We start from the raw sequence: 57,411 nt of genomic DNA, 5'->3' as shown, positions 1-57,411 counted from the left end.
CCGGGATGGCTGGATCCGCCTGCACACCAACGCACCGCATCACCGCGCAGCCGCCGAAAGCGTGCTCGGCAGCGTTGCCGATCGATCGGCAATGGCTAACAAAGTCGCGCAATGGGCTGCAGCTGATCTTGAACAGGCCGTGGTCGAAGCCGCCGGTTGTGCCGCGCAAATGCGCAGCTGGGCGCAATGGCAAGCGCATCCCCAAGGGCAGGCCGTGAACGCTGAGCCACTGGTGCATTTTGCCGCAGGCAACAGTGCGCGGGCGAAACCCTGGCAAGGTTCCGTGGCCCGCCCCCTGGCCGGAATCAAGGTGCTGGACCTGACCCGCGTACTCGCCGGGCCAGTCGCCAGCCGCTTTCTCGCCGGGCTGGGCGCCGACGTCCTGCGCATCGATCCTCCCTCCTGGAACGAGCCTGGCGTGGTACCGGAAGTCACCCTGGGCAAGCGTTGCGCGCGTCTGGACTTGCACGACCCAACGGATCGCGCGATCTTCGACAACCTGCTCAAGGACGCCGACATCCTCCTGCATGGTTACCGCGCCGATGCACTGGAACGCCTCGGTTATGGCACCGCCGAGCGCCGGCATCTGGCCCCCGAGCTGATCGACGTCTGCCTGAATGCCTATGGTTGGAGCGGTCCTTGGCAGAATCGCCGGGGCTTCGACAGCCTGGTGCAGATGAGCTGCGGAATTGCCGAGGCTGGCATGCATTGGAAGCAGTCAGACCAGCCGACGCCATTGCCCCTGCAAGCGCTCGATCACGCCACCGGGTACCTGATGGCGGCCAGCGCGATTCGCCTGCTGGACACGGGCGGATCGGCACGGTTATCGCTGGCGCGCACGGCGAAGTTGTTGATTGAAAATGGCGTCGGGCCGGCGGCACCCTTGCGGGTTGAAGATGACAACGACAAGGGGCTGTTGGTCGAGCAAACAGCCTGGGGGGCGGCGCATCGACTGCAGGTGCCGCTGAAGATCACCGGCACGCCATTGCAGTGGACGATTCCGGCGGCTGAATTGGGCTCCCATCGGGCGCAGTGGTGGTGATGCGCATATCTTCGCGAGTAGGCTCGCTCCCACATTGGAAATGCGATTCCCGCAGTGCAACCCTGTGGTCACAACGGCAACGCGCCCCCCTATGGGAGCGAGCCTGCTCTCGATAGCGCCAGCAGCCATCGAAGTTCAGCTCGAGGCTGAAAATACTCCGGTGACTTCGCTTTACTGGAAATATCGCGATGTTCGGTCCACTCTCGGACGGCGAATTGATCGTCCAGGACCCTGCCTGCGCTCCCCTCTGCACGGCGACACCTGGCATTACCAACTGATACGGAGAGATGCCAATGGCTACGTTCGAGCCCGGTCACCTGCACATCGAGCGCACCGCGCTGCATAAGGATGACTACAGCTACTCGCTGAGCATCGACTATGAAGTGACCCAGGACCCAAAGGAAGGCGTAGGCATGCTGTTCAAAATGCATGGGTTAGTGCAGAACGAAAAATGGCAGGAGGAGTTTTTCCTGCCCAAGGACCAGGCGTTCGATTTCGCCCGCCATGCCACTCGCCTCGCGCAAAAACATGGTCTACCCAAGGAAGTCGGGATCGGCACGGTCCACAAGGCGTACGACCTGATGTTCGAAGACGTCCGGGCGCAGCTCGACGTCAAGTCCGGCGACCCGGTCAAACCCGAACACCTCGAGTAGCCGTTTGTGCAGGAGCAAGGCTGCCTCGCCAACTGTGGAAGCAAAGCTTTGCTCCTAAGGTCTTCGCAAATCAGTGCAGGATTTCACCTGCGGCGCTCCCCAAGGCATACTTGCCACCCTCCGCACGCCAGAACTACACCGCCCCCATGCGTATCCACGTCAGTTTCATCGACCGAGTCGGCATCACCCAGGAAGTCCTGGCGTTGCTCGGTGGGCGCAATCTCAACCTGGATGCGGTGGAAATGGTGCCGCCCAACGTCTACATAGACGCGCCGACCTTGAGCCCGGAAGTACTCGAAGAGCTGCGCGATGCGCTGTTCAGCGTCCGCGGCGTGCAGGCGGTGACGGTGGTGGACATTCTGCCTGGCCAGCGCCGGCACCTGCAGCTCGATGCCTTGCTGGCGGCCATGACCGACCCGGTGCTGGCGCTCGACAGTGCGGGCAACGTATTACTGGCCAATCCGGCACTGATTGCCCTGTACGGTCGCGAACCGGCGGGGGAAAGCGTGGCGGAACTGTTTGCCGACCCGGCGCTGCTCGACGCGTTGCTGGAGCACGGCTTTCGCCTGCCGCTGCGCGAGATCACGCTCAACGGCCAGGCCTTACTACTCGACGCCACGCCCATCACCGATGCCGGTGCGTTGCTGACCCTGTATCAACCCAACCGCATCGGCGAGCGTCTGTCGGCGCTGCACCATGATCATGCCGAAGGCTTTGATGCGCTGCTGGGCGAATCTCCGGCGATCCGCACCCTCAAGGCCCGCGCCCAGCGCGTGGCGGCCCTGGATGCGCCTTTGCTGATCCAGGGCGAAACCGGCACTGGCAAGGAACTGGTTGCGCGCGCCTGCCACGCCATCAGCGCCCGGCACAGCTCGCCTTTCCTCGCGCTGAACTGCGCGGCATTGCCGGAGAACCTCGCCGAAAGCGAGCTGTTCGGTTATGCCCCGGGGGCTTTCACCGGAGCGCAACGAGGCGGTAAACCGGGCCTGATGGAACTGGCCAACCAAGGCACGGTGTTTCTCGATGAGATCGGCGAGATGTCGCCCTACCTGCAGGCAAAACTGTTGCGCTTTCTTAATGACGGCAGCTTTCGGCGAGTGGGCGGTGATCGCGAAGTGAAGGTCAACGTGCGAATCCTCAGCGCGACCCACCGTGACCTGGAAAAAATGGTCAGTGAAGGCTCGTTCCGCGAAGACCTGTTTTATCGCCTCAACGTCTTGAATGTCGAAGTCCCGCCGCTACGTGAGCGGGGCCAGGACATTCTGCTGCTGGCCCGTCACTTCATGCAGCAGGCCTGTGCGCAGATCCAGCGACCGGTGTGCCGACTGGCGCCCGGGACTTACCCGGCACTTCTGGGTAACCGCTGGCCTGGTAACGTGCGGCAGTTGCAGAACGTGATATTCCGCGCGGCGGCCATTTGCGAAAGCAGTCTGGTGGACATTGGTGACCTCGACATCGCCGGCACCTCGGTGGCACGCCAGAGCGACTCCGAAGTCGACAGCCTGGAGCAGGCCGTGGACGAGTTCGAGAAAACCCTGCTGGAAAAACTCTACGTCAGCTACCCGTCTACCCGGCAGCTCGCAAGCCGCTTGCAGACCTCCCACACGGCGATCGCGCATCGGCTGCGCAAGTATGGGATTCCTACCAAGCAGTAGCCGTCGCTGAATTCTCACGCCTGGCCTCCATCCTCAGCTGCCGAAGGCTGCGATCTTTTTGACTTCGATATTGTGTTGCCTGCGACAAGATCGCAGCCTTCGGCAGCTCCTACGGGACGAATTCAAATCGAAGGCCTTCTAACCTGTTTAGAAACGACCTCCAGCCGTACTGAAAGCGCTACAGCGGAACGATATCGCTACACACCTCCCCAGGCACCAGTGCGCAAGGCTTTGATACAGATAGGCTTTTTTCCAAGCCCCAAGCTGTAGCGATTTCGCTACACAGTAAACATTTTCTCCCGCCTCAAAAACTCGCAACTCACTGTTTTATAACGCTTTTAAAACATTGGCCGCGATTTTGCTTATTACCCCTGCATAAATCAGGGCTAAAACCCCCGTGCATTCAATCGCGTCTACCAGACGAGTCTGGCCCCCTTAGGAGTTTCCATGAGCGAGTTGCGTTTTACTGAAGATCACGAATGGCTGCGCACCGAAGCTGACGGCAGCGTCACAGTCGGCATCACCGCCTTCGCGCAGAACGCTCTGGGCGACGTGGTTTTCGTACAACTGCCAGAGCTGCAGTCCTACGAGAAGGGCGCAGAAGCGGCCACCGTGGAATCGGTAAAAGCTGCCAGCGGCGTGTACATGCCTCTGGACGGTGAAGTACTGGAAGTGAACCCGGCGCTCGACAGCAGCCCGGAACTGGTCAACGAAGATCCCCTGGGTGAAGGCTGGTTCTTCCGTTTTCAGCCTACCGACGCCTCGGCCGTCGCCAAACTGCTGGATCAGGATGCTTACGACCGTCTGATCAAAGCCAACGCCGAAGCCTGAGGAGCACCGAAATGACTCAAGTACTGCCTGTTTCTGTAAATATGACGACCGCCAACGAATTCATCGCGCGCCACATTGGCCCGCGCGCAGGCGATGAGCAAGCCATGCTCAACAGCCTCGGCTTCGCCTCCCTGGAAGCCTTGAGCGCCAGCGTTATTCCGGAAAGCATCAAGGGCACCAGCGTGCTCGGCATGGACGACGGCCTGAGTGAAGCCGACGCCCTGGCCATGATCAAAGGCATCGCCGGCAAGAACCAGCTGTTCAAGACCTTCATCGGCCAGGGTTACTACGGCACCCACACGCCGTCGCCGATCCTGCGCAACCTGCTAGAAAACCCGGCTTGGTACACCGCCTACACCCCGTATCAACCAGAGATTTCCCAGGGCCGTCTCGAAGCACTGCTGAATTTCCAGACGCTGATCAGCGACTTGACCGGCCTGCCGATCGCCAACGCCTCGCTCCTCGACGAAGCCACCGCCGCAGCCGAAGCAATGACGTTCTGCAAGCGCCTGAGCAAGAACAAAGGCAGCCACGCTTTCTTCGCCTCCGCCCATTGCCACCCGCAAACCCTCGACGTGCTGCGCACCCGTGCCGAGCCTTTGGGCATCCACGTGGTGGTCGGCGACGAGCGCGAACTGACTGACGTGACGCCGTACTTCGGTGCCTTGCTGCAATACCCGGCGAGCAACGGCGACCTGTTCGACTACCGCGAACTGACCGAACGCTTCCACGCGGCCAATGCACTGGTTGCCGTGGCCGCTGACCTGCTGGCCCTGACCGTGTTGACCCCGCCGGGCGAGTTTGGCGCCGACGTAGCCATCGGCAGCGCACAACGCTTCGGTGTGCCGCTGGGTTTCGGTGGCCCGCACGCCGCGTATTTCTCCACCAAGGACGCGTTCAAGCGCGACATGCCGGGTCGTCTGGTCGGCGTCTCGGTGGACCGTTTCGGCAAGCCGGCCCTGCGCCTGGCCATGCAGACCCGCGAGCAACACATCCGTCGCGAGAAAGCGACCAGCAACATCTGCACCGCCCAGGTGCTGCTGGCCAACATCGCCAGCATGTACGCGGTGTACCACGGCCCCAAAGGCCTGGCGCAGATTGCCAAACGCATTCATCACCTGACCGCCATCCTGGCCAAAGGCTTGAGCGCACTGGGCCTGAGCGTCGAGCAAGAGCATTTCTTCGACACCCTGACTGTCAACACCGGCGCCAACACCGCCGCGTTTCACGACAAGGCACACGCCCGGCACATCAACCTGCGGGTCGTCGACGCCGAGCGCCTGGGCCTTTCCCTGGACGAAACCACTGCACAAGCAGATGTGGAAACCCTGTGGGCCCTATTCGCCGACGGCCAGGTGCTACCGGATTTCGCCGCCCTCGCCGCCACAATCCAGATCGCCATCCCGGCTGAACTGGTGCGCCAGTCGCCGATCCTCAGCCACCCGGTGTTCAATCGATATCACTCGGAAACCGAGCTGATGCGCTACCTGCGCAAGCTCGCCGACAAGGACCTGGCCCTGGATCGCACCATGATCCCACTGGGTTCGTGCACCATGAAACTCAACGCCGCCAGCGAAATGATCCCGGTGACCTGGGCCGAATTCGGCGCCCTGCACCCGTTTGCCCCGGCCGAGCAAAGTGCTGGCTACCAGCAACTGACCGACGAGTTGGAAGCGATGCTGTGCGCGGCTACCGGCTACGACTCGATCTCCCTGCAACCGAACGCCGGTTCGCAAGGTGAATACGCCGGTCTGCTGGCCATCCGCGCCTACCACCAGAGCCGTGGCGAAGACCGTCGCGACATCTGCCTGATCCCGTCGTCTGCCCACGGCACCAACCCGGCCACCGCCAACATGGCCGGCATGCGCGTGGTCGTGACCGCCTGCGATGCCCGCGGCAACGTGGACATCGAAGACCTGCGCGCCAAGGCCATCGAGCACCGCGAACACCTCGCGGCGCTGATGATCACCTACCCGTCGACACACGGTGTGTTCGAAGAAGGCATCCGCGAAATCTGCGGGATCATTCATGATCACGGCGGCCAGGTGTACATCGACGGTGCCAACATGAACGCGATGGTCGGCCTCTGTGCTCCAGGCAAGTTCGGCGGCGATGTCTCGCACCTGAACCTGCACAAGACATTCTGCATCCCCCACGGTGGTGGCGGCCCGGGCGTTGGCCCGATCGGCGTCAAATCGCACCTGACTCCTTTCCTGCCAGGCCACGCCCAGATGGCGCGCAAGGAAGGCGCAGTCTGCGCGGCGCCGTTCGGCAGCGCGAGCATTTTGCCGATCACCTGGATGTACATCCGGATGATGGGCGGCGCCGGCCTCAAGCGTGCTTCACAGTTGGCGATCCTGAATGCCAACTACATTTCCCGTCGCCTCGAAGAGCACTACCCAGTGCTCTACACCGGCAGTAATGGCCTGGTGGCACACGAGTGCATTCTCGACCTGCGTCCACTCAAGGACAGCAGCGGCATCAGCGTCGATGACGTCGCCAAGCGCCTGATCGACTTCGGTTTCCATGCGCCGACCATGTCGTTCCCGGTGGCTGGCACGCTAATGATCGAGCCGACCGAAAGCGAATCCAAGGAAGAGCTGGACCGCTTCTGCGACGCCATGATCCGCATCCGCGAAGAAATCCGCGCAGTGGAAAACGGCACCCTGGACAAGGACGACAACCCGCTGAAAAACGCGCCGCACACTGCAGCGGAACTGGTAGGCGAGTGGATTCACCCGTACAGCCGTGAGCAGGCGGTCTACCCTGTAGCATCACTGATCGAAGGCAAGTACTGGCCACCGGTCGGTCGCGTCGACAACGTGTTCGGTGATCGCAACCTGGTGTGCGCCTGCCCGTCGATCGAAAGCTACGCTTAAACCAAAGAGGGGCGGGTGCGCCTGCCCCTCTTTCTCAAGAACACCACAAAACCTGTGGAAGCTGGCTTGCCTGCGATAGCGGCCTGTCAGGCAGCATCGATGGCGACTGAACCACCGCCATCGCAGGCAAGCCAGCTCCCACAGGACCGTGTCCAGTCAAAAGATTCCGCCAATTCCCATAACAAGAAACCGGAGAACAACCATGGCTTTAAGCGTGTTCGACCTGTTCAAGATTGGCATCGGCCCCTCCAGTTCCCACACCGTCGGCCCGATGCGGGCTGCCGCTCGTTTCGTCGAAGGGTTGCGCCGTGAAGGGCTGCTGGCTGCAACCACCCGCGTCAAGGTCGAGCTCTACGGCTCACTCGGCGCCACCGGCAAAGGCCACGGCAGCGACAAGGCCGTGCTGCTTGGCCTGGAAGGCGAACACCCGGACACCGTGAACACCGAAACCGTCGCCGCCCGCCTGCAAGGCATTCGCAGCAGTGGCCGCTTGAACCTGCAGGGCGAACACAGCATCGCGTTCAACGAAAAAGAACACCTGGCGATGATTCGCAAACCGCTGCCTTATCACCCCAACGGTATGATTTTCCGCGCATTCGATGCTGCCGGATTGCAGATCCGCAGTCGCGAGTACTACTCGGTCGGTGGCGGCTTTGTGGTCGACGAGGACGCCGCCGGCGCTGATCGCATCGTCGAAGATGCGACCAAACTGACCTTTCCGTTCAAGAGCGCCAAGGACCTGCTGGGGCACTGCGCGACCTACGGCCTGTCGATCAGCCAGGTCATGCTGACCAATGAAAGTGCGTGGCGACCGGAAGCCGAAACCCGCGCTGGCCTGCTGAACATCTGGCAAGTGATGCAGGATTGCGTGGCCGCCGGTTGTCACAACGAGGGCATCCTGCCCGGCGGCTTGAAGGTCAAGCGCCGAGCGGCGGCGCTGCATCGGCAGTTGTGCAAAAACCCCGAATCGTCCTTGCGCGACCCGCTCTCGGTACTGGACTGGGTCAATCTGTACGCCTTGGCGGTCAACGAAGAAAACGCCAATGGCGGACGAGTCGTGACAGCACCCACCAACGGCGCAGCGGGAATCATTCCGGCCGTGTTGCATTACTACATACGCTTCATTCCCGGGGCGAACGATGATGGCGTGGTGCGTTTTCTGCTCACCGCTGCCGCCATCGGCATCCTGTACAAGGAAAACGCTTCGATCTCCGGTGCCGAAGTCGGCTGCCAGGGTGAAGTCGGGGTGGCCTGCTCCATGGCGGCCGGCGCGCTGTGCGAAGTGCTTGGCGGCAGCGTGCAGCAAGTGGAGAACGCTGCGGAAATCGGCATGGAACACAACCTCGGCCTGACCTGTGACCCCATCGGCGGCCTGGTGCAAGTGCCTTGCATCGAGCGCAACGCCATGGGCTCGGTCAAGGCGATCAATGCGGTCCGCATGGCCCTGCGCGGGGACGGTCAGCACTTCGTCTCCCTCGACAAGGTCATCCGCACCATGCGCCAGACCGGCGCCGACATGAAGAGCAAATACAAGGAAACCGCCCGCGGCGGTCTGGCGGTCAATATTATCGAGTGCTGATGCGCGCGCATTGGCCTCTGCACATTTTTTCAGGAGCAGAACATGTCCACCGAACAATTGCTGACTACCCCGCTGCACGCCCTGCACATAGAACTCGGCGCGCGCATGGTGCCGTTCGCCGGCTATGACATGCCGGTGCAATACCCGCTGGGCGTGATGAAAGAACACCAGCACACCCGCGACCACGCCGGACTGTTCGATGTCTCGCACATGGGCCAGATCCGCGTGACCGGCGCCAACGCTGCCAAGGCCCTGGAAACCCTGGTACCGGTAGACATCATCGACCTGCCGGTGGGGATGCAACGCTATGCGATGTTCACCAACGAGGCCGGTGGCATTCTCGACGACCTGATGGTCGCCAACCTGGGTAACGACGAACTGTTCCTGGTGGTCAACGCCGCCTGCAAGGACCAGGACCTGGCGCACCTGCGCAAGCATATTGGCGAGCAGTGCTCCATCGAGCCGCTGTTCGAAGAGCGCGCGCTGCTGGCCTTGCAAGGTCCCGCCGCCGTCACCGTACTGGCGCGCCTGGCGCCTGAAGTGGCGAAGATGACCTTCATGCAGTTCACTCGCGTCCAGCTGTTGGGGGTCGAATGTTTCGTCAGCCGCTCGGGCTACACTGGCGAAGACGGTTTCGAAATCTCCGTACCGGCCGGGCATGCCGAAGCCTTGGCCCGGGCACTGCTGGCCGAGCCTGAAGTGGCTGCGATCGGCCTGGGCGCTCGTGACTCCCTGCGCCTGGAAGCCGGCCTGTGCCTCTATGGCCATGACATGAACACTGAGACCACCCCGATCGAGGCCAGCCTGTTGTGGGCCATCTCCAAGCCGCGTCGTGCCGATGGCGCGCGGGCCGGCGGCTTTCCGGGTGCAGAAAGCATATTTGCGCAACAACAGGGCGGAGTCAGCCGCAAGCGCGTAGGCCTGTTGCCGCAAGAGCGAACGCCTGTGCGCGAAGGCGCAGAAATCGTCAACGAAGCTGGCGAGATCATCGGCAGCGTCTGCAGCGGTGGCTTTGGCCCAACGCTGGGCGGTCCTTTGGCCATGGGTTACCTCGACACGGCTTACGTAACACTCGACACACCCGTATGGGCGATTGTCCGTGGGAAAAAGGTGCCTATGCTTGTAAGCAAAATGCCATTTGTTCCACAACGCTACTATCGCGGTTGATTGACTGTTCCTATAAGTAACGCGGTTGCGTTAACACTGCACTAATCTGTAACGCAACCGCCATAAAATAGTGCAACAGTGCGATAATGAACTGCGGTTATAACGATCGAAAACAATTGAAAACCGCTATCAAACAAGCTGCACTAGTGGACCGGCCAATAGCCTCCAAGCCGAGCAAAACCGGGCCTCTCACAGGGGCTTGTTTTTTATTGGCTAGTTGGCGTAGAGTTTGTTCACTGTGTTTGCATGGGTCGCTTGGCATCGTGACCTGGGCAGTAGCCTACAAGTTAGCTACATCCCGCTCGACGTCTTCTTACTCTCCTGCAACCAGTCCCAGTACTCTTTCACGAGAAAGAGGCTGCCACTAATTTTTTGCGTCAAAGGAAATAAGAAATGTCCCAACGTCAGAGCGGTACCGTCAAGTGGTTTAACGACGAGAAAGGTTTTGGTTTTATCACTCCAGAAAGCGGTCCGGATCTGTTCGTGCATTTCCGCGCCATTCAGGGCAACGGCTTCAAGAGCCTGAAAGAAGGCCAGAAAGTGACTTTCGTTGCTGTGCAGGGCCAGAAAGGCATGCAGGCTGACGAAGTACAGGCAGAAGCTTAATCTTCTGTAACGAAAAAGCCCCTGATGCTGACATCAGGGGCTTTTTTGTGCGCGCAAATCCGTAAAATGAGTTCTTTTTCCGCCGAGACCCCTGCCATGTCGAAACACCTGCTGAAGCCCCAGGGCGAATTCCCCGCCGCTGGCCTGGGTCGTCGCTTGGCAGCGATGTTCTATGACTTCCTGCTATGCACCGCTTTGCTGATTGTTACCAGTGGCATCTACAAGATGATCCAGATGGCGATCATCGGCGAGGACCGTATGCGCACCCTGACCGAAGCAGGCGCACTGGACGGTGATCCATTGCTCTCAACCTTGCTGCTGTTCGTGCTGTTCGGTTTTTTTGCCAAGTTCTGGACCTGGTCGGGTCAGACCCTGGGCATGCAGGTGTGGGGCATTCGGGTGCAGAACGCCGACGGCTCATCCATCAGCCTGTGGCAGGCACTGCTGCGCTTTGTGGTATCCATCGCCTCACTGCTGTGTGTGGGCCTGGGTTTCATCTGGTCGCTGTTCGACAAGCAGAAACGCAGCTGGCATGACATGTATTCCGAGACGCAGTTGGTGCGGATTCCTAAGAAGGCCAAGTGATCCCGAACACCGTAAACACAAGCGGGCTTGCCCGCGAAGAGGGCTTATCAGTCGACTTTGATGTTGTCTGCCAAACCGCTTTCGCGAGCAAGCCCGCTCCCACATTTTTTTCAAGTACTCAGGCGTTGCCAGCCAGCTTCATCCGCGCCGCCTGGGTAAAGTCGAGCATCCGCTTCAACGGCCGAATCGCCTGCGGAATCAACGCCGGATCGACAAAGATCTCGTTCGTCCCCTCCTTCAAGCTCTTCAGCACGCGCTCAAGCGTATTCATCGCCATCCACGGGCAATGCGCGCAACTGCGGCACGCCGCGCCGTTACCCGCCGTAGGGGCTTCGATAAACACCTTATCCGGGCACAACTGCTGCATCTTGTAAAAAATGCCGCGATCAGTAGCCACAATAAGCGTCTTGTTCGGCAGGCTCTGTGCCGCCGCAATCAGCTGACTGGTCGAGCCCACCGCGTCCGCCAGTTCGATGACCGAAGTCGGCGACTCCGGATGCACCAGAATGGCCGCATCCGGGTATAGCGCCTTCATGTCTTCAAGCTGCTTGGATTTGAATTCTTCGTGAACGATGCAGGCACCGTCCCACAGCAGCATGTCAGCACCGGTTTTGCGTTGAATGTAGGTGCCCAAGTGCTTGTCCGGCCCCCAGATAATCGTTTCGCCGTTATCCATCAGGCTTTCAACGATTTCCAGCGCGCAGCTGGAAGTTACCACCCAGTCGGCCCGGGCTTTGACGGCCGCCGAGGTATTGGCATACACCACCACCGTGCGTTCCGGGTGCTGGTCGCAGAACGCCGAGAACTCATCCACCGGGCAACCCAGGTCCAGCGAGCAGGTCGCCTCCAGGGTCGGCATCAGCACGCGTTTCTCGGGGTTGAGGATCTTGGCGGTCTCGCCCATGAACTTGACGCCGGCGACCACCACGGTCTTGGCCGGATGGGCATTGCCGAAGCGGGCCATCTCCAGGGAGTCGGAGACGCAGCCTCCGGTCTCTTCGGCGAGCGCCTGGATGACCGGATCACAATAGAAGTGAGCAACCAGCACTGCGTCCTGAGCCTTGAGCTCGGCAGCGATGGCGGCGCGATAATAGGCCTCTTCCTCGGCGGTCAGCGGCTTGGGCTGCTTGGCGTCGAGATGGGCTTGAACCAGAAGGCGTTCGGAAATCTGCGTCATGTTCGCAAGACCTGCAAGCGCTTGCGCGCGAAAGTCGAGTATACACCCGGCTCCAGCCCCCTTAGAGGGTACCGCCGGGAAAGTGAGTATTCATCAGGTACGGACAACGTTGGAGCTGCGCAAGGCTACAGAATATCCAGTGGATGCAAAAGATCATTCTGACCTGCGCCGCTGCAGACTCAAATCAAGCAACGCTCAAATCGCGGGCAAAAAAAAATCCGGAAATCCTCACTTGCGTGGGCCTTCCAGACTTTTAAAACTGCTATAAAAATGGTGGGTCGTGTGGGATTCGAACCTACGACCAATTGGTTAAAAGCCAACTGCTCTACCAACTGAGCTAACGACCCGCTGTGTGGTGGCGCGTATAATACTGATTTTTAAGGACTATTCAACACTTAATTTGAAATAAATCAAAAATAAGGTGTTGGGTCGCTGATTCCGGCCGCCGCGAAGCCTTCTGCACGCAGTCGGCAGCTGTCGCACTTGCCGCACGCCCGGCCGTTATCATCGGCCTGGTAGCAGGAAACCGTCAGGCCGTAATCGACACCCAGCTTTACGCCGGCCTGGACGATCTGCGCCTTGCTCAGGTTCTGCAGGGGCGCCTGGATACGGAAGCCGTTGCCTTCCACACCGGCCTTGGTCGCCAGATTGGCCGTGCGCTCGAAGGATTCGATGAACTCGGGGCGGCAATCCGGATAACCGGAGTAGTCGACGGCATTGACGCCAATAAAGATGTCACGCGCTCCGAGCACTTCAGCCCAACCCAGCGCGAGGGACAGGAACACCGTATTGCGCGCAGGAACGTACGTGACCGGAATGCCTTCGCCAGCCTCCTCCGGAATATCGATACTGCTGTCGGTCAATGCCGAACCACCCATGCCATTCAGGTTCAACCCGATCACCTTGTGCTCGACCACGCCAAGATCCCGCGCAACGCGTGCGGCAGCGTGCAGCTCGGCATGGGAGCGCTGGCCGTAGTCGAAGCTCATGGTGTAGCAGCTGTAGCCATCAGCTCGCGCCATGGCCACGACAGTGGCCGAGTCCAGGCCACCGGACAGGAGGATAACCGCACGTTTTTCTGCAGCGTTCAGTTGTTCAGTCATTTCAGCGCCCCGGTTCGTCATTCCATAGATATTTATGCAGCTGCAGTTGCAGGCGCACAGGCAAGTTGTCCGCGACCACCCAGTCAGCCAGGTCCCGAGCATTCAGGTCATGGTGACTGGGGGAAAACAGGACCTCACCGGCTCGCCGATCCAGACCATACTGAATCAGCTTGGACACGGACCAGTCATAGTCTTCACGAGAACAGATGACAAACTTCACCTGATCGTTGGACGTCAGCAGCTCGATGTTTTCGTAGCGATTGCGGTGCGCTTCCTTCGAACCTGGGGTTTTCAGGTCGACCACGCGACTTACCCGCGAATCTACCGCCGAGATGTCGAGAGCTCCACTGGTTTCCAGTGACACTTCGTAACCGGCATCACACAAGCGCTTGAGCAGAGGGATGGCGTTGGGCTGCGCGAGGGGCTCGCCGCCGGTAACACACACGTAACGCGGACGAAAGCCGGCCACTTGCTCAATGATGTCATCGAGCGGACGAACCGTGCCGCCCGTGAAGGCGTAGGCGCTGTCACAGTATTGGCAACGCAATGGACAACCGGTCAGACGCACAAAAACAGTGGGCAGCCCGGCCGTCCGCGTTTCACCCTGCAACGAGTAAAATACTTCGGTGATTCTCAATGTGTCTTGCATAGTCGCCACGGGCGTAACAGCTAAACAGGCTGTCCGCCTCCGTCAGGCACTTGATGGAACCCCGCCAACGCGCGAATCCCAAAAAGCGGTGTTTCAGAAAAAGGGCGTGAATTCTAACGAAAAAACCCGCAGCAAGTGCGGGTTTCTTCAAAACGGGTCAAGCACACTTACATTCGCTGCAAGTCGCGTTGGGCCAACTGTGCGGCGGAAGTCCCAGGGTATTGGGCAACGACCTGTTGCAGAATGCCCTTGACCTTGTCGGTATGACCCAGTCGGCGCTCTACATCAGCCAGCTTGTACAGCGAGTCAGGCACCTTGGCGTGCTTGGGGTACAGCTGCGAAACCTTGGCAAACGCCTGACCTGCACCTTGCAGGTCGCCTTTTGCCAGGTTGACTTCGCCCAACCAGTACTGGGCATTACCCGCGTACTGGCTGTTGGGGTACTTGCGCAGGAAAGCGGTAAACGCCTGGCTGGCCTTATCGAAATCCTTGGCCTTGATCAGGTCGAAGGCTGCATCGTAATACAGTTTTTCCTTCGCTGGGTCAGCCGGCTCGGTACCTGCGGCGGGCGCCTGAGCGGCAGCCGCTCCAGCACCTGCTGCTGCACCGGGGGCGTTCAAATCGCCACCGGTGGAAGAATTCTCAGGAGTTGCGGCTGGTGCAACGCCGGTTCCAATGCGCCGATCAAGATCCTGGTATCGCTCCAGGCTTTCCTGCTTCATGCGCGCTACATCGTTTTGCAGAACTTCGATGACGCCTTGTTGGCGCGAGATCTGCTCCTGCATCGATTGCAGTTGGTTGAACAGCTCGCCCTGTGCCGAGACAGGGGCCGAAACCCCTCCCCCGGCATAGGCGCCGCTCGTACCGTAACCCGCAGGCGGATAACTACTCCCGCTATTGTTATAGCCGGAGTCGTTATCGACCACAGGAACCGCAGCCCACACCGCAAGCGGTGCAAGGCTGAGGGCCAAAACAGTTACAGCACGACGGCACGTTCGCATGACGAATTACTTACGCAGTTCGACGCGACGGTTTTGAGCCCAGGACTGCTCGTCGTTGCCGGTAGCAACTGGACGCTCTTCGCCGTAGGAAACCAGTTCCAGCTGAGCTGGGGAAACGCCTTGCAGTACCAGGTAGCGTTGAACGGCTTTCGCACGACGCTCGCCCAGTGCCATGTTGTACTCACGAGTACCACGTTCGTCGGTGTTGCCTTCCAGAACAACGCGAGCGCCGTTTGCTTTCAGGTCTTTGGCGTGAACGTCCAGAGCGCGCATGGCTTCTGGCTTCAGGTCCGAGCTGTCGTATTCGAAGTAGAAGGTGGTGATTGCGCGCAGAGCAGCTTCTTCGCTCAGGGAACCGTCAACTGCACCAGTATTTGCGCCGTAACCAGCGTTTGGATCAACAGCGCCTTCACCGGCGTTGTCGCCGCCTTTGGACGAGCAACCTACAGCTACAGCCATGGCCAGAGCCAGCGCAGCAAATTTACCAAACTTCAGCATTTCCATCGTGAAACTCCTAATGAACCCCAGTGTGTTAAGTAAAACGTAAAGCGCCGCGTCAGTTCAGGTAAGGGGACCAGGAAGGTTCTCTGACTTCGCCTTGTGCGGTAGGAAGCGGGAGCCTTACGCGTCCATTAATGGACACGAGCATCAAGACTCCCCGGCCCTGCTGGCGGGTGGCGTAGATTACCATGGTGCCGTTGGGCGCAACAGTAGGCGACTCGTCCAGAGTGCTATCAGTGAGTATCTTTACACTACCGCGCTGCAAATCCTGGGCCGCCACCTTGAAATTGGTGAAGCCTTCCTGGCGATGGATCATTACGAGGGTCTTTTCGTCAGCCGACAATTTAGGGTTGGCGTTGTAGTTACCGATGAAGGTCACACGCTCCGCACCACCACCGCTTGAGCTGGTCTTGTAGATTTGCGGCTTGCCGCCACGGTCAGAGGTGAAGTAGATGGTGGAACCATCTTTACCCCAGAACGGTTCGGTGTTGATACCGGGACCGTTTGTGACGCGAGTGATCTGGCGCGAACCCAGGTTCATCACGTAAATGTCCGGGTTGCCGTCCTTGGACAGCACGAACGCCAGGCGATTGCCATCCGGCGACCAGGCCGGAGCACCATTGAGGCCTTCGAAATTGGTGATCTGCTCACGGCGACCGGTGTCGATGTTCTGCATGAAGATGCGCGGACGCTTCTGCTCGAACGAGACATAAGCGATCCGCTTGCCATCCGGGGCAAAACGCGGCGACAGGATCGGCTCGCGCGATTGCAACAGGGTAACGGCACGGGCACCGTCATAGTCCGAACGCTGCAGGGTGTAGCGAGTGTTCTTCTCGGAGAAGCGCTCGGCGGTCACGTAGAGCAGGCGAGTCGAGAAGGCACCTTTGATACCGGTGAGTTTTTCGAACGACTGGTCAGCGATGTAGTGCGACATGTCACGCAGCTGATCAACACTGCCCGACACGCTGCCGGTCAGCACTTGCTGCTCGGTGGCGACGTTGAACAGGGCGTATTGCACCTGCAGGCGGCCGCCCGCCGGAGCAATGCTGCCGACCATGACGTACTGGGCGCCCAGCGCCTTGAAGTCACGGTAGATGATTTCGCTGGCCTGGCTTGGCTGGCTGATCATGTTCTGTTTCGGGATCGGCGAGTAGTAACCCGAGTTACGCAGGTCGTTGCCGATGATCTCGGCCATATCATCCGGCAACACGCTGCCGCCCTGGTTGGCGAACGGAACGACTGCAATCGGGGTAGCCCGATCACTGCCGCTGGTAACCAGAATGTTTTTCTCATCTGCTACCGCCATCCCTGCCAGGCAGCAGATAGCGACAAGCATTCCTCGAAGAAGGTTTCTCACAAGGCTAGATCCTCAGGTGTGAATGTCATCTTGAATGAACGATACGGAGCAAAATCGCTCGGCTTCATTCCCTGCATTTCTGTCAAACGTCCAATATTCTTGACCGCGGCCACTGCCGAAGCATCGAACGGACCATCTCCGCTTGATTTGCCGACGGTGACCGACGTCACTGTTCCATCCGGCAACATGCCGATTTGCAGCACGACCGTCATGCCTTTGCGTGCCGAAGGTGGGCGGGCCCAGCCCTCTGCCGCACGCGCACGAATCAGGTCATCGAAACTGCCAGCGACTTCGTCGCCCCGCTCGTCCGCCAAAGCCTGCTGACGTTGTGGCGTGTCGGAAAGCAGATCTGCCAAGGCCTGGGCCTTTTTGTCTTCGGCGGATTTACGTGCCGCTTCCTGCGACTTTTTCTTCGCAGCATCGGCAGCAGCTTTCTTCTTCGCGTCTTCGGCGACTTTCTTCTTCGCCTCTTCAGCGTCGGATTTCTTCTTGGCGTCTTCTGCGGCTTTCTTCTTCGCGTCTTCGACGATCTTTTTCTTGGCTTCTTCAGCGGCCGCTTTCTTGGCCTCTTCTTCAGCAGCCTTTTTGGCTTCTTCTTCAGATTTCTTCTTGGCTATATCCGCCAATTGTTTCTCTTCAGCCTTCTTGGCTTCAGCAGTCTTCTTGGCTTCGGCAGTCTTCTTGGCTTCGTCGGCTTTCTTGGCCTCATCAGCCTTCTTCGCCTCGTCCGCTTTCTTGGTCTCGTCGGCCTTTTTGGATTCTTCGGCCTTTTGAGCCGCATCTTCCTTCTTTTGTTCCGCAGCCTTTATGGCTTCCTGCTCGATCTTCTTCTGCTCCATCTGCTCGACTTCGGTCTGACGTGCGGCGGATTTCTTCGCCTCACCCGCAATCTTCTGATTGGTCTGGGTGGTCGCCTGACTTTTCGACTTCAGCTGGTACAGGGTCGCCTGGACGATCGGCCTGGCCGGCGGCAGTTCTGGGGTCATGGCAAAACTGACAAACAACATGCCGAACACCAGCACGTGCAACCCAATCGCCCAGACGCTAGGCCAGAAGTAGCTCTCCGAGGCTGTCGGCTCTCGTTGTTGCTGCATCAGGGCGCCTCGGTAATCAAGCCAACATTACCGACCCCGGCTTTCTGGAGACCGCCCATGGCGCCCATGACCGATCCATAATCGACGGTCTTGTCGCCTCGAATGAAGACCTGGGTCTGCTTGCCGCCTTCGTTGCCGGCGCGAATGATCTTGGTCACCGCGTCGGTCATCTGCGGCAAGGTCATGGCCTTGTCCTGCTGCTTCTGGGTGTCGACTTCGCTGCCAAGGTTCCAGTAATAGGTCTTGTCAGCCTTGATCGAAATGGTCAGGACCTGAGTATTGTTGTCCTGCGGCAAGGCTTCGCTGGAAACCTTGGGCAGATCAACTTTCACGCCCTGATTGAGCATCGGCGCGGTCACCATGAAGATGACCAGCAGTACCAGCATCACGTCGATGTAGGGCACTACGTTCATCTCGGCGACCGGCTTGCGCTTTTTGCGAGCTCGAGCGATTAAAGCCATTGGAAATTACCTGCTTATTCTTCGCTGGTGTGCACTTTGCGGTGCAGGATCGCCTGGAATTCATCGGCGAAGGTGTAGTAGCGGCTGATCAGCGTTTCGCTGCGGGCCGCAAACCGGTTGTAGGCGATAACGGCCGGGATCGCGGCGAACAGGCCGATCGCGGTGGCGATCAGGGCTTCGGCGATACCCGGGGCCACAGTGGCCAAGGTCGCTTGCTGCGCAGTAGCCAGGCCACGGAAGGAGTTCATAATGCCCCAGACCGTACCGAACAGACCGATGTACGGGCTCACGGAACCCACTGTCGCGAGGAACGGCAGGCTCTGCTCGAGCTTTTCTTCTTCGCGGGAGATAGCCACGCGCATGGCCCGGGCCACACCTTCCATGACCGCTTCAGGATCGACGCCTGGCTGCTGGCGCAGACGGGAGAATTCCTTGAAACCGGCGCGGAAGATCTGCTCGACGCCCGAATCCGGATCAGGGTTGCTGCCGGCCTGACGGTACAATTTGGACAGATCGATACCCGACCAGAAGCGCTCCTCGAAGCTCTCCAGGGCACGGCGACCGGCGCGCAGCAGGTTGCTGCGCTGAAAGATCATGATCCATGAGGTGACCGATGCGGCTACCAGGATCAGCATTACCAGTTGCACCACGATACTGGCATTGCTGACCAGGCTCCACATGGAGGAATGGTCGACGACGTTAGCTTCCACGCTTTATCTCCTGCTTTGAGTGTGTACCCGCGCCGCTCACGTCGGCAAAGGCCGCACGTAGAGCTTCGGGAATGGCCCGGGGTTTTAAACTTTCAGTGCGCACACAGGCCACCAGAAACTGCCCTTCGCAGAGCAGCACATTATCCGTTGCCCGCCTGACCTGCTGCTTGAAACGCAGGCTGGCACGGTTCAATTCGCTTACTTCAGCGCTTACCAGCAGTTCGTCATCCAGTCGCGCCGGCGCGTGGTAACGCGCTTCGCTGGAATGCACGACGAATAACAGGTCCTCCCCTGCCAGCTGGGATTGGGCAAAGCCCAGCTCCCGGAGCCGCTCGGTTCGAGCCCGTTCCATAAACTTGAGGTAATTAACGTAATACACGATGCCACCCGCATCGGTGTCTTCGTAATAAACGCGACACCGATGTGCGAAAGGCCCAAGCCCGTTTTGCGCGCGCATACTCTAGTGCTTACTCCTCAGGTTGCCAATCCGGCCAGGCAACTGTTTTTCATTGTTCTGCGGCTTTCTCGCAAAAGTACGGTCCTCAGACCGCACAAACCTCGAATTGATCAGCCCGCAAAGTGATTAATCGTCAACTGCATCGAGGAATTCGTCTACCACGGGCATCTCACCCAATCGTGACGGGATGTTTAAACCGAAGTGCAGGTACGCGTGCCGGGTCACCACCCGCCCCCGGGGCGTGCGCATGATGTAACCCTGCTGGATCAGGTACGGCTCGAGGACGTCCTCGATGGTATGACGCTCTTCGCTGATGGCCGCCGCCAGGCTGTCGACACCGACCGGGCCGCCGTCGAACTTCTCGATCATGGTCAGAAGCAGGCGCCGGTCCTGATGGTCGAAGCCGCGCTCGTCGACATCCAGCAGGTTCAAGGCCAAGTCGGCAATCGGCTTGGTAATATGCCCCTTGGCCCGAACTTCGGCGAAGTCACGCACCCGCCGTAGCAGGCGGTTGGCGATCCGCGGCGTGCCCCGGGCGCGGCGGGCGATTTCAAAGGCGCCCTCCGGATCGAGCGGCAGGCCGAGAATGTTCGCCGAACGACCCACAATCGTGGCCAGGTCCGCAGTATTGTAGAACTCCAGGCGCTGCACGATACCGAAGCGGTCACGCAGCGGATTGGTCAGCATGCCAGCCCGCGTGGTGGCACCCACCAGGGTAAATGGTGGCAGGTCGAGCTTGATAGAGCGCGCAGCCGGCCCTTCGCCAATCATGATGTCCAGCTGGAAATCTTCCATGGCCGGGTACAGCACTTCCTCGACAATCGGCGACAGGCGATGAATTTCGTCGATGAACAGCACATCGTGCGGTTCAAGGTTGGTCAGCAGCGCGGCCAGGTCTCCCGGACGCTCGAGCACGGGGCCCGAAGTGCTCTTGATGGACACCCCCATTTCCTGGGCGATGATGTTGGCCAGAGTGGTTTTACCCAGGCCCGGAGGACCGAAAATCAACGTGTGGTCCAGGGATTCGTTGCGCCCGCGAGCGGCCTGGATAAACAGTTCCATTTGCTCGCGAACGGTCGGCTGGCCGATGTATTCGGCCAGGCTGACCGGACGGATTGCCCGGTCCTGGACCTCTTCGCGATCCCGCGGGCCGGGTGCGGCTGTAATCAGACGATCAGCTTCAATCACTTAAATCATTCCCTTCAGGGCACGACGTATCAGGTCTTCACTGCTCAAACCTTTCTCCTTTATCGCGGCAATCGCCTTGCTGGCCTCCTGGGGCTTGTAGCCCAGGGAAATCAACGCACTGACCGCGTCATTCTCGGCGCTGGCCGGCGGCGCCACATCAGGGCCACCTGGCTGGTTCGGTACCAGGGCAAACATCGCCGGCACCGTTTCCCACGCTTTGAAGCGATCCTTCAGTTCCACCAGCAGACGCTCTGCGGTCTTCTTGCCGACGCCCGGCACCTTGGTCAACGCCGAGGTGTCCTGGGACTGAACGCAGCGCACCAGTTCGTCGACTTCCAGGCTCGACATCAAGGCCAGCGCCAACTTCGGCCCCACACCATTGAGACGGATCAACTCGCGAAAAAAGTCTCGCTCACGCTTGCTGGCAAAGCCATAGAGTAACTGCGCGTCTTCACGTACGACCAAATGGGTGTGCAGCGTCAGCGGTTCGCCGACCGACGGCAGGCGATACAACGTGGTCATGGGTACTTCCAGCTCATACCCCAGTCCATTTACATCCAGAATCAGGTGCGGCGGCTGTTTCTCAGCCAGTGTGCCGCGCAAGCGTCCAATCACGTTTCAGATCCTTGAGCGTTGGCCAGTACAGGGCTGGCGACTGACAGGACAAGGGTTTTACGCCGGCAACACAGGCGCAGGACCCTTGGTCCTGGAAAAGATGTGCTGATGCTATCAGAGACGCAAGCGCCCGCCACGACTGCGTGCCGTTCCCAGGCCGTGGGGTAGCAGGCTGGAGCGGGTGTGGGCATGGCAAATAGCGATGGCCAGGGCATCCGAGGCATCTATTTGCGGCTTGCTGGTCAGTTTGAGCATGTGCATGACCATCATCTGCACCTGCTCTTTGTTGGCCGCGCCGGTACCGGTAACCGCCTGCTTGACCTGGGTCGCGGTGTATTCGGCAATTTCCAGATTTTCCTCGGCTCCGGCAACGATCGCCGCACCGCGAGCCTGGCCCAGCTTCAGTGCCGAGTCGGCGTTACGCGCCATGAACACCTTTTCGATGCCCATGGTGATCGGCCCGTAGGTCTGTATGACTTCGCGCACGCTGCGATAGACGATTTGCAGGCGCTCGTGTAGCTCACCGGAACCGGTGCGAATGCAACCCGACGCCACGTAGACGCAGCCGCGCCCGGTATCAGATACCACGCCATAACCGGTAATGCGCGAACCGGGGTCGATACCAAGAATTAGAGTCATAACGCTACATAGGTAGGAGCGAGCTTGCTCGCGATGGACGTTAACGATAACGCGGTTTACCTGGATGAGCGTGTCGCTCTCAGGTCTTTCGCGAGCAAGCTCGCTCCTACAGTGAGCGGCGTGGCCCGTTAACCCAACTGTGCGGCAACCGATTCAGGGATGTCCGCGTTGGAATAGACGTTCTGCACGTCATCCAGGTCTTCCAGCATGTCGAGCAGCTTGAGCACCTTCTCGGCACCCTCCAGGTCCAGTTCGGCACTGGTGGTCGGCAACATCACGATCTCTGCGTCATTTGCATTGAAACCGGCCTCCTCCAGGGCATTACGCACCGAGTAGAAGCCTGCGAACGAAGTGAACACGTCAATTGAACCGTCTTCGTTGGTAACCACGTCATCAGCGTCGGCTTCCATCGCCGCCTCGATCAACGAATCTTCATCAATCCCCGGCGCAAAGGAAATCTGGCCTTTGCGTTCGAACAGGTAGGCCACCGAACCATCGGTCCCCAGGTTGCCCCCGCACTTGCTGAACGCATGGCGCACTGCGGCGGCGGTGCGATTACGGTTGTCGGTCATGCACTCGACCATCACCGCTACGCCACCGGGACCATAACCTTCGTAGGTCAGCTCGACCATGTCGTCGGTATCGGCAGCACCGGCGCCACGCGCCACGGCGCGGTCGATGATGTCGCGACTCATGTTCGCACCCAGGGCCTTGTCCAGCGCCAGGCGCAAGCGCGGATTGGAACCCGAATCAGCGCCACCCTGGCGGGCAGCAACCGTCAGCTCACGAATCCACTTGGTGAAAATCTTGCCTTTCTTGGCATCCTGACGTTCTTTGCGGTGCTTGATGTTCGCCCACTTGGAATGACCCGCCATAATTCGCTCCGAATTCACGTTGAAACGTTGCCCGCCACGCGAACTGCGCCGGCCAGCAACTCATAATCTCGACCTAAAGAAAAGGCGCATCCCTTAAGGATGCGCCTTGACGGCCAGTCTTACTCGGCTTTCGGCGTTTCGCGCAGTCGAATGTGCAATTCGCGCAATGCCTTGGCATCTACTGCACCCGGAGCCTGAGTCATGACGTCAGCCGCGCTCTGGGTTTTCGGGAAAGCGATCACTTCACGGATCGACTGGGCGCCGGTCATCAGCATCACCAGGCGGTCCAGACCGAAGGCCAGGCCACCGTGGGGCGGTGCACCGTACTTCAGGGCGTCGAGCAGGAAGCCGAATTTCTCTTCCTGTTCCGCTTCGTCGATACCCAGCAGGCGGAAGACCGTCTGCTGCATTTCCTTGCGGTGGATACGGATTGAACCGCCACCCAGCTCGGTGCCGTTCAGAACCATGTCGTAGGCACGGGACAGAGCGGTGGCCGGGTTGGCTTCGAGTTCTTGCGGCGTGCACTTCGGCGCGGTGAACGGGTGGTGCAAGGCGCTGAAGCTGCCGTCGTCGTTCTCTTCGAACATCGGGAAGTCGACGACCCACATCGGCGCCCACTCGCAGGTCAACAGGTTCAGGTCGTTGCCCACCTTGATCCGCAGCGCGCCCAAGGCTTCGCTGACGATCTTGGCTTTGTCGGCACCGAAGAACACGATGTCACCGTCGACCGCACCCACGCGATCGAGGATCACATTGAGGTTGGCTTCAGGGATGTTCTTGACGATTGGCGACTGCAAGCCTTCGACGCCTTTGGCGCGCTCGTTGACCTTGATGTACGCCAGGCCCTTGGCACCGTAGATGCCGACGAACTTGGTGTAGTCGTCGATCTTGCTGCGCGGCATGCTCGCCCCGCCTGGTACGCGCAGAGCTGCAATGCGACTTTTCGGGTCGTTGGCCGGGCCGCTGAACACCTTGAAGTCTACTTCCTTGAGCTGGTCGGCAACGTCAACCAGTTCCAGCGGGTTACGCAGGTCCGGTTTGTCGGAACCATAACGGCGCATGGCTTCTTCGAAGGTCATGTGCGGGAAGTCACCGAATTCCAGATCCAGCACTTCCTTGAACAGGTTGCGGATCATTTGCTCGGTGATACCCATGATCTCTTTTTCATCGAGGAAGCTGGTCTCGATATCGATCTGGGTGAATTCCGGCTGGCGATCAGCTCGCAGGTCTTCGTCACGGAAGCACTTGGCGATCTGGTAGTAGCGGTCGAAGCCGGCAACCATCAGCAGTTGCTTGAACAACTGTGGCGATTGCGGCAAGGCGAAGAACGAACCAGCGTGGGTCCGGCTCGGCACCAGGTAGTCACGAGCGCCTTCGGGAGTGGCACGAGTCAGGATCGGCGTTTCAACGTCGAGGAAGCCGTTCTCGTCCAGGAAGCGACGGATGCTGGTGGTCATGCGCGAACGCAGACGCAGCTTCTCGAGCATTTCCGGGCGACGCAGATCGAGGAAGCGATAGCGCAGGCGGGTTTCTTCGCCGACGTCGGAGAATTCGTTGAGCGGGAACGGCGGAGTTTCCGACTCGTTCAGCACTTCCAGTTCGTAGCCCAGCACTTCGATCATGCCCGACGCCATGTTGGCATTGGTGGCACCGGCCGGACGCAGGCGCACCTTGCCGGTGACCTTGACCACATATTCGCTGCGCACGCGGTCGGCGACGGCGAAGGTTTCAGCGCGGTCCGGGTCGAACACCACTTGGGCCAGACCATCACGATCACGGATATCTAGGAAAATCACTCCACCGTGGTCACGGCGACGGTGAACCCATCCGCAAAGGGTAATTTCCTGGCCGTCCAGGCTTTCGTTCAGTTGGCCGCAATAATGGCTGCGCATCATGGTAATGGTTTCACTTCTCGTAATTCGAAATTCGGTAGGAGGTCTTGCCCATCTCAGGTGCAGGATGATGCAGGAGCTCGCACGTGTCGTTCAACTCGGACCCTGGAATCTAGTCAGCTTTGTCGCCGCCGGCCAGGTTCTTCTTGGAGCCGGTCTTGAAATCGGTTTCGTACCAGCCGGTGCCGCTGAGGCGGAAGCCCGGCATCGACAGCATCTTCTTCAGCTCTGGCGCCTGGCACGCAGGGCAGTCGACCAACGCGGGAGCGCTGATCTTTTGAATGGCTTCCAACTGATGACCACAGGAAGCACATTGATAGTCGTACATCGGCATGGGGGTTGTCTCGGCGATCAGATTGCTACCGCAGACCCGAGGTTTTGCGGCAAAGAGCGGGATTATATCCATTAAATGCAGCCAGTGCAGCCGTAAGACTGCACAGACCGACACTCTGCAACTTTCACCCCACCGACCCGGTCAACGACCTTTATTGAGGCTGTGCACTACACAGACAACCCGGACCAGTCCGCTGAAATTTTTCACCCCGCCGTGACGCAGATGCACTTCACGATCGACCTGAGACAACAATGCACTGATCGAGCAACTGTTGATCCTGGCCATGTCCGCGAGGATGTCCCAATAGACCTGTTCCAGGCGCAGACAGGTTGCAAATCCGTTCAAGCGCACCGACCTCGACAGCGGCTGAGCCAGCCCCATGTCGAATTCACTGACAAATGGATCGATTCTTTTACCTTTGGGTAGATCGACCCTCCCCCCTGCTCCTCTGCAATCATCCATACCCTTGACACTCCTTTGTCACCCCTGGCGCTCGACGAGCAAGCTCGCTCCTATAGAAACGCAGGGAAAAAGGGATATCCAGATGACTTTTTAACCAACCTCGTAGGATTTTCCTGCAACTGTAGGGAGATCATGGAGACGGTCCTACTCCAGCCAGTTTCCTACAACGCCCGGTGCAAGGTCATTCGAAGCAAAGGGTAATGGACTACGCACGAGTGGCACCCCAAGGACGCCAGCCGCGCGCATGATATTTATTGATCCAGTAAAGAACGCAGCATCCACGCCGTTTTTTCGTGAACTTGCATGCGCTGGGTCAACAGATCGGCAGTCGGTTCGTCACTGACCTTGTCGAGCAGCGGAAAAATACCCCGCGCAGTGCGGGTGACAGCTTCCTGACCGGCGACCAGTTGCCGGATCATGTCCTCGGCATTCGGCACGCCTTCTTCTTCCTTGATGGAAGACAGCCGTGCATAGATGGAATAGGCGCCCGGTGCCGGAAATCCGAGGGCGCGAATGCGCTCGGCAATCGAATCCACGGCCAGGGCCAACTCGTTGTATTGCTCTTCGAACATCAGATGCAGGGTGCGAAACATCGGCCCCGTGACGTTCCAATGGAAGTTGTGGGTTTTCAGATACAGCACATAAGTGTCCGACAGCAGCCGCGAAAGTCCGTCCACGATGGACTTGCGGTCTTCTTCACTGATACCAATATCAATTGCCATGCGGTTCCCCTAAAGTTTGATGAATTTCATCCAACAGGTGCAGAACCACTCTAGCAAGCCTGTCGCCGCACCGCAGCACCCGATGGCCAGTCATGCTGCGACAAATTGCCTGGATGACGCCGCTGGACTCCCTGATTTGAGTAGCCACAAGCTTTGCTGTTAAATAGGCAGTGTGTCGCCAGCGTCTATTTTTCCGGACGTTGCGCATAGGCTGATTTCGGGTACGTGCCCAACGCCTCTTATTGTTCTGAAGCGAACCGTGCTCTGTCAGCTCTTCCTTGTGATCCGTCTTAACGTGAGTTAATCAAAATGTTGAAAATCGTCCACCTGCTAATGGGCGCAGCAGCCTTGCTGCTGTCCTTCATCCCTAGCCTGCGATCCGAAGCTGTTCCTTACCTGCAACAATCCGATGCGCTCTACCTGGCCTTTTTCGGCCTGCTCAACCTTACCCTCGCGCCTGTCATTCCCTACTGGAACAAAGGCCCGCGTCACCAACTGCAAAACCTGGTCAGCGCCTTGCTGGTACTGGCTGTCGTATTGCAAACACTGACGCTTCTTGCGGAGATTCCGTTCGTCTCCGGTCAACCCAACGTGCTGTTCAGCCTGGCTGCCGCCGTCATTGCCGTTCTCCTGCACCTGGCGATCAGCTTCTACAAATCTTCACCGGCCGCCGCTTCGCCCAGCTATGACATGACCAACCGCGATACTGGCACCGTCAAGTGGTTCAACACGTCCAAGGGTTTTGGTTTTATTTCCCGCGACTCCGGCGATGACATCTTTGTGCATTTCCGGGCCATTCGCGGCGAAGGTCACCGCGTCCTGGTCGAAGGCCAGCGCGTGGAATTCTCCGTGATGAATCGCGACAAGGGCCTGCAGGCCGAAGACGTGATCGCGGCTCTGCCGCGCCGCTGATCCACGGCATACAAAAACCGCGAACAGCCGGGCTGTTCGCGGTTTTTTTATGCCTGCGCTTTAGTAATGGGGCGGCGGGGCTTCTTCTTCGGAAGACTCGAACTGCCCGACCATTTCCTCCTGGCGTCGAATCAGGGCCGCCATCTGCAGCTGTAGGCGCTCAACGACGACCTGCTGCGCCACCAGTACATCGTTGAGTGTATTAATGGTGTCATCCTGGAACGCCAGACGGCTTTCCAGGTCATTGATGCGCTCCTCAAGATTCATGGTTCAACCCTCCAGAAACGTGAAACTTTCAGTTAACACCCGCTGCAGCCGCTCGCGGATGGCTGCCACCTGCTCGGCACTATAAGGCCTGGCCGGATGCCGGCCCCAGACCGGCGCGGGCCATGCGGCGTCTTCGCGCTTACGCACGATGACATGCATGTGCAACTGGCTGACCACATTGCCCAACGCAGCAATGTTCAACTTGTCGGCGTCGAACAAATCCTTGAGCAGCTCGGCCAGCGCCGTAGTTTCCTGCCACAACTGCTGCTGATCAGCGACATCCAACTGAAATATCTCGCTGATATCGTCGCGGCGTGGCACCAGGATGAACCAGGGGTAATTCGAATCGTTGGACAAGAGCAGCCGGCAGAGCGGGAAATCCCCAATCGGTAAGGTGTCTTGTTGAAGTCGTGAATCCAAGGCAAACACTGCGCGCACTCCCGGCAGATGATTATTTTCAACCTGGCCCCCTCTTGAAAGACGATTGACCAGGCGACAGATGAGCAGCATACCTGCGAACGTCGTTCGCTTCACGACCATCGACGACGGCAGGCAGCAGGCTCCGACACGGGCCTTTTTTGTGCAAGACGCACCATTTCAGCACCCACAAGGATGGAAAAAGCGCTGAAGTGACTGATAATCAAAGCGGCGTCCGGAACCGCTTAATGGTCCAGCGGCGTGAACCCAGCACAGTGCTGCAAATTTTTTGCACCAAAACTGCACAGTTGGTCTACGCTGATGCATCGGTGATCCGCCTTTTACTCACTGACAGGGTGAACCGGTAACATTTTTACTTGTCGCGCTGGCGTGCCCGGAAGGTGAAACACGATGCCAATACCGGCGTCAAGCCCGAACCACAGGGCATGAACACCCCGGTTTTATGAGGGTTTACGGCTTCTGGCGGACTTTCAGAAAAAAAATAAGCGATTTTCGGATTTGAGCACGTTTGTTGCATTCACACCCACATCGCCTTTTGCGCCTCTGCTGGAAGTGGATGCCCCAAGGCAAATAAAAACAGTGGCAAGGTAGCCCAATGGAGATTCACTCGTTTCACCAGGGACTCTTTTTACCGATGCTCAGGCCCTGGAAACAACGAAGAAGTTGTCAGTCCTCTTGCATTTGGGCTGTAAATTTGCGACATCTACCCAGCTGTTTGCGACAGGGTCGTAAAGATGCTGAAAGGTTGGATGCGCAAGTATCGCCAATATGGTCGGCGTGATATAAGTTTGCGCCGACACAAAAAGAAAGAGCCGCCCAGATAATAAAACAGGTGGGACGGCAGTACTCTTCTAAAACCAAAGGAGCAAATCACGATGCGCGTGATGAAGTGGAGCATGATCGCACTGGCAGTTGCAGCAGCAGCCAGCACTCAAATGGCTACGGCCGCACCTTTCGTAGGCGACCAGGCCGAAGCCAAAGGTTTTGTTGAAGACAGCACTTTTAACGTGCTGCTCCGCAACTACTACTTCAACCGTAACAAGAAAAACGGCGCAGTCGATGACAAAGACTGGACCCAGGGTTTCCACGGTGTATTCAACTCTGGCTACACCCAGGGTACCGTGGGTGTTGGTATTGACGCTTTCGGTTACCTCGCCATCAAACTGGACGGCTCCGACAAGTATTCGGGTTCGGGTAACCTGAGCACCAACGCTGCTGGCGAAAACAACGACAGCCAGGGCAAAGCAGGCGCTGCACTTAAAGTTCGCATCTCCAAGACCGAACTGAAAGCGGGCGACATGCAGCCAAGCACCGCACCAGTATTTGCTGTTGGCGGCTCCCGTATCCTTCCGCAAACTGCCAGCGGCTTCCAACTGCAAAGCAGCGAGATCAAAGACCTTGACCTCGAAGCCGGTCACTTCTACTCGGCGACCAGCCAGGATAAAAACGGCCGTGACGGCGGCCTGTGGGCCAACTACGCTGGCGTTGAAGCCGACTCCATCAACTATGCTGGTGGCAAATACGGTATCAACGACAACTTCAGCGTATCGCTGTATGGCGCTCAGCTTGAAGATATCTGGAACCAGTACTACGCCAACGCCAACTACACCATCCCTATGGGTGGCGATCAGTCGGTAAACCTGGACGGTAACATCTACCGCACAGACGATTCCGGTAGCGCTGAAGCGGGCGACATCAGCAACACCGCGTTCTCCCTGGCAGCTGCTTTCTCGTTCCTGAAAGCGCACACCCTGACCGTTGGCTTCCAGAAAATCAACGGTGACACTCCGTTCGACTACGTCGGCGTGGGTAAAAACAACCGTGGCGGCGACTCGATCTTCCTCGGCAACTCCATCCAGTACTCTGACTTCAACGGTCCTGGCGAGAAGTCGGCCCAAGTACGCTATGACCTGAAAATGGCCGAATACGGCGTTCCTGGTCTGAGCTTCATGACCCGTTACGTGAAAGGTTGGGACATCGACGGTACCAACGCTCCGGTGAATGGCGCTTACGCTAACCTGTACGGTGCAGATGGCAAACACCACGAAACCAACGTTGAAGCCAAGTACGTAGTTCAAGCTGGCCCAGCTAAAGACCTGTCGTTCCGCATTCGTCAAGCATGGCACCGCGCCAACACTGACCAAGGCGAAGGCGATATCGACGAGTTCCGTCTGATCGTCGACTACCCGCTGTCGATTTTGTAATCGAAAGCTGTTAGTTCGCTGTAAATAAAAAAAGGCCCATCTTCAGATGGGCCTTTTTTATTGTGAAGCTTATGCCTGTTACTGCACTGCACCTTCCTGAACCACTCGAATCACCCGCTGCGGAAACGGAATATCAATACCAGCGGCTTTCAGACGATCCCTGGATTGTTCGTTGAACATGAACATCACGTCCCAGTAATCAGAAGTCTTCACCCAAGCACGCAGGGAAACAGTAATGGAACTGTCGCCCAGGGCGGAGATGACCGCTTGTGGTGCCGGCTCTGCCAACACGCGTTCATCCTTGGCCAGGTCGAGCAACACTTGACGAGCGTTTTGTAAATCCGCTTCATAATCCACGCCCACATCAAATACGACTTTGCGGGTTGGCTGACGGTTGGTGTTGGTAATGATGCCGTTGGACAAATTCCCATTTGGCACGATGATGGTTTTGTTGTCACCGGTGCGCAGTACAGTATGGAAAATCTGGATACTGTCCACGGTACCCGCAACACCTTGGGCTTCGATCCAGTCACCGATACGGAACGGACGGAACAGCAGAATCAACACGCCGCCGGCAAAGTTCGCCAGGCTGCCTTGCAATGCCAGGCCGATGGCCAGGCCTGCCGCACCGATAGCCGCGACGAACGAGGTTGTTTCCACACCGATCATCGACGCGACGCTGACGATCAGCAGAATTTTCAAAATGACGTTTGCCAAGTTGCTGATGAAGCCCTGCAACGCCAGGTCGGCGTTGCGCAGAGCCAGCAGGCCGCCAAGTTTTTGCGTGACCTTGTTGATCAGCCACCAGCCGATCGCCAGGGTAATGATAGCGAGCAGCACGCGGCTGCCGTATTCCATGATCATTGGGATCCAGGCCTGGGACGCCTTGACCAGGTTGTCCACTTCAGCATTCAAATCCATCTTTGCTCTCCTTCGAAATCAATCGCGGAAGTTGTTGAACTGCAGCGGCATGTCGAAGGTTTTGGCGCGCAGCGCGGCGATAGCCTCCTGCAGATCGTCACGCTTTTTCCCGGTAATGCGCACTTGCTCGCCCTGAATGGCGGCCTGTACCTTGAGTTTGGCGTCTTTGACGTGGGCGACGATCTTCTTCGCCAGCTCTTTGTCGATGCCTTCCTTCAGTACCGCTTCCTGTTTCATCAGCTTGCCCGATGCATAGGCATCCTTGACCTCAAGGCACTGCACATCGATTTTGCGCTTGACCAGTGCCAATTTGAGGATCTCAATCATGGCTTCAAGCTGAAAATCGGCTTCTGCGGTCAGATTGACGGTCAAGTCCTTTTCCTTGAACTCGAAGCTGCCCTTGCCTTTCAGGTCATAGCGGCGATCGAGTTCCTTGACGGCGTTTTCGACCGCGTTGGTGACTTCGTGTTTGTCCAGTTCGGATACCACGTCGAACGACGGCATGTAATCTCTCCAATAAAAAGGGGTGCCCATAGAGCACGCCTGGCTTGCGGTTAAAATCCGCGCTGATTATAACGGGTCTTTCCGATCATTCACTGCGAGCCTCCGATGCGCGTCATAAACAGAGCAAAAAGCTGATGTCCACCACTTGGCACATTCTCGGTGCGGGCAGCCTCGGCACCCTCTGGGCCACTCGTCTAGCTCGGGCCGGGATACCGGTCACGCTGATTGTGCGAGACCAAGCGCGGCAGCAGGCCTATGAGGCACAAGGCGTGCTGACCCTGGTCGAGCATGGCGAGGCGCGCAGTTACCCGATCCAGGTGCAGGCACCGGACAGCGATGAGCCAATCAGGCGCCTGCTGGTCGCCTGCAAAGCCTATGACGCCGAGAGCGCCGTGGCCCAACTGGCGCCGCGCCTGGCTCCCGACGCCGAGCTGATCCTGCTGCAGAACGGGTTGGGCAGCCAGGACGCCGTTGCCGCGCGGGTTCCCCACGCTCGCTGCATTTACGCTTCGAGTACCGAGGGTGCATTTCGCGACGGCGACTGGCGAGTGGTCTTCGCCGGTCACGGCTACACATGGCTGGGGGATGCCAGTCACCCGGTACCCCCGATCTGGCTGGATGATTTGACTGCCGCTGGCATTCCCCATGAATGGAGTACAGACATACTGACTCGGCTGTGGCGAAAACTGGCGCTCAACTGTGCGATCAATCCGCTGACAGTCCTGCACCAGTGCCGCAATGGAGGGCTTGAAGAGCATCATTGCGAAGTCGCCACACTCTGCGGCGAACTGACCGAATTGCTCGAACGCTGCGGCCAACCTGCGGCTGCCGAAGACCTGCAGCATGAAGTAGAGCGAGTGATCCACGCCACTGCCGCGAATTATTCGTCGATGTATCAGGATGTTGGCAGCCGGCGGCGTACCGAAATCAGCTACCTGCTAGGTTACGCCTGTAAAGCCGCGCGCAGGCACTCGCTGCACCTGCCACACCTGGAGCAACTCGAGTCGCGCTTGATCGCCCATCTGCACAGCCTTGGATTGCCCACCGACTAAGCAGCGGCTACGCTGGCCACTTGTTCCTTTGCCAGCGACGAACCTGATGCCATTGCGCCAGCGCCTTGAAAACCTACCAGTCGGTCAGAAACTGCTGGCCGCCCTGTTGGTGCTGTTGACCACTGTTCTGCTGGTCGCCAACCTGACCTTTATCAGCGCCGCATATTATATTTCCCAGGAAAGCATGGCGCCCCAGGCCTTACAGACCATTGGCCGCCTGGTGTCCAACCCCAGCCTAATATCCGACGCATTGAAGTCCCCACAAAGCGCCGCCCGCCTGCTCAATGAACTTAACAGTTATTCTCCTTTACGCGCAGCAGCCCTCTACGATGGTAAAGGTGAGCGCTTGGCGCAGTTGCAACAGGGTGAAAAGCTCAAGTTACCAGAGCACTACCGGCGCATAGAGTCCTGGCAAGCAACCGAATTTCGCAGTAACCAGGTGATCACCCTGCCCCGCCCCGGCACTGAGCCCGGCCATTTACTGCTGGTTGCCAGCAGCGAACTGCCGATGGCGTTCTACACCGGGACCCTGACGGCAAGCCTCGGGATTCTGATCTTCAGCATCCTGTTGTGGCTGGTGATCGCCCGGCAGATCAAACGCCTGATCACCCGACCGATCCATCAGTTGGAGGAGTTGTCCCGGCAAGTTACCCGGGAAGAGAACTATGCCCTGCGTGCCTCCCGCGGCAACCATGACGAAATCGGCAGTCTGGCCGAGGCGTTCAATACCATGCTCTCGCGCATCGAAGCACGGGAGCAGCAGCTCAAGCGCGCCCGGGATGACTCCCAGGCCGCCTACGACCAGGCTCAGGGACTGGCGGAAGAAACCCGTCATACCAACCGTAAGCTGGAACTCGAAGTACAGGTTCGTAGCAAGATCGAGAAAAAGCTCACAGGCTTCCAGAATTACCTCAACAGCATCATCGACTCCATGCCATCGGCACTGATCGCCCTGGATGAACAGCTATACGTCACCCAATGGAATCAGGAGGCGAGCGCCCTATCCGGCACTCGCCTGGACGAAGCCCTGAACCAACCGATCTTCCTCGCCTTCGAACCGCTCAAGCCGTTTCTGCCGCAGCTCAAGCAAACGGTAGAACAGCATACGGTGGCCAAGATCGAGCGGGTGACCTGGGTCAAGGATGATGAAGCCAGGCATTACGCGCTGACGTTTTATCCGCTGATGGGCGGTGCGGGCCGTGGCGTGGTAATCCGTATCGACGACATCACCCAGCGCCTCTCGCTGGAAGAAATGATGGTGCAGTCGGAGAAAATGCTCTCGGTTGGCGGCCTGGCAGCGGGCATGGCGCATGAGATCAACAACCCTCTGGGCGCTATCTTGCACAACGTGCAGAACATCCGGCGGCGCCTGTCCCCGGAGTTGCCGAAGAACCTTGAGCAGGCCGAGCACATCGGCATCGAACTGGAAACGGTGAACCAGTATCTGGTCGCCCGAGAAGTGCCGCAACTGCTCGATGGTATCCAGCAAGCGGGCGCCCGCGCGGCGAAGATCGTGACGCACATGCTCAGTTTCAGCCGGCGCAGCACCCGGCAGATGGCGCCCTGTGATCTGCCGGCGCTAATCGACCAAGCGGTGGAAATCGCCGGCAACGACTTCGACCTGGCCATCGGTTTCGACTTCAAAGGGCAGGCGATCACTCGTCAGTTCGACCCACAACTCGGCCCGGTTCCCGGTACCGCCAACGAACTGGAACAGGTGCTGCTCAACCTGCTGAAAAATGCCGCCCAGGCCATCCATCAGCGCGAGGACGATCGCGAACCGGGCCGGATAATATTGCGCACCCGCCTGAACCCGCCATGGGCGGAGATCCAGGTCGAGGACAACGGCATCGGCATGAGCGAGAGCGTGCGCAAGCGCACCTTCGAGCCTTTCTTCACTACCAAGGAAATTGGCCAGGGCACCGGGCTTGGTTTGTCGGTGTCGTACTTCATCATCACCAACAACCACAAGGGCCAGATGGAAGTGCAATCGACCCTCGGCCAGGGCACCTGTTTCACCCTGCGCCTACCCTTGGCGAGCACCCCGCTCGCCTCCCAGGAACTCAATCAGCTATCGAGGTAAACCATGGGCTTTCGCCTGTCTAAAATCTACACCCGCACTGGCGACAAAGGCGAAACCGGCCTCGGCGATGGCCGCCGGGTGCCCAAGGACCATCCGCGAATTGAAGCAATCGGCGAGGTCGATACGTTGAACAGCCAGGTTGGCGTACTGCTGGCCGGGCTGCTGCAGGAACGCGCTGCGTACCCGGGGCTGAATCAGGTAATCGAGGTATTGGCGCCTTGCCAGCACCGCTTGTTCGACCTCGGCGGCGAACTGGCAATGCCCGAGTATCAGGCCCTGAACATGGCAGAGATCGAGCGCCTGGAGGCGGCAATCGATGAGTGGAACGAAGAACTGGGGCCACTGGAAAACTTTATATTGCCCGGCGGCTCGGCGTTGATTGCCCAGGCGCACGTATGCCGAAGCCTAGCGCGCAGTGCGGAACGGCGGTGTCAGCATTTGAATGCTCTGGAGCCGCTGGCCGGGGTTGGATTGGCTTATATCAACCGGTTGTCGGATTTGCTGTTTGTGGTGGCGAGGGTGATTGCCAGGCGCCAGGGGGTTGCTGAAATCTTGTGGCAGCCGGCGGTGAAGCCCACAGAAGTGTAACGCCTGTTTGGGCGCCATCGCTGGCAAGCCAGCTCTCACAAGTTTCGTCGTGTACACAACGTTTGTGAACGACACAAAACCCTGTGGGAGCTGGCTTGCCGGCGATGAGGCCAGCAGCCTCAATACACAATCAAGCCTCAGGCCAGAACGCGCGGATCCCCGCCACACCCTGCGCCCCTACACTCCAAGCCTTCTTGCGCTCGGCCGGGCCCACGCCACCCAGCAAGAACACCGGCTTGCTGAACCCTTCGATCAAGGCCGCAGCCTGCTGCCAACCCAGCGGCTGGGCATCCGGGTGAGTCTGGGTCGGTTGCACCGGTGACAGGGTGACAAAGTCCACGCCCATCTGTTCGGCCAACGCCAGTTCCTCTGCGTCATGGCAGGACGCCGCCAGCCACCGCGACGCTGGCAGCGGCCGACCCGCTGCCGCGTATTTGCGCAGTTGGGCAGACGTGATATGCCAGCCGGCCGATGGGAAGTCGCCGAGCCATTCGAACGGGCCCTTGATCATCAACTGCGCCTTGCCCGCACAGAGTCCCGCCGCATCCACCGCCAGGTCTCGGTATTTAGGGTCGTATCCGTTCGGTGCGCGCAACTGGATAAGTTTGATGCCGCCCGCAATGGCTTTCTGGATACCGCGCAACAGTGCCGGGGTCTCCAAATCTTCAGGCGTGATCAAGTACTCGGCCGGCAAGCGCGCAGCCGCGACGATCGGCTGATTGGCAGCCGGAAACTCGTACTCCAACAAATCCCGCGGCGCCACCCACGCCAGCGGCTGGCCTTCGGCGCCATGGGGTTCGCCGGTAAATGTCGAAACTTCCCAGACATCCAGCAAAACCTGCTTGTCCGGGTAATCGTGCCGGACCTTGATCAGCGGGCGCGCCGCGCCGACCACAATCCCCAACTCCTCGTGAAGTTCACGGGCCAAAGCGGTTTCGACGGATTCGTCAGCCTCAACCTTGCCACCCGGGAACTCCCACAGACCGCCTTGGTGCTGGGTATCGGCGCGACGGGCGATAAGGATCTTGCCACTGCTGTCACGAATAACCGCAGCCGCTACGTGTATGCGTTTCACTGCCCAACCTCCTCCAGACCCGCTTTCTGCCAGGCCTTGAACGCTGGCCATTGGTAGATCGTATCGATGTAGGCCTCATCCTCGTCCGGCACTTTCACCTGATAGGTGCGCAGGCGCACGGCAATCGGGGCGAAAAAGGCATCGGCCAGACTGGCTTTGCCAAACAGGAATGGACCGGCGTCGGACGCCGCAGCCCGGCACTCTGCCCATAACGCCAGCATCCGCTCAATGTCCGCCTGGACTTCAGCCGGGACCGGCACCAGTGGCGCGTCGCGGCTCAGGTCAAACGGCATGTTGCCGCGCAGGGCGAAGAACCCGGCGTGCATTTGCGCGCAAGCCGAACGGGCCTGGGCTCGGGCCGCCACGTCTTTGGGCCAGAGGCCGGCATCGGGGAACTGTTCGGCCAGGTACTCGGCAATCGCCATGGAATCGGCGATGGTGCCGTGTGCGGTTTTCAGCAGTGGGACTTTGCCGGTTGGCGAGTGTTGGAGCAGGCGCTCCCGGGTGTCCGGCTGGTTCAGTTTGATCAGCTCTTCGCTGTAGGGGGCTGCGGCCAGATCAAGCGCCAGCGCGCCGCGCAAGGACCAGGAGGAATACAATTTGTCGCCGATGATCAGGTGCAGGCTCATGTTCGGGACCCTTAGATAAGAGGTATGGGCCAGATTTTTTAGCGTCTGCTCGACCGTCATCGCGGGCAAGCCCGCTCCCACAGGGTCAGCGCAAATCCTGTGGAAGCGGGCTTGCCCGCGATGGGCCGGGGTCGCGCTCGACCGACGCGGTCTGCCTTAAGTACGGTACTCAGCGTTGATCTTTACATACTCATGAGACAAATCAGTGGTCCAGATCGTCTCACTGCAGGCGCCACGACCCAGCTCGATCCGGATGGTGATTTCTTCCTGCTGCATTACCGCCGCACCCTGGGCTTCGGTGTAGGTCGCCGCACGGGCGCCGCGGCTGGCGATGCACACCTCGCCGAGGAACACGTCGATCTTGCTCACGTCCAGGTCGGGTACACCCGCACGGCCTACCGCGGCCAGGATGCGGCCCCAGTTCGGATCGGAAGCGAACAACGCGGTCTTGATCAATGGCGAGTGAGCCACGGTGTAACCTACGTCCAGGCATTCCTGGTGGTTGCCGCCGCCATTGACTTCAACGGTGACGAACTTGGTCGCACCTTCGCCATCACGAACGATCGCCTGAGCGACGTCCATGCACACTTCGAACACCGCCTGTTTCAGCTTGGCGAACAGCTCGCCTTCGGCCCGGGTGATTTCCGGCAGCGCAGCCTGGCCGGTGGCGATCAGCATGCAGCAGTCGTTGGTCGAGGTGTCGCCGTCGATGGTGATGCGGTTGAACGACTTGTTGGCGCCGTCCAGGAGCAGGTTTTGCAATACTTCACGGGCGACTTTGGCGTCAGTGGCGATATAGCCCAGCATGGTCGCCATGTTCGGCCGAATCATGCCCGCGCCTTTGCTGATGCCGGTGACGGTGATGGTTACGCCGTCATGTTCGAACTGGCGGCTCGCACCCTTGGGCAAGGTGTCGGTGGTCATGATGCCAGTAGCGGCGGCTTCCCAGTTGTTGATTGACAGGTCATCGAGCGCTGCCTGCAACGCACCTTCGATCTTCTCGACCGGCAACGGTTCGCCTATCACCCCGGTGGAGTACGGTAGCACCAGGCTGGCATCAACGCCGGTCAGCTCTGCCAGCTTCGCGCAGGTGCGCTCGGCTGCCGCCAGACCAGGCTCGCCGGTGCCGGCGTTGGCGTTGCCGGTGTTGGTCAGCAGGTAACGCACCGGCCCTTGCACTCGCTGTTTGGCGAGAATCACCGGAGCTGCGCAAAAGGCGTTCAGGGTGAATACGCCAGCGACCGTCGAGCCTTCGGCACAGCGCATGACCACTACATCCTTGCGCCCTGGGCGCTTGATGCCGGCCGAAGCAATACCGAGTTCAAAACCGGCAACCGGGTGCAACGTTGGCAAAGGACCAAGACCAACAGCCATGAATGCGCTCCTTAAAAATAGTCATCGCCGACGCAGATGATCGGCGGTATCGAATGGCAAAACGCCGCGACGGCTGATGCCGGTCGCGGCGCGGGTATTTCAGCTAGCTGAACGGGCTTTACTGGATCTGCCCGTGGCAATGCTTGAACTTCTTGCCCGAACCGCAGTAGCACAGTTCGTTACGCCCCAGCTTCTGTTCGTTACGCACCGGCGCGGCTGCGAGGGCGACATCGACCTCTTCGCCCAGCATTTCCGGTTGCTCCAGACCTGGCGCCTCGTCGTGCTGGAATTGCATGCGCGCGGCCAGAGCTTCGGCTTCCTGGCGCAGGCGTTGCTCTTCTTCGATCGGATCTTCGCGACGAACCTGAACGTGAGACAGCACACGGATCGAGTCGCGCTTGATCGAATCCAGCAACTCGGAGAAGAGCGTGAACGACTCGCGCTTGTACTCCTGCTTCGGGTTCTTCTGGGCGTAGCCACGCAAGTGGATACCGTGACGCAGGTGATCCATGGTCGACAGATGGTCTTTCCACAGGTCGTCCAGGACGCGCAGCACGATTTGCTTCTCGAAGGTGCGCAGCGCATCGGCGCCGGCCTGGTCTTCTTTCTCGTGGTACGCGGCGATCAGCTCGTTCATCAGCTTCTCGCGCAGGGTCTCTTCGTACAGGTGATCGTCTTCGTCGAGCCATTGCTGGATCGGCAACGCAACACCGAAATCGCTCTGCAGTGCCGCCTCAAGACCGGCCACGTCCCACTGCTCTGGCAGCGACTGCGGAGGAATGTGCGCGCTGACAGTTGCGTTGAGTACGTCCTGACGGAAGTCAGCGATGGTTTCGCCGATGTTGTCAGCGGCCAGCAACGTGTTACGCATGTGATAGATCACTTTACGCTGTTCGTTGTTGACGTCGTCGAACTCAAGCAATTGCTTACGGATGTCGAAGTTGCGACCTTCGACCTTGCGCTGCGCCTTCTCGATGGCGTTCGTCACCATGCGGTGTTCGATCGCTTCGCCAGGCTGCATGCCCAGGGCTTTCATGAAGTTCTTCACCCGATCAGAGGCGAAGATACGCATCAGGCTGTCTTCCAGCGACAGGTAGAAGCGGCTCGAACCGGCGTCACCCTGGCGGCCAGCACGACCACGCAACTGGTTGTCGATACGGCGCGATTCGTGACGCTCGGAAGCGATCACCTGCAGGCCGCCCGACTCCAGCACTTGCTGGTGACGTTTCTGCCAGTCGGCCTTGATCTGGGCGATCTGCTCAGGAGTCGGGTTGTCCAGGGAAGCCACTTCCACTTCCCAGTTGCCGCCCAAGAGGATGTCGGTACCACGACCAGCCATGTTGGTGGCAATGGTCAGTGCGCCAGGGCGACCGGCCTGGGCGATAATCTCGGCTTCTTTTTCGTGGAACTTGGCGTTCAGGACCTTGTGCTCGATGCCTTCCTTGTTGAGCAGATTGGACATGTGCTCGGAAGTTTCGATGGTTGCAGTACCCACCAGCACCGGACGGCCCTGGGTCATGCATTCCTTGATGTCGTTGATGATCGCGGCGTATTTCTCGTCGGCAGTCAGGAACACCAGGTCGTTGTAGTCTTTACGTGCCAGCGGTCGGTTTGGCGGTATCACCATGACCGACAGGCCGTAGATCTGATGGAACTCAAACGCTTCGGTATCGGCAGTACCGGTCATGCCGGACAGCTTGTTGTAAAGGCGGAAGTAGTTCTGGAACGTGGTCGATGCCAGGGTCTGGCTTTCGGCCTGGATGTTCAGCTCTTCCTTGGCCTCGATAGCCTGGTGCAGACCTTCGGACAGACGACGACCCGGCATGGTACGACCGGTGTGTTCGTCGACCAGTACAACCTGCCCGTCCTGCACGATGTATTCGATGTTGCGATGGAACAGCTTGTGTGCACGCAGACCGGCATAGACGTGCGTCAGCAGGCCCAGGTTATGCGACGAATACAGGCTCTCGCCTTCAGCCAGCAGACCGACGCGGGTGAGCATGTCCTCGATGAACTGGTGACCGGCTTCGTTGAGTTCCACCTGACGGGTTTTCTCGTCAACGGTGAAGTGGCCAGCCTTGGTGACTTCGCCTTCAACTTCCTCGACGTGCAACTCCAGCTGCGGGATCAGACGGTTGATCTCGACATACATCTTGGAGCTGTCCTCGGCCTGACCGGAAATGATCAGCGGGGTACGGGCTTCGTCGATAAGGATGGAGTCGACTTCGTCGATCACGGCAAAATTGAGTTCGCGCTGGAATTTCTCTTCCATGCTGAACGCCATGTTATCGCGCAGGTAGTCGAAACCGAATTCGTTGTTGGTGCCGTAGGTGATGTCGGCGGCGTATGCCAGGCGTTTCTCTTCCGGCGGCTGGAACGGCGTGACAACGCCGACCGTCAGGCCGAGGAATTCGTAGAGCGGACGCATCCAGTTGGCGTCGCGACGGGCCAGGTAGTCGTTCACGGTAACAACGTGCACGCCCTTGCCGGACAGCGCGTTCAGGTAAACGCCCAGTGTCGCCACCAGGGTCTTGCCTTCACCGGTACGCATTTCCGCGATCATGCCTTCATGCAAGGTCATGCCGCCGATCAGCTGGACATCGAAGTGACGCATACCCATGACGCGCTTGCCGGCTTCGCGGGCGACCGCAAAGGCTTCAGGCAACAGTTTGTCGAGGGTTTCCCCTTTGGCGATGCGGGCCTTGAACTCATCTGTCTTGGCACGCAATTGATCGTCCGAAAGGGCCACCATTTGCTCTTCGAAGGCATTGACGAGTTGCACCGTCTTGAGCATGCGTTTGACCTCACGCTCGTTCTTGCTTCCAAAAAGTTTCTTTAACAAAGGCGCAAACATATCGGCAGGATCTTCCACACTAAAGGGATGGAGGGCGGCCCCGTGAGTCGCCCGAGCAGCCCTCATGGCCGCATGCGAACGAGCATTCTACCCGGAAACGGTGGTGAGGAAAGTGGCGTTATTCCACGATGCTGGCACAGCGCTGTGACGGGGCTTACTTAAAATAAGGGCTTTTTGCTGAACTTCAAGTCATTGAGGGCATAAGTTACTTGTTGATTTGATGGGTAAAGCGCTCTTAGAGCAATGGGGCGAGCGCATCGGGTGCTTTCTGCTAACATGGCGGCTCTGTTACTTCAGGTGTCTGATCATGGCATTTCGCCCTCTCACGGCCAGAGCACCCGCCGTTCTGCTTCGCGAAGCCAAACCGCTTAAAGCCATCTTTGGCCACGCTCAACGCCTGGGCCACTTGCAACGCCTGCTGGAAAGCCAGCTGCAGCCTGCCGCCAGGGAACACTGCCATGTGGCCTCTTGGCGCGAAGGCAGTTTGCTGCTGATCGTGACCGATGGCCATTGGGCAACCCGGCTGCGATATCAGCAAAAGCGTTTGCAGCGCCAGTTACAACTGTTTGACGAGTTCACAAGCCTGACGCGGATTTTGTTCAAGGTGCAGCCGCCGACCGTTCCGCAAGGTGCGGCGGGGCATACCATCAGTTTGTCGACTGATGCCGGGGCGACGATTCAGGCGACGGCTGACGGGATCAGTGATCCGAATTTGCGCGCGGCGCTGGAGCGGCTTGCGGCGCATGCGCGGCCTAAAACCTGATCCAGCGCGCTGCGGGCCAGCCTGTGGGAGCAACGCTTGCTCCGGGCGGCGTTCCGACGATGGACGTCAACGATGACGCTCACACCCTGAATAAACGCGGCGCCCTCCGGTCCATCGCCAGCAGGCTGGCTCCCACAGTTGACTCCCAATGGGATTGAGCCGCGGCGCTATCGACGCTTGCTGCCACCGAGCAACGACCCCATCAACCCCCGCACCAACTGCCTGCCCAGTTGATTGGCCGCCTGGCGCATCGCCGACTTCAGCGCCTGGCCCGCCGCCGAACCAAGGAACTCCCCAGCCTTGTCGGTGAAGCTCGGCTCTTCAGCGGCAGACTTGCCCGGTGCGGCTTCAGGCTCCGGCGCCAACCCCTTGCGCCCCATCAGTACTTCATAGGCCGACTCGCGATCGATCGGCTTGTCGTAACGGCCTTTGAACGGCGACCCGGCGATCAGCATCGTGCGCTCGATTTCGGTCAGTGGCCCGATTCGCGACTGTGGCGGTGCCACCAGCACCCGTTGCACCATCGCGGGAGTGCCTTTGTCCTGCAAGGTGCCCACCAGCGCCTCGCCGATACCCAGCTCGGTCAGCACCGACAAGGCATCAAACGCCGGATTGGGACGAAAGCCCTCTGCCACCGCGCGCAGGGATTTCTGCTCCTTGGCGGTAAACGCGCGAAGCCCATGCTGGATACGCAAGCCCAACTGGGCCAACACATCATCCGGCAGGTCCCCTGGCGACTGGGTGACAAAATACACTCCCACGCCTTTTGAACGGATCAGCCGCACCACTTGCTCCAAGCGATCACGCAGGGCCTGGGGAGTGCCGGCGAACAACAGGTGCGCCTCGTCAAAAAACAGCGCCAGCAGCGGTTTGTCCGCATCGCCGCGCTCGGGAAGTTGCTCGAACAGTTCGGCCAGCAACCACAACAGGAACGTGGCGTAGACCTTCGGCGCTTCGTGTATCAGGCGGCTGGCGTCGAGCAGGTGAATGCGCCCGCGACCCTCGGCGGTCGGTTGCAGAATATCTTCGAGCTGCAACGCGGGTTCACCAAACAGCGCTTCCGCTCCCTGCTGTTCAAGCGTTGCGAGGCGGCGCAGCAAAGCCTGGCTGGAACCGGTGGTCATCAGCGCGGCATCGTCTCCCAGCAACTGTGGGTGCTCACGCAGGTGATTGAGCAGCGCTTTCAGATCCTTGAGGTCCAGCAGTAGCAGCCCTTCCCGATCCGCGACCTTGTACGCGGCATACAGCGCCGACTGCTGGCTGTCGGTCAGTTCCAGCAGGCTGCCCAGCAGCAATGGGCCCATTTCACTGAGGGTGGTGCGCAAAGGATGACCGGTCTTGCCGTGGATATCCCATAAGGTCACCGGATACGCCTGGGGCTGGTGATTCAGCCAGGGCATGCCGGCGATGCGCTCGGCGATCTTGCCCTGGGGATCGCCTGCAGCCCCGAGCCCGCACAGGTCGCCCTTGATATCGGCGGCGAACACTGCCACCCCGGCATCGCTAAAGGCTTCGGCCAGACGCTGCAAGGTGACCGTCTTGCCGGTCCCGGTAGCTCCGGCTACCAGGCCATGACGGTTGGCCAGGCGCATGGCCTGGGCGATGGGGCTGCCGGAGAGATCGGCACCAATAACAAGTTGCGATGAGTCAGGCATTTCGTCACCCATGGTTAATCTTTAATTCCTGATGGCCGATACAGGGGATTGAAGAGCGTCGGTAATTTCCTACAGAGAAAACGGAGCTATCCGCTTGTGCTCGCCACCAACCATTTCGCGCTCTCTTATAAAAGCACGCCCTGGACATTAAGACTTTAGCGGAACCCCAAGCCATGAACAAAAACCTGCGTTTCAGCCATAAAATCCTGCTTGCCGCCGCGCTAATTGTCATTGCCGCCTTCGCCTCGTTTACGCTGTACAACGACTACCTGCAGCGTAACGCCATCCGCGAAGACCTGGACAACTACCTCCACGAGATGGGCGACGTCACCGCCAGCAACATTCAAACCTGGTTAAGCGGGCGCATTCTGCTGATTGACAACCTCGCTCAGAACATTGCCATCAACCCCGAGCCGGGCGCCGTGACCAGTCTGCTCGAGCAGAAAGCACTGACTTCGACCTTCATGGCGTCCTACCTGGGCGACGCGACCGGCAGCTTCACCATCCGCCCGGACGCCAAAATGCCAGCGGGCTTCGATCCGCGGGTACGCCCCTGGTATAAAGGCGCCGAAAGCAGCAGCACCGCCACGCTGACCGAACCGTACATCGATGCGGCCACCGGGCAAACCATCATCTCAATTGCCACAGCCTCGAAAAAAGGCGGCCAGAGCGTCGGCGTCGTGGGTGGCGACCTGAGCCTGCAAACCCTGATCGACACCCTCAGCGCCAGGGATTTCGACGGTATGGGCTACGTGTTCCTGGTCAGCGCCGACGGCAAAATCCTGGTTCACCCGGACAAAACCCTGGTCATGAAGACGCTGAGTGAGGCCTTTCCCCAGGGGACGCCGCGTTTGAGCAGTGACTTCAGCGAAGTGGACGTCGATGGCAAGACCCGCATCGTCACCTTCACCCCGGTCAAGGGCCTGCCTTCGGTCAACTGGTACATCGGCCTGTCAGTCGACAAAGACAAAGCCTTCTCGATGCTCAGCGAATTCCGCACCTCGGCGGTCGTTGCGACGCTGACAGCCGTGGCGATCATCATTGCCTTGCTGGGCATGCTGATCCGCCTGCTGATCCAGCCATTGCACGTGATGACCCGCGCCATGGAAGACATCGCCGACGGCGAAGGAGACCTGACCAAGCGCCTGACCATCCAGAACAATGATGAATTCGGCATCCTTGGCACTGCGTTTAACCGATTCGTCGAGCGCATCCACGGCTCGATCCGCGAAGTATCGTCGGCCACGGGCCAGGTCAATGAAGTGGCCTTGCGCGTAGTCGCTGCATCGAACTCGTCGATGTTCAATTCCGATCAGCAAGCCTCGCGCACCAGCAGCGTGGCCGCCGCGATCAATCAATTGGGCGCCGCAGCCCAGGAAATTGCCCGCAACGCCGCCCAGGCCTCGAACCAGGCCAGCGATGCGCGCAACCTCGCCGAAGACGGTCAGCAGGTGGTTGATCGCAGCATTGCCGCGATGAATCAACTGTCGAGCATGCTCAGTGCCTCAAGCACCAATATCGAGTCGCTCAACAGCAAGACCGTGAATATCGGACAGATCCTCGAAGTCATCACCAGTATTTCCCAGCAAACCAACCTCCTGGCGCTGAATGCGGCGATCGAGGCGGCACGCGCCGGCGAAGCAGGACGTGGCTTTGCGGTGGTAGCCGATGAAGTACGCAACTTGGCGCATCGCACCCAGGAATCGGCACAGCAGGTGCAGACCATGATCGAGGAACTGCAGGTCGGTGCGCGGGAATCGGTGAGCAACATGAGCGACAGCCAGCGCCACAGCCAGGACAGCGTGGACATTGCCAACCTCGCGGGTGAACGTCTGAACAGCGTGACCCTGCGCATCGGCGAGATCGACGGGATGAACCAGTCGGTAGCCACGGCGACCGAGGAACAGACGGCAGTGGTGGAGTCGATCAACGTCGACATCACCGAGATTAATACGTTGAACCAGGAAGGGGTGGAGAATCTGCAGTCAACGTTGCGGGCTTGTTCGGACCTGGAACAGCAGGCGGCGCGACTGACACAGCTGGTTGGCAGCTTCCGCATCTAACATCAGTATCGACGCCATCGCGAGCAGGCTCGCGATGGCGCTCTCAAATCCAACACAACGCCAATTGCCCCTCCCCCCGGCAAACCCCAACCGAACATCTATCCTTCTTAAAGGTCAACCCAAGGAGAACAACGGATCGGAGGGATGCTCATCGTGCATATCGCTGACATAACCATGTTCTACGCCCCTGCCAGCGGTGGCGTGCGCACGTATCTGGATGCAAAACACCGACGCCTGGGCATCAAGCCCGGCATTCGCCACAGCCTGCTGATTCCTGGCGCCCACCTCGGTGAACAGGACGGCGTGTATACGGTTCCCGCCCCCGCCCTGCCCTTCGGCAAAGGCTATCGTTTTCCCGTTCGCCTGGCACCCTGGCGAAATGCCCTGCAGGATCTGCAGCCCGATCTGATTGAAGTCGGCGACCCGTACCTCACGGCCTGGGCCGCCCTGGATGCCCGACGTCAGCTGGACGTTCCGGTGATTGGCTTTTACCACTCGGATTTGCCGCTACTGTGTAGCAATCGCATGGGCAACTGGGTAACACCAAATATCGAGGCCTATGTCAGAAGGCTTTACGGCAACTTCGACCGGGTACTCGCGCCCAGCCAACTCATGGCTGACAAGCTAGTTGGGCTGGGGGTAAAAAATGTCTATGTGCAACCTTTGGGCGTCGACCTGCAAACCTTCCACCCTGGCGCTCGTGACCCGGAACTGCGGGCGGAGCTGGGTATCGCCGAAGACAGCCGTTTACTGATCTTCGCCGGTCGCGGCTCCAAGGAAAAAAACCTGCCCGTCCTGCTCGACTGCATTAAACGCCTGGGCCCGCGCTTTCACTTGCTGTTGGTGGGTTCATCGATGCCGGCGATAGTGCCGGATAACGTCACGGTGATTGATGAGTTCTGCCCGGCGCCACAAGTGGCGCGCCTGATGGCCAGCGCCGATGCACTGTTGCATGCCGGCGATCAGGAAACCTTCGGCCTGGTGATCCTCGAAGCCATGGCCTGCGGCATCCCGGTGATCGCGGTAGCTGCCGGGGCCTTTCAGGAAGTTGTGACCGACCAGTGCGGGCTGCTCTGCGCACCTAACAGTCCGGCGGCAATGGCCGAAGCCGTGCACGAGTTGTTCCGTTCGGGCAGCACCGCCTTGGGCCAACAGGCTCGCCGTCATGTGGAACAGCATTACGCCTGGGATACGGTGGTCGACAGCCTGCTGGGGCACTACCATGCCGTGCTGGGCACTCACTGGCCGATGATCGCTAATGGTTGAATCCGCGAGCACGCCCTGCCTGCTGCTGGTGCTGCACGATGTCGCGCCGCAGACCTGGCCCGACTATCAGCCTTTCGTCGAAGCCGTCGATGCCTTGGGCTCAGTGCCGATGACTTGGCTGGTGGTACCGGACTTCCACAAACACAACGATCTGCAAGCGCACCCGGACTTTCGCCGACTGCTCTCACATCGTCTGGCCCGGGGCGACGAACTGGCGTTGCACGGCTACTTTCATTGCGATGAAGGTTCGTCGCCGAGCACTCCGCGAGACTGGTTCATGCGCCGTATATACACTCACGAGGGCGAGTTCTATAACCTGACCGAGCAGCAGGCGCTGTCACGGCTGCAGGCAGGCGTCGAGATGTTCCAGCGCTACGCCTGGCCCCTGGAAGGGTTTGTCGCCCCAGCCTGGTTGATGAGTGCCGGGACACGGGAAGCCCTGCGCCATTTGCCGCTGAGCTATACCAGTGATCCACAGCACCTCTACCGGCTGCCAGACTTCACTACCGTGGACGCGCCGGGGCTGGTGTGGAGCGCCCGCAGTGCCTGGCGTCGGGGCCTGTCAAAGTGGCTCAGCGACCGGCGGGAACAACGCTGGCAGCAAGCGCCAGTGATTCGCCTCGGTTTGCATCCGGTGGACATGCGCCACAGCTTTTCCCGGGATTACTGGCTGCAAACCCTCAAACGCCTGCTGCACCAAGGCCGCGTACCGCTGACCAAGGCCGACTGGTTGAGACGGACTGGCTCTGCTGTCGGTCGCAGCGCATGAGTCGCGTCATTCTCCTGCTTGTCGCACTGCTGGTTGCGCTGCTGATCCCGTCCCTGCTGGGCGGTAACGAAACCTGGTATCGGCTGCAACATTTTCCCCTGCACTGGCTACTCATCATGTTCGCCATGATTCTGTTGTGCTGGGTCCTGAACACCCTGCGCCTGCGGCTGTTATTGGGAGATCAGTGCCACAAAGTCAGCCGATTGAGAAGTCTTGGAGTGGTGATGGCTGCAGAGTTCGCCTATTGCGCCACTCCCGGAGGCAGCGGCGGACCGCTGACAATCATGGCCTTGCTCTCGCGCCAGGGCGTTCGCCCGGCCAAGGGCAGCGCCGTGTTTGCGATGGATCAGCTCAGTGACCTGGTCTTCTTCCTCTGCGCACTGATCGGGATCCTGATTTATGCACTGTTCCAGCACCTGAGCCAGCGAATGGAATGGCTATTAATGGTCAGCGCCATCTCGATGTCTGGCGGCCTGGTCAGTTGCCTGGCGGTGGCGCGTTATCACCGATTGCTGATTCGCCTGAGCGGCCGCATACTGGCCCGCCTCAACGTCAAAGCCTCAACGCGCCTGCGCTGGACACGCAAGCTCCTGCACTTTCTTGCGGCATTTACCGACACCCTGAAACTGCCCCATAAGACGCTGATCAAGGTGTTCGCATTGACCTGCCTGCATTGGTGTTTGCGTTACAGCGTGTTGTACCTGACCGTGCGTGGTCTGGGCGCAGACTTGCAGTGGGCCTGGACGTTCTTGATCCAGATGCTTTCACTCAGCGCCGGACAGTTCAGCCTGTTGCCGGGCGGCGCCGGAGCCGCAGAGCTGACCTCGGCCGCACTGCTGGCGCCTATGGTGGGCAAGTCGACTGCGGCGGCGGCCATTCTGATCTGGCGGGCGGTGACGTATTACTTCTATCTGCTGGTGGGAGGACCGGTGTTCTTTCTACTGCTGGGGCGGCCGTTGCTGAGAAAGTTGATGAGGTTCAAGCAGGTCTAGGAGCGGTGGAGAGAAACGAGGCTGCGATCGTTTGATCTCGTCTCTATGTGTTAGTCCGGCAAATCGCCGGGATGCAACTCCTCCCACAACTCCTGCGCCCCGGGAAACTCCGTACCGTCCTCGGCACTCAAGTCATCCGGATCATAACGACTCAAACAGCCCTCCCCCAAAGTCGCGGGAGCCGTGGAAGTCGCTTTATCGAGTGGATCCGCCATAAACAATCCTCACTGCAGAAACAACAAAGGGCCTGCAGCGATTTAACGCCCAGGCCCTTCGAAATTCAACAAGGTGGTGGGGCTATCAGAACACCACAGTCTTGTTGCCATGCACCAACACTCGGTCTTCGAGGTGATAACGCAGGCCGCGGGCCAACACCATCTTCTCCACATCACGGCCAAATCGCACCATGTCTTCAATGCTGTCGCTATGACTTACGCGTACCACGTCCTGTTCGATGATCGGACCGGCATCCAGCTCCTCAGTCACGTAGTGGCAAGTGGCACCGATCAATTTAACCCCACGCATCGAAGCCTGGTGATATGGCTTGGCGCCGACGAACGACGGCAGGAAGCTGTGGTGGATGTTGATCACCTTATGCGCGTATTCGCTGCACAACTCCGGCGGCAGGATCTGCATATAACGGGCAAGTACCACGACCTCGGCATCGTGCTGTTTGACCAGGCGGGACACTTCCTTGAATGCCGGTTCCTTGTCCTGCGGATTGACCGGAACGTGGTAGTAAGGGATGCCATGCCACTCGACCATGCTGCGCAAGTCATCGTGGTTGGAAATCACGCAGGAAATTTCGCAATCGAGCTCATCGCTGTGCCAGCGGTGCAGCAGGTCAGCCAGGCAGTGGGACTCACGGCTGGCCATCAATACAACACGCTTCTTCTGTGCGGTATCGGTAATGCGCCAGTTCATCGAGAACTCTTCGGCAATAGGCGCAAAGGCCTCACGAAAAGCTTCAATACCAAAAGGCAGCGAGTCGGCACGAATTTCGTGACGCATGAAGAACCAGCCACTGAGGTTGTCCGAGTGATGGCTCGCTTCAGTGATCCAGCCATTATGTGACGCCAGAAAGTTACTGACTTTAGCAACGATACCGACGCGGTCCGGGCAAGCAATCACCAGCCGAAAAGTGCGCATGAGGGGTAAAACTCCAGAACTTCGCAAAGGCCGCCATTCTAGCGATTACGCAGCAAAACTGCAGTACTGATGATGGCTGATCTTGCGCACGGCTTGGGGAAGCAGGTCCGGCGGCGCGCGAGGGCGCTCTGACAGCCGATATTCAAGAGGCCATTGTGAAGATGGGTGAAAACGTGTTCAGTGTATTTAACTGGCCGCAGAATTTATCTGCCTACTCAGCGTAAGTGAATTAAATAAACTTCGGTTAAATGTTTACTTGATGAAATACCCTGACTATTATTGGCGCACTGTCACCTGCTATCCAGCGCCCAACATAAGGTAGTCCCCATGTCCTTGATCAACGAATATCGCGCCACCGAAGAAGCTATCAAAGAGCTGCAAGCCCGTTTGAAGAATCTGTCCCAAGACGACAAACTGCAAACCGAGCTGGAATTCGAAGGCAAACTGCGCACCTTGATGGGCGAGTACTCCAAGTCCCTGCGCGACATCATTGCGCTGTTGGACCCGGAAGCCAAAACCAAGGCTCCACGCGGCGGCGCAGTAAAAACTACTGGCACCAAGCGCGCTCGCAAAGTTAAACAATACAAAAACCCGCACAACGGTGAAGTCATCGAAACCAAAGGTGGCAACCACAAGACTCTGAAAGAGTGGAAAGCCAAGTGGGGCGGTGACGTGGTTGAAGGCTGGGCGACTCTGCTGGGCTAAGCCGCAGGGCCTGGCGCAGACTGATTCGCGCCAAAAAACAACGCCAGCTCAATGCTGGCGTTTTTTTATGCCCGGTATTCAACGCTTGGCATGTTCGTTTTCAAAGGTTCAAACGAACCCGTAATACCTGGACATATTTTTCCCAATCATCCAGCACTGCACGTTGATCCGGCGTGGCAGTAAGCATCAGTTGAGCGGCGGCCTCTGCAAAAGAGTTGAGGGTATTGGGTGCGCCCCACTCAGGTGTAGACAAACGCTGTCGACAAAATATCTGCCAGCGCTCCTGTTCTTCAACACTCAGGGTTTCAGGGAAGTTACGGGCGCGATATCGAAACAATAATTCAGGCAGTCGTTCATCATCGAACGGCCACTGCTCTTGTGCCAGTTGCGCAGGATCTGCCGCCCTGACTTGTTCACACAAACGGCGATCCCGATCGCCGATAAAACCATCGTATAACTGTTGTTCAGGGTCTTCACTGGCAAGAAACCCCTCGCGGGCATAGACCGCCTGAACTTTATCTTTCCAAACTTGCGCTGCGTCACTTAGCCGCAGCGCGCGCGCCTGATAAAGCGCCATGTCCAGCCCCAGGCGCTGCTGATCCTGCTCGCGAAGTACCGCCAAGGGCGCCACGACCGGGCACTTGTTGATGTGAATAAGCTTCAACGGCACCGGCAACTCGCCTTCGGCCAAGTCAGCACTGCGGGTATACAGGCGCTCCCGGAGCGCTTCGGCATCCAGATCGAGCAAGCATTGCGGGTCGAGGTGCAAGTCACAGACGATCAGGGCGTTCTTGTTTTTCGGGTGCCACGCCAGGGGCAAGACCACGCCGACGTAGCTGCGCGCGGCCGAGAAACGGCCCGAGATGTGCACCAGGGGTTGCAACAGACGGATCTGATCCAGCACCTTTTGCTTGCCGCGCAACTGAAACAGCCAGTCGTAAAGTTTTGGCTGCTTTTCCCGTATTAGACGCGCCAGGGCGATGGTGGCACGCACGTCCGACAGGGCCTCGTGGGCGTTTCCGTGGTCGATGCCGTTGGCAGCCGTCAGGCGCTCGAGCTTGAGTGTCACCCTTCCCTGTTCGTCAGTCGGCCAGGCCAGGCCATCGGGGCGCAGGGCGTAGGCGGCGCGCACAACGTCGATCAGGTCCCAGCGGCTGTTACCGCCCTGCCACTCACGGGCATAGGGATCAAAAAAATTTCGATACAGGCTGTAACGGGTCATCTCGTCGTCGAAGCGCAACGTGTTGTAACCTGCGCCGCAGGTTCCTGGCGCAGCGAGCTGTGCGTGCACCCGAGTCATGAAATCTGCCTCGCTCAAACCTTGCTCGGCCAGGCAACCGGGGGTGATCCCGGTGATCGCGCAGGCGGCAGGATGGGGCAGGATATCCTCGCTGGGTTTGCAATACAGGTTGACCGGTTCGTCTATTTCATTCAGCGCGAAGTCCGTGCGGATGCCGGCGACTTGCAGCGGGCGATCGCATCGCGGATTGATGCCGGTGGTTTCATAGTCGTACCAGAAGATGGAAGTCACGGGCTGTTCCTGAACTGAAGATCGGCGAAGTCTAGGCGTTCAAGCAAGGCTGCGGCCAGTCCTGTTGTCATTCAGGCGGCGCGAGTTGCATACGGCGTATTACATTGTGATGTCGTTTTCCCCCGGGAGGCTGTTAGCATCCAGTCGATCGAATCCCGAACAGGCCACATCAAGGTTGCCCATGCTCGAGACCACAGCACTGCCAAGGAAAGCGACGCTGTCACCGCCACTGGACACGCGGCATCAGGTCGAGACGCCGGAGGGCATCGACCTGCCACTGCGCCCGGCCGGGCTGATGGTGCGCGTGCTGGCCTTCTCGATCGACCTCGGGTTACGCGGGTTGATCCTGGGCCTGCTGTTCATCGTGCTGTCGTTCCTGGGAAAACTCGGTGCCGGCCTGGGCTCGATCCTGTTGTTCGTCGTGAGCTGGTGGTACATGGTCCTTTTTGAAGTGCTCAACCAGGGCCGTTCGCCGGGCAAGCAGTGGATGGGATTACGCGTCGTACAAGACGATGGCACCCCTGTCGGCTGGTCCGCCTCACTGTTGCGCAACTTGCTGCGGTTTGTCGATATGTTGCCATTTGGCTACGCTCTGGGAGCTATCAGTTGTCTGCAACATCCTACCTTTAAACGCCTCGGCGACCTTGCCGCCGGCACGCTGGTGATCTACCGCGAACAACCGCTCAAGCGCCCTGCATTGCCTGATGTCGAATCCCTACGCCCTGTGGTGGCCCTGACCCTGGCCGAGCAACGGGCCATCCTCGGATTTGCCGAACGCCAGGTTGAACTCTCTGCAGCACGGGCCGATGAACTGGCCGCCATCGTCGTACAACCCTTGCAGCTCCATGCTCCTGAGGCCGTGGCCGAACTCGGCGGGATTGCCCGCCACTTGATGGGCCCGGCATGAAGCAGAGTCTGTTCGAGTACAGCCACAGGGCTGAATGGGAGCGACTGTCCCTGACGCTGGACGGCCTGGAACGGGGCAAAAAAACCTCTGGGACGAGCAGCTTTCCCGCTGACTACCGTCGCCTGTGCCATCACCTGGCGCTGGCCCGGGAGCGTGGCTATAGCAGTTTCCTGGTTGACTCGTTGCAGCAACTGGTCCTGCGCGGCCATCAACAACTGTACCGCCAACGCGGCCGGCTGGGAGCCAAGACATTGGCGTTTATCCTGGCCGATTTTCCGCGACTGGTGCGCGAGCAATGGCATTTTGTCCTGGCGGCAGGTCTGCTGTTTTTTGCCAGCCTGATCGGCTTTGCGCTGCTGGTGTACTGGTTTCCGGAGCTGATCTACAACCTGATTCCGGCGGAGCAAGTCAGACAGATGCAAGACATGTATAACCCTGAATCCGGTCAGCTGGGGCGCACGCCGGACCGGGCCGCCAGCGAAGACTGGGTGATGTTCGGCTACTACATCATGCACAACATCGGTATCGCCTTTCAGACCTTCGCCAGCGGGCTGCTATTTGGCCTTGGCAGCGCGTTTTTCCTGGTCTTCAACGGCTTGATGATCGGCGCGGTGGCCGGTCACCTGACCCACATCGGTTTCGGGCAAACCTTCTGGTCGTTCGTGATCGGGCACGGCGCTTTTGAACTCACGGCTATTGTTCTGGCAGGCGCCGCAGGCCTGCAACTGGGCTGGGCGTTGATCGCGCCAGGACGGTTACGGCGTGCGGAGGCCTTGCGAACGGCGGCCAAAACAAGCGTGCGGCTGATCTGCGGGGTGATGCTATTTCTGGTCATTGCTGCATTTATCGAAGCGTACTGGTCATCGATGACCTGGCCTGCGCCAGCCATCAAATACCTGGTCGGCGCCATGCTCTGGACATTGGTCGCGGCGTATCTACTGTTTGCCGGACGGACTCGCCATGCGCCTGAGTGACGCGACGGTGGTAATTCGACCCCGCCGGACCTGGGAAGCCATGGACCTGGGAGTGTTGCTGAGCCGGCGTCACCGTCGTTTACTGATGACCAGTTGGGCCATCGTGACCCTGCCGGTGTTTGCTCTGCTCAGTCTGGTGCTATGGGATTCACCCACGCTCGCCGTGTTCATTTTCTGGTGGTTGAAACCCGCATTCGAACGCCTGCCGTTGTTCATCCTGTCGAAAGCCCTGTTCGGTGAAACACCTACATTGAAACAGGCGCTATGCCAATGGCCTCGACTTTTAACGCCTCAATTGATCGCCAGCCTGACCTGGCGCCGCCTGAGCCTGAGTCGCAGTTTCCTGCTGCCGGTGCTGCAACTCGAAGGTCTCGATGGCCAGGCGCGGGTACAGCGCGTGCAGGTACTGATGCAGAGCGATGCCAGTGCAGCGCGTTGGCTGACGATCATCGGCGTGCATCTGGAAAGCGCCTTGTGGATTGGCCTGATGGTGCTGTTCTATCTGCTACTGCCCCAACAGATTGAAGTCGACTGGGGCTGGCAAGCGTTGATTTCCGCCAGTCAGCAGGACTGGGGGTGGCTCGAACACCTGAGCAACCTCTTCTATGTATTGGTGCTGATCGCGTGGGAACCGATCTATGTAGCCTGCGGCTTCAGCCTGTACCTGAACCGGCGCACTGTGCTGGAGGCCTGGGACCTTGAACTGGTGTTTCGCCGCCTGCGCCAGCGCCTGCAAAGCACCGCTGCCATTCTATTGCTCGCGACGTTTTTGCTGATGCCCACGACGCAGTGTGTCTGGGCCGCAGAGCCGACAGTTTCCCCCGATAGCCCGCGCCTTCTGGAGCAGCCCCTGACCAGCCAGGCCTCCCGGGACAGCATCAAGGCAATCCTCGATAACCCGCCGTTCAAGAACAAGGATACCGTGACCCGCTATCGCTTCGGCGACGAGCAACCCGGCCCTGGTAATGCTGACGATGACCCGACTCCGGGTTGGCTCAAGGCCTTGTTCAAGATGCTCGAGACCCAGCGTTTCGGTGCAGTGGCGACGCTGATCGAAGCGCTGCTGTGGGGCGGGTTGATCGGAGCGGCGGGCCTGTTGATCTGGCATTACCGCGACTGGCTGCTGGCCTTTGTCAGCCGCCGACCACTGGCAGACCGCATAAAGCTGCCGGCACTGCCCCGGCAGGCATTTGGCCTGGACCTTGGCCGGGAAACCTTGCCCGCCGACATCGCTGCCAGTGCCGAACAGTTATGGCAGACCCAACCCCGAGAAGCCCTTGGATTGCTCTACCGTGCCCTGCTCAGCCACCTGCTGCACGACTTCGACATGCCGCTCAAGCCGGCCGACACCGAAGGCCAGGTGTTACAGCGTATCGAGCAATTGAACCAGCCAGCGTTAGCGGCATTCAGCAAAAACCTGACCGGGCACTGGCAGAACATGGCCTACGGACATCGCGTGCCGCCCGCGTCGATGCAACAACAATTGTGTGATGGCTGGCGCGCCTTGTTCGAACCGGGAGCTGCGCGTTGAGACGCCGTTACAGCTTGGCCCTTGGCATGCTCATCGCGGTGCTGCTGGTGAGCCTGGCCGTCTACCTGTATCTGAAGGCGACACCTTATCAGGAGCAGATCGATCACGGCCCCGCGCCCGAGGCCGTGGCCAACCCTTACCTGGCGGCCGAGCAGTTCCTGCGCAAACAGGGGCTTAATGTCGGCCACGCCAATGGCCTGGATATCCTGCCCTCGCTCGATCCGCGACAGCATAGCCTGTTGCTGTTCGGCGACCGGTACAACATGACGCCCAGACAGGTTGACCAAATGATGAACTGGACCCGTGCAGGCGGGCGCCTGGTGTTTGTCGCCGAGTCCCTGTGGGATGACAAGACCGGGCAAAGCAATGACCTGCTGCTCGACCGCGTGCAATTGCATCAGTCCCTGAGCAAAGACCTGAAAGACCCGCCAGAGGACGTCAGCGAAGACCCCTACCCCAAGCTCACCAAGCTTTACCTGGAAGACGACAATGGGCCGGCCTACGCCGGTTTCGACACTGCCTTTCATCTCGAAGACCCGCACAACCTGGCCCAGGCCTGGGCCAACAGCGCCAAGGCGACGCACATGATGCAGCTCAACCACGGGTTGGGCTCGATCGTCGTGGTCACCGACGCCGACCTGTGGAAAAACCCGGCGATCGACCAGTACGACAACGCCTGGCTGCTGTGGTACCTCACCGCCGATACGCAGGTGACGTTGCTGTTCAATACCGATCACGACAACCTGTTGACCCTGCTGCTGCGCTATTTTCCCCAGGCACTGGTGGCGTTGATCGCGCTGATCGGCCTGGGCTGCTGGCATGCCGGCGTACGCCATGGCCCGGTGCAGGAAACCCCTGCGCCAGCGCGCCGCCAACTTCAGGAACACTTGCGCGCCAGCGCTGGTTTCATGCTGCGCCGTAATGGCCAGCAGAGCCTGCTGCAAGCCTTGCGACAGGACATCCTGCGGCGCGTGCGGCGCCGTCACCAGGGCTTTGATCAACTCGGCGTTGCCGAACAATGGCTGGTGCTGTCACGCCTGACCGGCCAACCCACACGTGCTATCAGCCAGGCCATGAGCTTGCGCCCGAAGCAGCGGCTCAACAGTGCCGACTTCAGCCGCCAGGTGGCCCACCTGCAATCCTTGAGGAACGCCTTATGATGAGTGAACAGCCAGAACCTGGAACGCCCAGCCACGCCGCCCAGCAACGCCTGCGCGCCAGCCAACTGGCCCAGGCGGTCAGGACTGAGTTGCAAAAGGCACTGATCGGCCAGGATTCAGTGATCGATGACGTGCTGACGGCCCTGATCGCTGGCGGTCATGTACTGCTCGAAGGCGTGCCGGGCTTGGGCAAGACCTTGCTGGTGCGCGCTCTGGCCCGCTGTTTTGCTGGCGAATTTGCGCGCATCCAGTTCACCCCGGACCTGATGCCCAGCGACGTCACCGGGCACGCGGTCTACGACCTGCAGACCGAACAGTTCAAGTTGCGCAAGGGCCCGTTGTTCACCAACCTGCTGCTGGCCGACGAAATCAACCGCGCCCCGGCCAAGACCCAGGCGGCGCTGCTGGAAGCCATGCAGGAACGCCAGGTCACCCTCGAAGGCCGCGCCCTGCCCATCGCGCAACCGTTCATGGTGCTCGCCACGCAGAACCCGATCGAGCAGGAAGGCACCTACCCTCTGCCCGAAGCGGAACTGGACCGCTTCATGCTCAAGGTGCGCATGGATTATCCCGACGCCAGCCAGGAACTGGACATGGTGCGCCAGGTCACCCGCTCGACCCGCGCCGACATGCTCGACGTACAGCCCTTGCGCACGGTGTTGCAGGCCAAGGACGTACTGGCCTTGCAGCGTATTGCCAGTGACTTGCCGCTGGACGAGCAAGTGCTCGACTACGCCGTCCGCCTTGCGCGCACCACCCGCAGCTGGCCGGGCCTGACCCTCGGGGCCGGGCCACGAGCCTCCATTGCCCT

55 protein-coding genes, 1 tRNA gene and 1 pseudogene (1 of these 57 only partly in view) are annotated in these 57,411 nt (G+C 59.3%); 26 read left to right on the top strand and 31 right to left on the bottom strand.

The window, feature by feature from the left end; translation table 11 throughout:
* The 9 genes from L9059_RS15265 to L9059_RS15225 all read left to right on the top strand — a co-directional run.
* Positions 1-1,042, top strand: the 3' portion of a protein-coding gene (locus tag L9059_RS15265) for a CoA transferase (protein WP_247291839.1). The gene continues 290 nt to the left of window position 1, outside the view; the window shows 1,042 of its 1,332 coding nt (coding positions 291-1,332); the start codon falls outside the window, past its left edge; the stop codon is at positions 1,040-1,042.
* 293 nt (positions 1,043-1,335) lie between these two features.
* The gene (locus L9059_RS15260; protein ID WP_247291838.1) at positions 1,336-1,695 is read left to right on the top strand and encodes a DUF5064 family protein; all 360 of its coding nucleotides are present in this window, start codon (positions 1,336-1,338) and stop codon (positions 1,693-1,695) included.
* Positions 1,696-1,841: 146 nt separating this feature from the next.
* Positions 1,842-3,350, top strand: coding sequence for a sigma-54-dependent transcriptional regulator (locus tag L9059_RS15255; RefSeq protein WP_247291837.1), 1,509 nt, complete (start codon positions 1,842-1,844; stop codon positions 3,348-3,350).
* A gap of 447 nt (positions 3,351-3,797) precedes the next feature.
* Positions 3,798-4,181: a glycine cleavage system protein GcvH gene (gene gcvH, locus L9059_RS15250; protein WP_247291836.1), complete on the top strand. Its 384-nt coding sequence runs from the start codon at positions 3,798-3,800 to the stop codon at positions 4,179-4,181.
* Between the two features lie 11 nt (positions 4,182-4,192).
* The gene (gene gcvP / locus L9059_RS15245; protein WP_247291835.1) at positions 4,193-7,060 is read left to right on the top strand and encodes an aminomethyl-transferring glycine dehydrogenase; all 2,868 of its coding nucleotides are present in this window, start codon (positions 4,193-4,195) and stop codon (positions 7,058-7,060) included.
* A gap of 202 nt (positions 7,061-7,262) precedes the next feature.
* Positions 7,263-8,639 (top strand): L-serine ammonia-lyase, encoded by a 1,377-nt coding sequence (locus L9059_RS15240; protein WP_247291834.1) that lies wholly within the window; start codon positions 7,263-7,265, stop codon positions 8,637-8,639.
* A gap of 42 nt (positions 8,640-8,681) precedes the next feature.
* On the top strand, positions 8,682-9,806 hold the full coding sequence (gene gcvT / locus L9059_RS15235; protein WP_247291833.1) for a glycine cleavage system aminomethyltransferase GcvT: 1,125 nt from the start codon (positions 8,682-8,684) through the stop codon (positions 9,804-9,806).
* A 393-nt stretch (positions 9,807-10,199) separates the two neighbouring features.
* Positions 10,200-10,412 (top strand): cold-shock protein, encoded by a 213-nt coding sequence (locus tag L9059_RS15230; protein ID WP_003175786.1) that lies wholly within the window; start codon positions 10,200-10,202, stop codon positions 10,410-10,412.
* A 96-nt stretch (positions 10,413-10,508) separates the two neighbouring features.
* Positions 10,509-10,997 (top strand): RDD family protein, encoded by a 489-nt coding sequence (locus tag L9059_RS15225; RefSeq protein WP_247291832.1) that lies wholly within the window; start codon positions 10,509-10,511, stop codon positions 10,995-10,997.
* A gap of 118 nt (positions 10,998-11,115) precedes the next feature.
* Here the strand turns inward: L9059_RS15225 and nadA are convergent, their stop codons facing one another.
* From nadA to L9059_RS15130, 19 genes are all read right to left on the bottom strand, one after another.
* Entirely contained in the window at positions 11,116-12,174 is a 1,059-nt protein-coding gene (gene nadA, locus L9059_RS15220; protein WP_017340460.1) for a quinolinate synthase NadA, read from the bottom strand.
* A gap of 271 nt (positions 12,175-12,445) precedes the next feature.
* Positions 12,446-12,521, bottom strand: a tRNA-Lys gene (locus L9059_RS15215).
* A gap of 63 nt (positions 12,522-12,584) precedes the next feature.
* Positions 12,585-13,277, bottom strand: a complete 693-nt coding sequence (queC, locus tag L9059_RS15210; protein WP_247291831.1) for a 7-cyano-7-deazaguanine synthase QueC — start codon at positions 13,275-13,277, stop codon at positions 12,585-12,587.
* A gap of 1 nt (position 13,278) precedes the next feature.
* On the bottom strand, positions 13,279-13,926 hold the full coding sequence (queE, locus tag L9059_RS15205) for a 7-carboxy-7-deazaguanine synthase QueE (protein WP_247291830.1): 648 nt from the start codon (positions 13,924-13,926) through the stop codon (positions 13,279-13,281).
* 167 nt (positions 13,927-14,093) lie between these two features.
* Positions 14,094-14,927 (bottom strand): tol-pal system protein YbgF, encoded by an 834-nt coding sequence (gene ybgF / locus L9059_RS15200; RefSeq protein ID WP_247291829.1) that lies wholly within the window; start codon positions 14,925-14,927, stop codon positions 14,094-14,096.
* 6 nt (positions 14,928-14,933) lie between these two features.
* Entirely contained in the window at positions 14,934-15,431 is a 498-nt protein-coding gene (gene pal, locus L9059_RS15195; protein WP_003178634.1) for a peptidoglycan-associated lipoprotein Pal, read from the bottom strand.
* 52 nt (positions 15,432-15,483) lie between these two features.
* Positions 15,484-16,764, bottom strand: coding sequence for a Tol-Pal system beta propeller repeat protein TolB (gene tolB / locus L9059_RS15190; RefSeq protein ID WP_282615491.1), 1,281 nt, complete (start codon positions 16,762-16,764; stop codon positions 15,484-15,486).
* Between the two features lie 17 nt (positions 16,765-16,781).
* Positions 16,782-17,879 (bottom strand): cell envelope integrity protein TolA, encoded by a 1,098-nt coding sequence (tolA, locus tag L9059_RS15185; protein ID WP_247291827.1) that lies wholly within the window; start codon positions 17,877-17,879, stop codon positions 16,782-16,784.
* Positions 17,879-18,331, bottom strand: a complete 453-nt coding sequence (gene tolR / locus L9059_RS15180) for a protein TolR (RefSeq protein WP_247291934.1) — start codon at positions 18,329-18,331, stop codon at positions 17,879-17,881. Before tolR ends, tolA begins: the two co-directional genes overlap by 1 nt.
* A gap of 23 nt (positions 18,332-18,354) precedes the next feature.
* A complete protein-coding gene (gene tolQ / locus L9059_RS15175; RefSeq protein WP_017340467.1) occupies positions 18,355-19,050 on the bottom strand; it encodes a protein TolQ in 696 nt (231 codons plus the stop codon).
* A complete protein-coding gene (gene ybgC, locus L9059_RS15170) occupies positions 19,040-19,507 on the bottom strand; it encodes a tol-pal system-associated acyl-CoA thioesterase (RefSeq protein WP_045058228.1) in 468 nt (155 codons plus the stop codon). Before ybgC ends, tolQ begins: the two co-directional genes overlap by 11 nt.
* Positions 19,508-19,633: 126 nt before the next feature.
* A complete protein-coding gene (ruvB, locus tag L9059_RS15165; protein WP_247291826.1) occupies positions 19,634-20,695 on the bottom strand; it encodes a Holliday junction branch migration DNA helicase RuvB in 1,062 nt (353 codons plus the stop codon).
* Positions 20,696-21,310 (bottom strand): Holliday junction branch migration protein RuvA, encoded by a 615-nt coding sequence (gene ruvA, locus L9059_RS15160; protein ID WP_247291825.1) that lies wholly within the window; start codon positions 21,308-21,310, stop codon positions 20,696-20,698. It lies immediately after the preceding gene.
* A gap of 114 nt (positions 21,311-21,424) precedes the next feature.
* On the bottom strand, positions 21,425-21,949 hold the full coding sequence (gene ruvC / locus L9059_RS15155; protein ID WP_247291824.1) for a crossover junction endodeoxyribonuclease RuvC: 525 nt from the start codon (positions 21,947-21,949) through the stop codon (positions 21,425-21,427).
* A gap of 128 nt (positions 21,950-22,077) precedes the next feature.
* Entirely contained in the window at positions 22,078-22,824 is a 747-nt protein-coding gene (locus tag L9059_RS15150; protein WP_247291823.1) for a YebC/PmpR family DNA-binding transcriptional regulator, read from the bottom strand.
* A gap of 119 nt (positions 22,825-22,943) precedes the next feature.
* Positions 22,944-24,719 carry an aspartate--tRNA ligase gene (aspS, locus tag L9059_RS15145; protein WP_247291822.1) on the bottom strand — a complete coding sequence of 592 codons (1,776 nt, stop codon included), beginning with the start codon at positions 24,717-24,719 and terminating at the stop codon, positions 22,944-22,946.
* 109 nt (positions 24,720-24,828) lie between these two features.
* Entirely contained in the window at positions 24,829-25,050 is a 222-nt protein-coding gene (locus L9059_RS15140; protein WP_045058234.1) for an FmdB family zinc ribbon protein, read from the bottom strand.
* A 141-nt stretch (positions 25,051-25,191) separates the two neighbouring features.
* Positions 25,192-25,512 (bottom strand): ribbon-helix-helix domain-containing protein, encoded by a 321-nt coding sequence (locus tag L9059_RS15135; protein WP_247291821.1) that lies wholly within the window; start codon positions 25,510-25,512, stop codon positions 25,192-25,194.
* 251 nt (positions 25,513-25,763) lie between these two features.
* Complete coding sequence (locus tag L9059_RS15130) at positions 25,764-26,234, bottom strand: Dps family protein (RefSeq protein WP_045058235.1); 471 nt, start codon at positions 26,232-26,234, stop codon at positions 25,764-25,766.
* A gap of 309 nt (positions 26,235-26,543) precedes the next feature.
* Here L9059_RS15130 and L9059_RS30660 point away from each other — a divergent pair, with 309 nt between their 5' ends.
* Entirely contained in the window at positions 26,544-27,146 is a 603-nt protein-coding gene (locus tag L9059_RS30660; RefSeq protein WP_282615482.1) for a cold-shock protein, read from the top strand.
* A 60-nt stretch (positions 27,147-27,206) separates the two neighbouring features.
* On the opposite strand, the gene L9059_RS15120 is transcribed toward L9059_RS30660, so the two are convergent.
* Both L9059_RS15120 and L9059_RS15115 read right to left on the bottom strand, forming a co-directional pair.
* Positions 27,207-27,413, bottom strand: coding sequence for a SlyX family protein (locus tag L9059_RS15120; protein WP_247291820.1), 207 nt, complete (start codon positions 27,411-27,413; stop codon positions 27,207-27,209).
* A gap of 3 nt (positions 27,414-27,416) precedes the next feature.
* A complete protein-coding gene (locus tag L9059_RS15115) occupies positions 27,417-27,842 on the bottom strand; it encodes an HIT family protein (protein ID WP_247291933.1) in 426 nt (141 codons plus the stop codon).
* A gap of 884 nt (positions 27,843-28,726) precedes the next feature.
* On the opposite strand from L9059_RS15115, the gene L9059_RS15110 reads away from it, so the two are divergent.
* Positions 28,727-30,055, top strand: coding sequence for an OprD family porin (locus tag L9059_RS15110; protein WP_247291819.1), 1,329 nt, complete (start codon positions 28,727-28,729; stop codon positions 30,053-30,055).
* 78 nt (positions 30,056-30,133) lie between these two features.
* Here the strand turns inward: L9059_RS15110 and L9059_RS15105 are convergent, their stop codons facing one another.
* Together L9059_RS15105 and L9059_RS15100 are read right to left on the bottom strand one after the other, a co-directional pair.
* The gene (locus L9059_RS15105; RefSeq protein WP_247291818.1) at positions 30,134-30,976 is read right to left on the bottom strand and encodes a mechanosensitive ion channel family protein; all 843 of its coding nucleotides are present in this window, start codon (positions 30,974-30,976) and stop codon (positions 30,134-30,136) included.
* A gap of 18 nt (positions 30,977-30,994) precedes the next feature.
* The gene (locus L9059_RS15100) at positions 30,995-31,480 is read right to left on the bottom strand and encodes a YajQ family cyclic di-GMP-binding protein (protein WP_018926510.1); all 486 of its coding nucleotides are present in this window, start codon (positions 31,478-31,480) and stop codon (positions 30,995-30,997) included.
* 134 nt (positions 31,481-31,614) lie between these two features.
* Here L9059_RS15100 and L9059_RS15095 point away from each other — a divergent pair, with 134 nt between their 5' ends.
* From L9059_RS15095 to L9059_RS15085, 3 genes are read left to right on the top strand one after another with little or no spacing between them, the layout of a single operon-like run.
* Positions 31,615-32,532, top strand: coding sequence for a putative 2-dehydropantoate 2-reductase (locus L9059_RS15095; protein ID WP_247291817.1), 918 nt, complete (start codon positions 31,615-31,617; stop codon positions 32,530-32,532).
* Positions 32,533-32,578: 46 nt separating this feature from the next.
* Positions 32,579-34,615 (top strand): sensor histidine kinase, encoded by a 2,037-nt coding sequence (locus L9059_RS15090; protein ID WP_247291816.1) that lies wholly within the window; start codon positions 32,579-32,581, stop codon positions 34,613-34,615.
* Between the two features lie 3 nt (positions 34,616-34,618).
* Positions 34,619-35,203: a cob(I)yrinic acid a,c-diamide adenosyltransferase gene (locus L9059_RS15085; protein ID WP_247291815.1), complete on the top strand. Its 585-nt coding sequence runs from the start codon at positions 34,619-34,621 to the stop codon at positions 35,201-35,203.
* A gap of 130 nt (positions 35,204-35,333) precedes the next feature.
* Here the strand turns inward: L9059_RS15085 and L9059_RS15080 are convergent, their stop codons facing one another.
* The 4 genes from L9059_RS15080 to secA form a co-directional block, all read right to left on the bottom strand.
* Positions 35,334-36,278 (bottom strand): Nudix family hydrolase, encoded by a 945-nt coding sequence (locus tag L9059_RS15080; protein WP_247291814.1) that lies wholly within the window; start codon positions 36,276-36,278, stop codon positions 35,334-35,336.
* On the bottom strand, positions 36,275-36,907 hold the full coding sequence (locus L9059_RS15075) for a glutathione S-transferase family protein (RefSeq protein WP_247291813.1): 633 nt from the start codon (positions 36,905-36,907) through the stop codon (positions 36,275-36,277). The genes L9059_RS15080 and L9059_RS15075 overlap by 4 nt, the downstream gene beginning before the upstream one ends.
* A gap of 156 nt (positions 36,908-37,063) precedes the next feature.
* Positions 37,064-38,281 carry a bifunctional glutamate N-acetyltransferase/amino-acid acetyltransferase ArgJ gene (gene argJ, locus L9059_RS15070; protein ID WP_247291812.1) on the bottom strand — a complete coding sequence of 406 codons (1,218 nt, stop codon included), beginning with the start codon at positions 38,279-38,281 and terminating at the stop codon, positions 37,064-37,066.
* Positions 38,282-38,399: 118 nt separating this feature from the next.
* The gene (gene secA / locus L9059_RS15065; protein WP_247291811.1) at positions 38,400-41,135 is read right to left on the bottom strand and encodes a preprotein translocase subunit SecA; all 2,736 of its coding nucleotides are present in this window, start codon (positions 41,133-41,135) and stop codon (positions 38,400-38,402) included.
* 307 nt (positions 41,136-41,442) lie between these two features.
* Here secA and L9059_RS15060 point away from each other — a divergent pair, with 307 nt between their 5' ends.
* On the top strand, positions 41,443-41,898 hold the full coding sequence (locus L9059_RS15060) for a DUF721 domain-containing protein (protein WP_247291810.1): 456 nt from the start codon (positions 41,443-41,445) through the stop codon (positions 41,896-41,898).
* 167 nt (positions 41,899-42,065) lie between these two features.
* Here the strand turns inward: L9059_RS15060 and L9059_RS15055 are convergent, their stop codons facing one another.
* Positions 42,066-43,553 (bottom strand): helicase HerA-like domain-containing protein, encoded by a 1,488-nt coding sequence (locus L9059_RS15055; protein ID WP_247291809.1) that lies wholly within the window; start codon positions 43,551-43,553, stop codon positions 42,066-42,068.
* 173 nt (positions 43,554-43,726) lie between these two features.
* Between L9059_RS15055 and L9059_RS30965 the strand changes: the two are divergent.
* The 5 genes and pseudogenes from L9059_RS30965 to gpgF form a co-directional block, all read left to right on the top strand.
* Positions 43,727-44,758 (top strand): annotated as a pseudogene (locus tag L9059_RS30965) (cache domain-containing protein); the annotation flags it as partial.
* A gap of 93 nt (positions 44,759-44,851) precedes the next feature.
* The gene (locus tag L9059_RS30960) at positions 44,852-45,616 is read left to right on the top strand and encodes a methyl-accepting chemotaxis protein (RefSeq protein ID WP_428480273.1); all 765 of its coding nucleotides are present in this window, start codon (positions 44,852-44,854) and stop codon (positions 45,614-45,616) included.
* Positions 45,617-45,760: 144 nt separating this feature from the next.
* A complete protein-coding gene (gpgS, locus tag L9059_RS15045) occupies positions 45,761-46,882 on the top strand; it encodes an N-acetylglucosaminyl phosphatidylglycerol synthase (protein WP_247291807.1) in 1,122 nt (373 codons plus the stop codon).
* Positions 46,875-47,651: an N-acetylglucosaminyl phosphatidylglycerol deacetylase gene (gene gpgD, locus L9059_RS15040; RefSeq protein ID WP_247291806.1), complete on the top strand. Its 777-nt coding sequence runs from the start codon at positions 46,875-46,877 to the stop codon at positions 47,649-47,651. Before gpgS ends, gpgD begins: the two co-directional genes overlap by 8 nt.
* The gene (gene gpgF, locus L9059_RS15035; RefSeq protein WP_247291805.1) at positions 47,648-48,643 is read left to right on the top strand and encodes a glucosaminyl phosphatidylglycerol flippase; all 996 of its coding nucleotides are present in this window, start codon (positions 47,648-47,650) and stop codon (positions 48,641-48,643) included. The genes gpgD and gpgF overlap by 4 nt, the downstream gene beginning before the upstream one ends.
* 50 nt (positions 48,644-48,693) lie before the next feature.
* On the opposite strand, the gene L9059_RS30955 is transcribed toward gpgF, so the two are convergent.
* Complete coding sequence (locus tag L9059_RS30955; RefSeq protein ID WP_428480271.1) at positions 48,694-48,858, bottom strand: hypothetical protein; 165 nt, start codon at positions 48,856-48,858, stop codon at positions 48,694-48,696.
* A gap of 85 nt (positions 48,859-48,943) precedes the next feature.
* On the bottom strand, positions 48,944-49,792 hold the full coding sequence (purU, locus tag L9059_RS15030) for a formyltetrahydrofolate deformylase (RefSeq protein ID WP_247291804.1): 849 nt from the start codon (positions 49,790-49,792) through the stop codon (positions 48,944-48,946).
* A gap of 327 nt (positions 49,793-50,119) precedes the next feature.
* Here purU and mvaT point away from each other — a divergent pair, with 327 nt between their 5' ends.
* Entirely contained in the window at positions 50,120-50,497 is a 378-nt protein-coding gene (gene mvaT / locus L9059_RS15025; protein ID WP_008058684.1) for a histone-like nucleoid-structuring protein MvaT, read from the top strand.
* Positions 50,498-50,597: 100 nt separating this feature from the next.
* Here the strand turns inward: mvaT and sbcB are convergent, their stop codons facing one another.
* Positions 50,598-52,028, bottom strand: coding sequence for an exodeoxyribonuclease I (gene sbcB, locus L9059_RS15020; RefSeq protein WP_247291803.1), 1,431 nt, complete (start codon positions 52,026-52,028; stop codon positions 50,598-50,600).
* Between the two features lie 181 nt (positions 52,029-52,209).
* Here sbcB and L9059_RS15015 point away from each other — a divergent pair, with 181 nt between their 5' ends.
* The 5 genes from L9059_RS15015 to L9059_RS14995 all read left to right on the top strand — a co-directional run.
* Positions 52,210-52,935 (top strand): RDD family protein, encoded by a 726-nt coding sequence (locus L9059_RS15015; RefSeq protein ID WP_247291802.1) that lies wholly within the window; start codon positions 52,210-52,212, stop codon positions 52,933-52,935.
* Positions 52,932-53,909: a stage II sporulation protein M gene (locus tag L9059_RS15010; RefSeq protein ID WP_247291801.1), complete on the top strand. Its 978-nt coding sequence runs from the start codon at positions 52,932-52,934 to the stop codon at positions 53,907-53,909. The genes L9059_RS15015 and L9059_RS15010 overlap by 4 nt, the downstream gene beginning before the upstream one ends.
* Positions 53,896-55,440, top strand: a complete 1,545-nt coding sequence (locus L9059_RS15005) for a DUF4129 domain-containing protein (protein ID WP_247291800.1) — start codon at positions 53,896-53,898, stop codon at positions 55,438-55,440. The genes L9059_RS15010 and L9059_RS15005 overlap by 14 nt, the downstream gene beginning before the upstream one ends.
* Complete coding sequence (locus tag L9059_RS15000; RefSeq protein WP_247291799.1) at positions 55,437-56,600, top strand: DUF4350 domain-containing protein; 1,164 nt, start codon at positions 55,437-55,439, stop codon at positions 56,598-56,600. The genes L9059_RS15005 and L9059_RS15000 overlap by 4 nt, the downstream gene beginning before the upstream one ends.
* A partial coding sequence (locus L9059_RS14995) for an AAA family ATPase (RefSeq protein ID WP_247291798.1) occupies positions 56,600-57,411 on the top strand: 812 nt, incomplete at its 3' end. The genes L9059_RS15000 and L9059_RS14995, both read left to right, overlap by 1 nt.

Source organism: Pseudomonas violetae (assembly GCF_023072615.1).
GTDB classification, from domain to species: Bacteria; Pseudomonadota; Gammaproteobacteria; order Pseudomonadales; family Pseudomonadaceae; genus Aquipseudomonas; species Aquipseudomonas violetae.
This window is presented reverse-complemented; position numbering and strand designations above follow the sequence as displayed.

Excerpts from the sequence above, each read along its gene's own strand:
- L9059_RS15260 (WP_247291838.1), top strand. The coding sequence starts at position 1,336 with ATGGCTACGTTCGAGCCCGGTCACCTGCACATCGAGCGCACCGCGCTG.
- L9059_RS15255 (WP_247291837.1), top strand. The coding sequence starts at position 1,842 with ATGCGTATCCACGTCAGTTTCATCGACCGAGTCGGCATCACCCAGGAA.
- gcvH (WP_247291836.1), top strand. The coding sequence starts at position 3,798 with ATGAGCGAGTTGCGTTTTACTGAAGATCACGAATGGCTGCGCACCGAA.
- gcvP (WP_247291835.1), top strand. The coding sequence starts at position 4,193 with ATGACTCAAGTACTGCCTGTTTCTGTAAATATGACGACCGCCAACGAA.
- L9059_RS15240 (WP_247291834.1), top strand. The coding sequence starts at position 7,263 with ATGGCTTTAAGCGTGTTCGACCTGTTCAAGATTGGCATCGGCCCCTCC.
- gcvT (WP_247291833.1), top strand. The coding sequence starts at position 8,682 with ATGTCCACCGAACAATTGCTGACTACCCCGCTGCACGCCCTGCACATA.
- L9059_RS15230 (WP_003175786.1), top strand. The coding sequence starts at position 10,200 with ATGTCCCAACGTCAGAGCGGTACCGTCAAGTGGTTTAACGACGAGAAA.
- L9059_RS15225 (WP_247291832.1), top strand. The coding sequence starts at position 10,509 with ATGTCGAAACACCTGCTGAAGCCCCAGGGCGAATTCCCCGCCGCTGGC.
- nadA (WP_017340460.1), bottom strand. The coding sequence starts at position 12,174 with ATGACGCAGATTTCCGAACGCCTTCTGGTTCAAGCCCATCTCGACGCC.
- queC (WP_247291831.1), bottom strand. The coding sequence starts at position 13,277 with ATGACTGAACAACTGAACGCTGCAGAAAAACGTGCGGTTATCCTCCTG.
- queE (WP_247291830.1), bottom strand. The coding sequence starts at position 13,926 with ATGCAAGACACATTGAGAATCACCGAAGTATTTTACTCGTTGCAGGGT.
- ybgF (WP_247291829.1), bottom strand. The coding sequence starts at position 14,927 with ATGCGAACGTGCCGTCGTGCTGTAACTGTTTTGGCCCTCAGCCTTGCA.
- pal (WP_003178634.1), bottom strand. The coding sequence starts at position 15,431 with ATGGAAATGCTGAAGTTTGGTAAATTTGCTGCGCTGGCTCTGGCCATG.
- tolB (WP_282615491.1), bottom strand. The coding sequence starts at position 16,764 with ATGCTTGTCGCTATCTGCTGCCTGGCAGGGATGGCGGTAGCAGATGAG.
- tolA (WP_247291827.1), bottom strand. The coding sequence starts at position 17,879 with ATGCAGCAACAACGAGAGCCGACAGCCTCGGAGAGCTACTTCTGGCCT.
- ybgC (WP_045058228.1), bottom strand. The coding sequence starts at position 19,507 with ATGCGCGCGCAAAACGGGCTTGGGCCTTTCGCACATCGGTGTCGCGTT.
- ruvC (WP_247291824.1), bottom strand. The coding sequence starts at position 21,949 with ATGACTCTAATTCTTGGTATCGACCCCGGTTCGCGCATTACCGGTTAT.
- L9059_RS15150 (WP_247291823.1), bottom strand. The coding sequence starts at position 22,824 with ATGGCGGGTCATTCCAAGTGGGCGAACATCAAGCACCGCAAAGAACGT.
- aspS (WP_247291822.1), bottom strand. The coding sequence starts at position 24,719 with ATGATGCGCAGCCATTATTGCGGCCAACTGAACGAAAGCCTGGACGGC.
- L9059_RS15140 (WP_045058234.1), bottom strand. The coding sequence starts at position 25,050 with ATGCCGATGTACGACTATCAATGTGCTTCCTGTGGTCATCAGTTGGAA.
- L9059_RS15135 (WP_247291821.1), bottom strand. The coding sequence starts at position 25,512 with ATGGATGATTGCAGAGGAGCAGGGGGGAGGGTCGATCTACCCAAAGGT.
- L9059_RS15130 (WP_045058235.1), bottom strand. The coding sequence starts at position 26,234 with ATGGCAATTGATATTGGTATCAGTGAAGAAGACCGCAAGTCCATCGTG.
- L9059_RS30660 (WP_282615482.1), top strand. The coding sequence starts at position 26,544 with ATGTTGAAAATCGTCCACCTGCTAATGGGCGCAGCAGCCTTGCTGCTG.
- L9059_RS15120 (WP_247291820.1), bottom strand. The coding sequence starts at position 27,413 with ATGAATCTTGAGGAGCGCATCAATGACCTGGAAAGCCGTCTGGCGTTC.
- L9059_RS15110 (WP_247291819.1), top strand. The coding sequence starts at position 28,727 with ATGCGCGTGATGAAGTGGAGCATGATCGCACTGGCAGTTGCAGCAGCA.
- L9059_RS15105 (WP_247291818.1), bottom strand. The coding sequence starts at position 30,976 with ATGGATTTGAATGCTGAAGTGGACAACCTGGTCAAGGCGTCCCAGGCC.
- L9059_RS15100 (WP_018926510.1), bottom strand. The coding sequence starts at position 31,480 with ATGCCGTCGTTCGACGTGGTATCCGAACTGGACAAACACGAAGTCACC.
- L9059_RS15095 (WP_247291817.1), top strand. The coding sequence starts at position 31,615 with ATGTCCACCACTTGGCACATTCTCGGTGCGGGCAGCCTCGGCACCCTC.
- L9059_RS15090 (WP_247291816.1), top strand. The coding sequence starts at position 32,579 with ATGCCATTGCGCCAGCGCCTTGAAAACCTACCAGTCGGTCAGAAACTG.
- L9059_RS15085 (WP_247291815.1), top strand. The coding sequence starts at position 34,619 with ATGGGCTTTCGCCTGTCTAAAATCTACACCCGCACTGGCGACAAAGGC.
- L9059_RS15075 (WP_247291813.1), bottom strand. The coding sequence starts at position 36,907 with ATGAGCCTGCACCTGATCATCGGCGACAAATTGTATTCCTCCTGGTCC.
- argJ (WP_247291812.1), bottom strand. The coding sequence starts at position 38,281 with ATGGCTGTTGGTCTTGGTCCTTTGCCAACGTTGCACCCGGTTGCCGGT.
- secA (WP_247291811.1), bottom strand. The coding sequence starts at position 41,135 with ATGTTTGCGCCTTTGTTAAAGAAACTTTTTGGAAGCAAGAACGAGCGT.
- L9059_RS15060 (WP_247291810.1), top strand. The coding sequence starts at position 41,443 with ATGGCATTTCGCCCTCTCACGGCCAGAGCACCCGCCGTTCTGCTTCGC.
- L9059_RS15055 (WP_247291809.1), bottom strand. The coding sequence starts at position 43,553 with ATGCCTGACTCATCGCAACTTGTTATTGGTGCCGATCTCTCCGGCAGC.
- L9059_RS30960 (WP_428480273.1), top strand. The coding sequence starts at position 44,852 with ATGTTCAATTCCGATCAGCAAGCCTCGCGCACCAGCAGCGTGGCCGCC.
- gpgS (WP_247291807.1), top strand. The coding sequence starts at position 45,761 with ATGCTCATCGTGCATATCGCTGACATAACCATGTTCTACGCCCCTGCC.
- gpgD (WP_247291806.1), top strand. The coding sequence starts at position 46,875 with ATGGTTGAATCCGCGAGCACGCCCTGCCTGCTGCTGGTGCTGCACGAT.
- gpgF (WP_247291805.1), top strand. The coding sequence starts at position 47,648 with ATGAGTCGCGTCATTCTCCTGCTTGTCGCACTGCTGGTTGCGCTGCTG.
- L9059_RS30955 (WP_428480271.1), bottom strand. The coding sequence starts at position 48,858 with ATGGCGGATCCACTCGATAAAGCGACTTCCACGGCTCCCGCGACTTTG.
- purU (WP_247291804.1), bottom strand. The coding sequence starts at position 49,792 with ATGCGCACTTTTCGGCTGGTGATTGCTTGCCCGGACCGCGTCGGTATC.
- mvaT (WP_008058684.1), top strand. The coding sequence starts at position 50,120 with ATGTCCTTGATCAACGAATATCGCGCCACCGAAGAAGCTATCAAAGAG.
- L9059_RS15015 (WP_247291802.1), top strand. The coding sequence starts at position 52,210 with ATGCTCGAGACCACAGCACTGCCAAGGAAAGCGACGCTGTCACCGCCA.
- L9059_RS15010 (WP_247291801.1), top strand. The coding sequence starts at position 52,932 with ATGAAGCAGAGTCTGTTCGAGTACAGCCACAGGGCTGAATGGGAGCGA.
- L9059_RS15005 (WP_247291800.1), top strand. The coding sequence starts at position 53,896 with ATGCGCCTGAGTGACGCGACGGTGGTAATTCGACCCCGCCGGACCTGG.